This window comes from Rhizobium sp. R635 (assembly GCF_002211285.1).
Taxonomy (GTDB): Bacteria; Pseudomonadota; Alphaproteobacteria; order Rhizobiales; family Rhizobiaceae; genus Rhizobium.
On the sequence record NZ_LOKX01000032.1, the window covers coordinates 56,052 to 112,966 of the forward strand.

At 62.8% G+C, this 56,915-nt stretch carries 51 protein-coding genes and 1 pseudogene (2 of these 52 cut by a window edge); 16 read left to right on the forward strand and 36 right to left on the reverse strand.

Annotated elements, in window-relative coordinates; all coding sequences use genetic code 11:
* A protein-coding gene (locus ATY78_RS19840) for a non-ribosomal peptide synthetase (RefSeq protein ID WP_088684019.1) crosses the window boundary here: on the forward strand, positions 1-630 show its 3' portion. Its footprint begins 3,360 nt before the window's first position; only the last 630 of its 3,990 coding nucleotides appear in the window; its start codon lies off the left edge, out of view; the stop codon is at positions 628-630.
* Positions 627-1,985, forward strand: coding sequence for a SidA/IucD/PvdA family monooxygenase (locus tag ATY78_RS19845; RefSeq protein ID WP_088684020.1), 1,359 nt, complete (start codon positions 627-629; stop codon positions 1,983-1,985). The genes ATY78_RS19840 and ATY78_RS19845 overlap by 4 nt, the downstream gene beginning before the upstream one ends.
* Here ATY78_RS19845 and ATY78_RS19850 read toward each other — a convergent pair.
* The 5 genes from ATY78_RS19850 to ATY78_RS19875 all read right to left on the reverse strand — a co-directional run bounded on the left by ATY78_RS19850 (position 1,958) and on the right by ATY78_RS19875 (position 8,225).
* Positions 1,958-2,677 carry a 4'-phosphopantetheinyl transferase superfamily protein gene (locus ATY78_RS19850; RefSeq protein WP_088684021.1) on the reverse strand — a complete coding sequence of 240 codons (720 nt, stop codon included), beginning with the start codon at positions 2,675-2,677 and terminating at the stop codon, positions 1,958-1,960. The genes ATY78_RS19845 and ATY78_RS19850 overlap by 28 nt on opposite strands.
* Positions 2,678-2,734: 57 nt before the next feature.
* Positions 2,735-4,540: a caspase family protein gene (locus ATY78_RS19855; protein ID WP_088684022.1), complete on the reverse strand. Its 1,806-nt coding sequence runs from the start codon at positions 4,538-4,540 to the stop codon at positions 2,735-2,737.
* A gap of 613 nt (positions 4,541-5,153) precedes the next feature.
* A complete protein-coding gene (locus tag ATY78_RS19865; protein ID WP_088684023.1) occupies positions 5,154-5,951 on the reverse strand; it encodes an ABC transporter ATP-binding protein in 798 nt (265 codons plus the stop codon).
* A gap of 11 nt (positions 5,952-5,962) precedes the next feature.
* Positions 5,963-6,856: a nitrate ABC transporter permease gene (gene ntrB / locus ATY78_RS19870; RefSeq protein WP_088684024.1), complete on the reverse strand. Its 894-nt coding sequence runs from the start codon at positions 6,854-6,856 to the stop codon at positions 5,963-5,965.
* Between the two features lie 55 nt (positions 6,857-6,911).
* Entirely contained in the window at positions 6,912-8,225 is a 1,314-nt protein-coding gene (locus ATY78_RS19875; RefSeq protein WP_088684025.1) for a CmpA/NrtA family ABC transporter substrate-binding protein, read from the reverse strand.
* Positions 8,226-8,689: 464 nt separating this feature from the next.
* Here ATY78_RS19875 and ATY78_RS19880 point away from each other — a divergent pair, with 464 nt between their 5' ends.
* Together ATY78_RS19880 and ATY78_RS19885 are read left to right on the forward strand one after the other, a co-directional pair.
* Positions 8,690-10,417 (forward strand): EAL domain-containing protein, encoded by a 1,728-nt coding sequence (locus ATY78_RS19880; protein WP_245313602.1) that lies wholly within the window; start codon positions 8,690-8,692, stop codon positions 10,415-10,417.
* 40 nt (positions 10,418-10,457) lie between these two features.
* Positions 10,458-10,739, forward strand: a complete 282-nt coding sequence (locus ATY78_RS19885) for a helix-turn-helix domain-containing protein (RefSeq protein WP_088684027.1) — start codon at positions 10,458-10,460, stop codon at positions 10,737-10,739.
* 6 nt (positions 10,740-10,745) lie between these two features.
* On the opposite strand, the gene ATY78_RS19890 is transcribed toward ATY78_RS19885, so the two are convergent.
* Positions 10,746-11,210 (reverse strand): Lrp/AsnC family transcriptional regulator, encoded by a 465-nt coding sequence (locus ATY78_RS19890; protein WP_088684028.1) that lies wholly within the window; start codon positions 11,208-11,210, stop codon positions 10,746-10,748.
* Positions 11,211-11,337: 127 nt separating this feature from the next.
* On the opposite strand from ATY78_RS19890, the gene alr reads away from it, so the two are divergent.
* The 3 genes from alr (at position 11,338) to ATY78_RS19905 (ending at position 14,866) form a co-directional block, all read left to right on the forward strand.
* Positions 11,338-12,471: an alanine racemase gene (gene alr, locus ATY78_RS19895; protein WP_088684029.1), complete on the forward strand. Its 1,134-nt coding sequence runs from the start codon at positions 11,338-11,340 to the stop codon at positions 12,469-12,471.
* Positions 12,472-12,498: 27 nt separating this feature from the next.
* Positions 12,499-13,767: a D-amino acid dehydrogenase gene (locus ATY78_RS19900; protein WP_088684030.1), complete on the forward strand. Its 1,269-nt coding sequence runs from the start codon at positions 12,499-12,501 to the stop codon at positions 13,765-13,767.
* Between the two features lie 79 nt (positions 13,768-13,846).
* Positions 13,847-14,866 carry an AraC family transcriptional regulator gene (locus tag ATY78_RS19905; protein ID WP_088684031.1) on the forward strand — a complete coding sequence of 340 codons (1,020 nt, stop codon included), beginning with the start codon at positions 13,847-13,849 and terminating at the stop codon, positions 14,864-14,866.
* A 13-nt stretch (positions 14,867-14,879) separates the two neighbouring features.
* Here ATY78_RS19905 and ATY78_RS19910 read toward each other — a convergent pair whose 3' ends face one another.
* Genes ATY78_RS19910 through ATY78_RS19920 form a run of 3 tightly spaced genes read right to left on the reverse strand, consistent with a single transcriptional unit; the run spans position 14,880 to position 18,492 of the window.
* Positions 14,880-16,040 carry a M20 aminoacylase family protein gene (locus ATY78_RS19910; protein WP_088684032.1) on the reverse strand — a complete coding sequence of 387 codons (1,161 nt, stop codon included), beginning with the start codon at positions 16,038-16,040 and terminating at the stop codon, positions 14,880-14,882.
* Complete coding sequence (locus ATY78_RS19915) at positions 16,037-17,284, reverse strand: Zn-dependent hydrolase (RefSeq protein WP_088684033.1); 1,248 nt, start codon at positions 17,282-17,284, stop codon at positions 16,037-16,039. Before ATY78_RS19915 ends, ATY78_RS19910 begins: the two co-directional genes overlap by 4 nt.
* On the reverse strand, positions 17,281-18,492 hold the full coding sequence (locus ATY78_RS19920) for a diaminopropionate ammonia-lyase (RefSeq protein ID WP_088684034.1): 1,212 nt from the start codon (positions 18,490-18,492) through the stop codon (positions 17,281-17,283). Before ATY78_RS19920 ends, ATY78_RS19915 begins: the two co-directional genes overlap by 4 nt.
* A 106-nt stretch (positions 18,493-18,598) precedes the next feature.
* On the opposite strand from ATY78_RS19920, the gene ATY78_RS19925 reads away from it, so the two are divergent.
* Positions 18,599-19,081: an Lrp/AsnC family transcriptional regulator gene (locus tag ATY78_RS19925; RefSeq protein ID WP_088684279.1), complete on the forward strand. Its 483-nt coding sequence runs from the start codon at positions 18,599-18,601 to the stop codon at positions 19,079-19,081.
* A 41-nt stretch (positions 19,082-19,122) separates the two neighbouring features.
* Here the strand turns inward: ATY78_RS19925 and ATY78_RS19930 are convergent, their stop codons facing one another.
* Complete coding sequence (locus tag ATY78_RS19930; RefSeq protein WP_088684035.1) at positions 19,123-20,457, reverse strand: aspartate aminotransferase family protein; 1,335 nt, start codon at positions 20,455-20,457, stop codon at positions 19,123-19,125.
* Positions 20,458-20,598: 141 nt separating this feature from the next.
* Between ATY78_RS19930 and ATY78_RS19935 the strand changes: the two genes are divergently transcribed.
* The gene (locus ATY78_RS19935; protein ID WP_064696882.1) at positions 20,599-21,147 is read left to right on the forward strand and encodes a cupin domain-containing protein; all 549 of its coding nucleotides are present in this window, start codon (positions 20,599-20,601) and stop codon (positions 21,145-21,147) included.
* A gap of 6 nt (positions 21,148-21,153) precedes the next feature.
* On the opposite strand, the gene ATY78_RS19940 is transcribed toward ATY78_RS19935, so the two are convergent.
* Entirely contained in the window at positions 21,154-21,933 is a 780-nt protein-coding gene (locus ATY78_RS19940) for a pyrroline-5-carboxylate reductase (protein ID WP_088684036.1), read from the reverse strand.
* Between the two features lie 389 nt (positions 21,934-22,322).
* Between ATY78_RS19940 and ATY78_RS19945 the strand changes: the two genes are divergently transcribed.
* A complete protein-coding gene (locus tag ATY78_RS19945; protein WP_088684037.1) occupies positions 22,323-23,000 on the forward strand; it encodes a GntR family transcriptional regulator in 678 nt (225 codons plus the stop codon).
* Positions 23,001-23,003: 3 nt separating this feature from the next.
* Here ATY78_RS19945 and ATY78_RS19950 read toward each other — a convergent pair whose 3' ends face one another.
* Positions 23,004-24,002 (reverse strand): Ldh family oxidoreductase, encoded by a 999-nt coding sequence (locus ATY78_RS19950; protein WP_088684038.1) that lies wholly within the window; start codon positions 24,000-24,002, stop codon positions 23,004-23,006.
* Between the two features lie 256 nt (positions 24,003-24,258).
* On the opposite strand from ATY78_RS19950, the pseudogene ATY78_RS19955 reads away from it, so the two are divergent.
* Positions 24,259-25,311 (forward strand): annotated as a pseudogene (locus tag ATY78_RS19955) (proline racemase family protein).
* Between the two features lie 107 nt (positions 25,312-25,418).
* The gene (locus ATY78_RS19960; protein WP_088684039.1) at positions 25,419-26,258 is read left to right on the forward strand and encodes a hypothetical protein; all 840 of its coding nucleotides are present in this window, start codon (positions 25,419-25,421) and stop codon (positions 26,256-26,258) included.
* Between the two features lie 17 nt (positions 26,259-26,275).
* Here the strand turns inward: ATY78_RS19960 and ATY78_RS19965 are convergent, their stop codons facing one another.
* The 8 genes from ATY78_RS19965 to ATY78_RS28610 all read right to left on the reverse strand — a co-directional run bounded on the left by ATY78_RS19965 (position 26,276) and on the right by ATY78_RS28610 (position 33,908).
* Complete coding sequence (locus tag ATY78_RS19965) at positions 26,276-26,818, reverse strand: hypothetical protein (protein ID WP_088684040.1); 543 nt, start codon at positions 26,816-26,818, stop codon at positions 26,276-26,278.
* A 215-nt stretch (positions 26,819-27,033) separates the two neighbouring features.
* On the reverse strand, positions 27,034-27,618 hold the full coding sequence (locus ATY78_RS19970; RefSeq protein WP_088684041.1) for a TadE/TadG family type IV pilus assembly protein: 585 nt from the start codon (positions 27,616-27,618) through the stop codon (positions 27,034-27,036).
* A gap of 1 nt (position 27,619) precedes the next feature.
* Positions 27,620-28,150, reverse strand: a complete 531-nt coding sequence (locus ATY78_RS19975) for a TadE/TadG family type IV pilus assembly protein (protein WP_088684042.1) — start codon at positions 28,148-28,150, stop codon at positions 27,620-27,622.
* Entirely contained in the window at positions 28,147-29,499 is a 1,353-nt protein-coding gene (locus ATY78_RS19980) for a TadE/TadG family type IV pilus assembly protein (protein WP_088684043.1), read from the reverse strand. The genes ATY78_RS19975 and ATY78_RS19980 overlap by 4 nt, the downstream gene beginning before the upstream one ends.
* Positions 29,500-29,684: 185 nt before the next feature.
* The gene (locus tag ATY78_RS19985) at positions 29,685-30,935 is read right to left on the reverse strand and encodes an ABC transporter substrate-binding protein (RefSeq protein ID WP_088684044.1); all 1,251 of its coding nucleotides are present in this window, start codon (positions 30,933-30,935) and stop codon (positions 29,685-29,687) included.
* A 50-nt stretch (positions 30,936-30,985) separates the two neighbouring features.
* Positions 30,986-33,094 (reverse strand): EAL domain-containing protein, encoded by a 2,109-nt coding sequence (locus ATY78_RS19990; protein WP_088684045.1) that lies wholly within the window; start codon positions 33,092-33,094, stop codon positions 30,986-30,988.
* Positions 33,088-33,228 (reverse strand): hypothetical protein, encoded by a 141-nt coding sequence (locus ATY78_RS28605; protein WP_190237493.1) that lies wholly within the window; start codon positions 33,226-33,228, stop codon positions 33,088-33,090. The genes ATY78_RS19990 and ATY78_RS28605 overlap by 7 nt, the downstream gene beginning before the upstream one ends.
* 212 nt (positions 33,229-33,440) lie before the next feature.
* Complete coding sequence (locus tag ATY78_RS28610; RefSeq protein WP_190237494.1) at positions 33,441-33,908, reverse strand: hypothetical protein; 468 nt, start codon at positions 33,906-33,908, stop codon at positions 33,441-33,443.
* Between the two features lie 211 nt (positions 33,909-34,119).
* Between ATY78_RS28610 and ATY78_RS20000 the strand changes: the two genes are divergently transcribed.
* From ATY78_RS20000 to ATY78_RS29010, 3 genes are all read left to right on the forward strand, one after another.
* Entirely contained in the window at positions 34,120-36,684 is a 2,565-nt protein-coding gene (locus ATY78_RS20000) for a bifunctional diguanylate cyclase/phosphodiesterase (protein WP_190237495.1), read from the forward strand.
* 357 nt (positions 36,685-37,041) lie between these two features.
* The gene (locus ATY78_RS20005; protein ID WP_088684046.1) at positions 37,042-37,242 is read left to right on the forward strand and encodes a hypothetical protein; all 201 of its coding nucleotides are present in this window, start codon (positions 37,042-37,044) and stop codon (positions 37,240-37,242) included.
* Positions 37,243-37,276: 34 nt separating this feature from the next.
* Positions 37,277-37,411: a hypothetical protein gene (locus tag ATY78_RS29010; protein WP_280950455.1), complete on the forward strand. Its 135-nt coding sequence runs from the start codon at positions 37,277-37,279 to the stop codon at positions 37,409-37,411.
* 21 nt (positions 37,412-37,432) lie between these two features.
* Here ATY78_RS29010 and ATY78_RS20010 read toward each other — a convergent pair whose 3' ends face one another.
* The 4 genes from ATY78_RS20010 to ATY78_RS20025 all read right to left on the reverse strand — a co-directional run bounded on the left by ATY78_RS20010 (position 37,433) and on the right by ATY78_RS20025 (position 39,469).
* On the reverse strand, positions 37,433-38,143 hold the full coding sequence (locus tag ATY78_RS20010; protein WP_088684047.1) for an RNA polymerase sigma factor: 711 nt from the start codon (positions 38,141-38,143) through the stop codon (positions 37,433-37,435).
* Between the two features lie 36 nt (positions 38,144-38,179).
* The gene (locus ATY78_RS20015; RefSeq protein WP_088684048.1) at positions 38,180-38,494 is read right to left on the reverse strand and encodes a cupredoxin domain-containing protein; all 315 of its coding nucleotides are present in this window, start codon (positions 38,492-38,494) and stop codon (positions 38,180-38,182) included.
* Between the two features lie 7 nt (positions 38,495-38,501).
* On the reverse strand, positions 38,502-39,023 hold the full coding sequence (locus ATY78_RS20020; RefSeq protein ID WP_088684049.1) for a DUF4142 domain-containing protein: 522 nt from the start codon (positions 39,021-39,023) through the stop codon (positions 38,502-38,504).
* 98 nt (positions 39,024-39,121) lie between these two features.
* Positions 39,122-39,469: a DUF488 domain-containing protein gene (locus tag ATY78_RS20025; protein ID WP_088684050.1), complete on the reverse strand. Its 348-nt coding sequence runs from the start codon at positions 39,467-39,469 to the stop codon at positions 39,122-39,124.
* A 198-nt stretch (positions 39,470-39,667) separates the two neighbouring features.
* Between ATY78_RS20025 and ATY78_RS20030 the strand changes: the two genes are divergently transcribed.
* Positions 39,668-40,807, forward strand: coding sequence for a polysaccharide biosynthesis/export family protein (locus tag ATY78_RS20030; RefSeq protein ID WP_088684051.1), 1,140 nt, complete (start codon positions 39,668-39,670; stop codon positions 40,805-40,807).
* Here the strand turns inward: ATY78_RS20030 and ATY78_RS20035 are convergent.
* The 12 genes from ATY78_RS20035 to tssC (ATY78_RS20090) all read right to left on the reverse strand — a co-directional run.
* The gene (locus tag ATY78_RS20035) at positions 40,804-41,709 is read right to left on the reverse strand and encodes a serine/threonine-protein kinase (RefSeq protein ID WP_088684052.1); all 906 of its coding nucleotides are present in this window, start codon (positions 41,707-41,709) and stop codon (positions 40,804-40,806) included. The two genes, ATY78_RS20030 and ATY78_RS20035, sit on opposite strands and share 4 nt — an antisense overlap.
* Positions 41,699-43,075 (reverse strand): type VI secretion system-associated protein TagF, encoded by a 1,377-nt coding sequence (gene tagF / locus ATY78_RS20040; protein ID WP_088684053.1) that lies wholly within the window; start codon positions 43,073-43,075, stop codon positions 41,699-41,701. Before tagF ends, ATY78_RS20035 begins: the two co-directional genes overlap by 11 nt.
* A gap of 10 nt (positions 43,076-43,085) precedes the next feature.
* On the reverse strand, positions 43,086-46,565 hold the full coding sequence (gene tssM, locus ATY78_RS20045; RefSeq protein ID WP_088684054.1) for a type VI secretion system membrane subunit TssM: 3,480 nt from the start codon (positions 46,563-46,565) through the stop codon (positions 43,086-43,088).
* Positions 46,562-48,094: a type VI secretion system protein TssL, long form gene (gene tssL, locus ATY78_RS20050; RefSeq protein WP_088684055.1), complete on the reverse strand. Its 1,533-nt coding sequence runs from the start codon at positions 48,092-48,094 to the stop codon at positions 46,562-46,564. Before tssL ends, tssM begins: the two co-directional genes overlap by 4 nt.
* Positions 48,091-49,431, reverse strand: a complete 1,341-nt coding sequence (tssK, locus tag ATY78_RS20055; protein ID WP_088684056.1) for a type VI secretion system baseplate subunit TssK — start codon at positions 49,429-49,431, stop codon at positions 48,091-48,093. Before tssK ends, tssL begins: the two co-directional genes overlap by 4 nt.
* Complete coding sequence (locus ATY78_RS20060) at positions 49,421-50,599, reverse strand: FHA domain-containing protein (RefSeq protein WP_088684057.1); 1,179 nt, start codon at positions 50,597-50,599, stop codon at positions 49,421-49,423. The genes tssK and ATY78_RS20060 overlap by 11 nt, the downstream gene beginning before the upstream one ends.
* 10 nt (positions 50,600-50,609) lie before the next feature.
* Positions 50,610-51,611 carry a type VI secretion system baseplate subunit TssG gene (gene tssG / locus ATY78_RS20065; RefSeq protein ID WP_088684058.1) on the reverse strand — a complete coding sequence of 334 codons (1,002 nt, stop codon included), beginning with the start codon at positions 51,609-51,611 and terminating at the stop codon, positions 50,610-50,612.
* A 20-nt stretch (positions 51,612-51,631) separates the two neighbouring features.
* Positions 51,632-53,413, reverse strand: coding sequence for a type VI secretion system baseplate subunit TssF (gene tssF, locus ATY78_RS20070; protein WP_088684059.1), 1,782 nt, complete (start codon positions 53,411-53,413; stop codon positions 51,632-51,634).
* Positions 53,406-53,915 carry a type VI secretion system baseplate subunit TssE gene (gene tssE / locus ATY78_RS20075; protein ID WP_088684060.1) on the reverse strand — a complete coding sequence of 170 codons (510 nt, stop codon included), beginning with the start codon at positions 53,913-53,915 and terminating at the stop codon, positions 53,406-53,408. Before tssE ends, tssF begins: the two co-directional genes overlap by 8 nt.
* Entirely contained in the window at positions 53,908-54,738 is an 831-nt protein-coding gene (locus tag ATY78_RS20080; RefSeq protein ID WP_088684061.1) for a type VI secretion system accessory protein TagJ, read from the reverse strand. Before ATY78_RS20080 ends, tssE begins: the two co-directional genes overlap by 8 nt.
* The gene (tssC, locus tag ATY78_RS20085) at positions 54,735-56,123 is read right to left on the reverse strand and encodes a type VI secretion system contractile sheath large subunit (protein WP_088684062.1); all 1,389 of its coding nucleotides are present in this window, start codon (positions 56,121-56,123) and stop codon (positions 54,735-54,737) included. The genes ATY78_RS20080 and tssC (ATY78_RS20085) overlap by 4 nt, the downstream gene beginning before the upstream one ends.
* A 72-nt stretch (positions 56,124-56,195) precedes the next feature.
* Positions 56,196-56,915 carry the 3' end of a type VI secretion system contractile sheath large subunit gene (tssC, locus tag ATY78_RS20090; protein ID WP_088684063.1) on the reverse strand. The gene runs 762 nt beyond the window's last position, so 720 of the gene's 1,482 nt are visible here — the last part of the coding sequence; the start codon falls outside the window, past its right edge; the stop codon is at positions 56,196-56,198.

Here is a 56,915-nt window from a genome sequence, read left to right on the forward strand (position 1 = left end):
GTCGACTATATCAGGAAGCACAGCGGCGGCGCACCCTGCACTTTCCTCGGCTGGTCCTGGGGCGGACTCCTGGCCTATGAAGCTGCCCGCACGCTTGCCAACGAGGTCGACGTCCGGATGATGGCGATGGTCGACGTCTGCGACCTCGGATCGGAATTTGCGATCGGCGCCAAGCCGAGGTTCCGGCCAGGTGAACGCGACGCGCTTCACCGGGACGTGCAGGCATGGCTGCAAAAGACGGCGATGCGGCCCGAATGGGACCGGCTGCTGTCGACGATGGATGCCGATACCTATGAGCAGTTCCTGCGCTTCGTCGGCGACGAGAAGGACCCGCTTCCCACCGACGGGCCTGATATCAGCAGCCGCGAGCATACGTTCTGGGTGCTGATCGACAATGCCCTGATCTTCCGCAAGCACCGGCTCGTTCCCCATGACGTGCCGATCTATCCCTGGGCAGCCGATGACAGCCTCAACCGCGGCCTCAACCTGATCGATTGGCGCCGCCTGTCGCCGCGCGCGCATGCGGCCGAGATCATCACCGGCACCAACCACCTGCACATGATCGGGTCGCCCGCCTTCCACTCAAGGCTTGCCCTGCGTCTCAAGGAAACAGAGAAGGATAACGCATGACCGTCGCTTTTACCCGCAGGGATGCCCTGAACGAGCCGCTCGATCTTGCCGGCATCGGCATCGGTCCCTCCAATCTGAGCCTTGCCTGCCTGCTGGAATCCGTGCCGGAGGTCCGCAGCCGCTTCTTCGAGCGGCGCGGCGCCTTCGACTGGCATCCCGGTATGATGATGCCCGGCGTCGAGCTGCAGTCGTCCTTCCTGAAGGACCTCGTCACCCCGGTCCTGCCGACCAGCCGCTGGTCCTTCATCTCCTATCTGGTGGCGCATAAGAGGCTTTACGCCTTCCTGAACGCCAATTACGAGGCCGTTCCCCGACAGGAATTCGCGCGTTACCTCGCCTGGGTCGCCAAGGGCGTGGAGGGCTTGCGTTTTTCGAGCGAGATTCGTGACGTCGAACACCGCGACGACCGCTTCGTCCTGCGCTTCGACAACGGTCAGGAAGAAGCGCGCAATCTGGTGATCGGCACCGGGTCTTCGCCCTTCGTGCCCGACTGGGCGAAACCCTTCCTCGGCGCGGATTGCTTCCATAACAGCGAGGCCAAATCGCGCATCGGCGATCTCGGCGCCGCTCGCATCGTCGTGGTCGGCGGCGGCCAGAGCGGCGGCGAGGTGGTGGAAGCGCTGCTTGGCGATCCGGGTTCGATGAAGGAACTGACCTGGATCAGCCGGCGCCATAATTTCGAGCCGATCAACGACACGCCGTTTTCGAACCAGGTCTTTTCTCCGGAATATGTGCAGGCCTACCTGAAGCTCAGCGGCGAGCAGAAGCAGGCGGCGCTGAAGAACTCGATCCTGACCAGCGACGGCCTGTCGATTTCGACGATCCACTCGATCTACCGTCGCCTCTATGCGCTGCGTTATCTCGATCCGGGCACGCTCAACGCATCGCTATCGCCGAACCGCGACGTGATCCAGATGGAGCGGAATGGCAATGCCTATCGGCTGATCGTCCGCAACCATTTCGACGGCGGCATAGAAGTGCTGCATGCCGACGCCGTGGTTCTCGCAACCGGCTACAGGTTCCGATTGCCGGATGCGCTCGGCTCGCTCAGCGAAAGGATCAGTCTCGACAGAAACGGCTATCCCACGCTGAACGACGATTACACCATGCAGTGGACGGGGCCGAGAACCAACCGGCTGTTCGCGCAGAATGCCGGCCGATATTCACACGGCATCGCCGACTCGCAGCTCAGCCTCATGGCCTGGCGCAGCGCCGCCATCGTCAACACGCTTCTCGGCCGGCAGCATTTCGATGCCGAACCCGACAATGCACAACTGGTCTGGGCGACGGAGGCAGCTTCCGCGATACCGCATCAGCTGCGCGCCGGCTATTCGGACGGCATGCTGTCGTCCTGAAACATGCGTGTATGAATGCCGGGGAGCCCGGATCGGGAGCAGACGGCCAGCGCGACGACGTGCTGGCTGCCGCTCTCGATCAGGCGATGAAACCAACGCCGGTCGCGCTCGCCGTCATGGGCCGCAATGGGCAAGCCGTTCTCCCAGGAAAAGGAAACGCTGAGTGGATCTTCGCGCAAGCCCACGCCGAGCGCCTTGAGATGGCTCTCCTTGAGCGCCCAAAGCTGAACGGCGGCGCGTGGCCGTTCCTGCGCGGACAATTCACCGAGCCAGCGTCGTTCGTCGTTGTTGCAATAACTCTCCAAAGCCGCCTCTTCGATCTCGGCATCGGCGCGCTCGCAGTCTATCCCGATGCGCTCGCAGCTCGTAGCGACAGCGACCGTCACCATCCCGTCTGAATTGGACAAACTGAATTGCAGCGCATCGCGACCTTCAAGGCTCAGCCTGCCGTGCTCGTCCGCGACCAATACGACCTCAGCCGGCAGCATCCCGGTATGGGCGCTCAACAGCCGCCGTAAGAGATAGCGGCCGGCCATGAACGAAGCCCGATCCCGGTCGAACTGGTAGGTCGCCGTGCGCTCCCGTTCATCCGGCGAAAGCGACCGCATCCAGCGGTGCAGATCGCGTGCGTTCTGAGGATATTGCCAGAGTGCGACTTCGATGTGCGCAGGGTGGTTTTTCGATTGCTGCATGGCCTCCGGTATATGTCCTATGAACCGATTAGCAAGGATGTCGGTGCTGAAGAACGATCATTCGAACTCGATCACGAAGCTATGCGAAGAGTTCGATGGACCCATGTCGTCCCAACTGTCGACCCGCAATTCTTTCGGATCGCGTTTTCCCAAAGCGTTGGCGTAGTACATACCGAAATCGTCGCCCTGCTTATGTTCGTTTGGCATACCTTGCAGCCACTTCGCGAACGTCATCCCCTCGCCGGTCACCCAGCGCCACCCTTCTCTAGGTTCCCGGGCATTTTCGTTCTGGATCAAGCCGATCCAAGGTCCAAACTTGTAGGTGCCGTTCGAGGATGCTTCATATTCGGAATCGAAGAAGCGCTCGTCCTTGCTGAAGAGCGAAATAATGAAATCATTCTCCTCTTTCGACGTGATCGTGGCTAAATGTCCGCCGCAGTGCCTGGCCGTTGCATTCGCCGATTTCCACGCCGTCGATTGCGCGCGGATCACGGCATACATATGCCCCTGGAACGAACCGTAGACCTTTTCCTGCCATGAATCGCATTCGATGACTTTCAAAACGCGCGGATCAGTCTCCAGGCCGATGAAATCTTTTGGTTGGTACTGCCGCGCTAAAGGCGATGAATAGAGACCATCGGCTGCCCTGAACACGTTGACCCCGAGCGCCTTCGCTGTCGGTTCATTGAAATAACCGGTGTCGGCAATGCCGGCGGATTTCTGGTAGTCGGTTATGGCCTTGCGGGTCTGTGCACCAAAAACGCCATCTGCGTTGCCCGTGCCGAAGCCCCTTGCGGCAAGGGCGAGCTGGATCTCGCTTCTCTTCGTCTTGTCGAGCGTAAGTTCGGTCTCGCGCTGCTCCGGCGTCGGGAAGAGAAGAGAGGCAACAGAATTGGGCTGCATCACCGACAGCATCTGGCGGGCGACGTCGGCCTTTTCGCCGCTGCGGTGTTTTGCGAGAAAGAATGTCCAGATGCGCGGCGTATTGATCCGCAGGGCCTTCTGAAAATCAGCCTCCATTTCGATTGCCTGCAGGTCGATCGCCGGTGCGGCGACCGGCGCCTGTTCCGGCTGCTGCAGGGCCCGCGCGAAATAGAATTCGAGCGATAGCGACGATAGGATCTGCGGCGATTGCTTGCCTTCGGTCGCTGTTCGAACGTCGCGGATCACCCGCTTGAACGCGGTGCCTATTTCGATCCCGGGGCTCGCCAGGTGGTTCACCAGCGCCGCGGTGAAGGGAGAGTTCTCGCCGCGCCCATCGGCTGCGACCTGTCCGGGCGCGGCTGCGAAAGCAACCATGGTGCCCGCGCTCTCCGTTTCGATCGGCGCCAGTCCCCGCGTCGCAAGGCTTCTTGCTGCTCCTTCGATTTCTTCGTTGAGGCGGTTGGCCAGCGGGTTGTTACGACAGGCATCCAGGAAGATGAGCGTGATCTTGGCCTTCGTTTCTATCGCCCGCACCACGTCATCAAGCGCGAGCGCTTCCGCGGCGACGTCGAATTCGTTCGCAAGCCGGGCGTTAGTGGCGACCAGATAGTTCTCGCCGCGAAGCTGCATGCCATGCCCTGCATAGTAAAAGAGAGCCACGTCGTCGGCAGTGATCTTGCGGGAAAAACGCGTGACGGCTTCCGCAAGCCGGCTGCGGTCCGCATCGACGACGATGTCCACGTCAAAACCCTGATTGGAGAGGAAAGCCCCGAACGCCCGTGCATCGCGCGCGGCATTGGGGAGCGTGCCAGCGGTCTCGTATATCGAGTTTCCAATGACGAGCGCCAGACGCCGGCCGCTTTCCGCGCTCGCCGCATCAAAAGATCCGATCATGCTCAGCAAGAACAGAGACAGCCATCTCAGCCACATCAGCATCATGATCACCTCCCCCAAGGTCGTCACGAAATCAAACGGTTGCCATCACCTTAAAAATTCGCCTCTCCAGTCACCCGGAAAGGTCAACTCGCATGAATACTCCCCGATATATTTTAGCATTACTTTGATGGCGAGCAAGGAGCCCATCCCCGTCGCCGGGTTGCGGCGCGCAGCTGTTTCGGCGGCTTAAGTACAATGCCCCAGGCGACGAGATGTCGATTTGTATTCTGTAAAATATTCAGTGAGACAGTTGCCGACCGCCACCAGCCCGTCGGCATTGGAAAGGCTGAACTGCAGCCTGCCGCGACCCTCGAACTTCAGCTTGCCGTACGCCTCGCCAGCAAAATGACCTTGTCAGCCTGCGTTTCGGGATACGCGCATCAGCAGATGCCGGCCGGCCATGAACGAGGTCCGATCGCGTTCGAACCGGTAGGCCGCGGCGCGCTCCAGCTCATGCGATGAAAGCGACTGCCTCCAGCGCTTCGCGGCACCTTCGTTCCGCGGATATTGCCAAAGCACGACATCGATGGCGGCCGGTTGATTGTCTGATTGCTGCATGAGGCCAGTATGCGTACCGCTGCCCGATTGGCAATCAGGCAGCGGTTTAGGTCGGGCTCTATTCCGCGGCCTCGATGAAGCGATGGCGCTCATAGAGGAACTTCAGCACGGCCTCCCGGCATTTGAGATACGTCCGGTCGGAGGCGAGTTCGATGCGATTGCGGGGGCGGGCTATCGTGACGTCGAGCACTTCGCCGATGCGGGCCGCCGGGCCGTTGGTCATCATCACGATACGGTCTGACAGCAGCACCGCTTCGTCGACATCATGGGTGATCATGACCATCGTGTTGCCGAGGCGGGCGTGGATTTCCATCACCGCGTCCTGAAGATGGGCGCGGGTCAGTGCGTCGAGGGCGCCGAATGGCTCGTCGAGCAGCAGGATCTTCGGCTCCATCGAAAGCGCGCGCGCAATGCCGACGCGCTGTTTCATGCCGCCGGAGATTTCCGAAGGCCGCTTATCCCTCGCATGCGCCATCTGCACGAGATCGAGATTGGCCATGACCCATTCATGCCGCTCGGCTTTTGTCTTCGTCCTGCCGAAGACCTTGGAGACGGCAAGATTGACGTTCTCGTAGACCGTCAGCCAGGGCAGGAGCGAGTGGTTCTGGAAGACGACGGCGCGTTCCGGGCCCGGCTCGTTGACCTCGCGGTTTTCAAGGAGCACGGCGCCTGACGAAACCGGGGTGAGGCCGGCAATGAGATTGAGAAGGGTGGACTTGCCGCAGCCCGAATGGCCGATGATCGAGACGAATTCTCCCTCCGATATCGTCAGGTTGATGTCTTTCAGGATCTCGGCGCGCACGCCGCCGCGATCGAAATGCTTGTCGATGCGATCGAGCTTCAGATAGGCGTTCATGGATATGTTCCTCAGTTGGCCGTGGCGCCGCGGGTGATGAGTTTGCCGAGGGCGGCCACCAGCTTGTCGAGCGCGAAGCCGACGACGCCGATATAGGCGAGCGCGACGATGATGTCGGGAAGGCGCGACGAGTTCCAGGCGTCCCAGATGAAGAAGCCGATGCCGACGCCGCCGGTCAGCATTTCGGCCGCAACGATAGCGAGCCAGGAAAGGCCGACGCCGATCCTGAGGCCGGTGAAGATGTAAGGCGCTGCCGAAGGCAGCATGATCTTCCAGAAAAATTCGAACTGGTTGAGGCGCAGCACCTCGGCGACGTTGCGGTAGTCCTGCGGAATGTTGCGGACGCCGACGGCGGTGTTGATGATGACGGGCCAGATCGAGGTGATGAAGATGACGAAGATCGCCGAAGGGTTGGAATTCTGGAAGGCTGCGAGCGACAACGGCAGCCAGGCGAGCGGCGGGACCGTGCGCAGCACCTGGAAGATCGGATCGAGGCCGCGCATCGCCCAGACCGACTGGCCGATGATCGCGCCGATGCCGACGCCGGCGACCCCGGCGAGCCCGAAGCCATAAGCGACGCGCTGCAGCGAAACGAGCACGCGCCAGCCGAGCCCGATATCCTGGGAGCCGTAATTGAAGAAGGGATAGGCGATCAGGTCATAGCTGTCCTGCCAGACCTGATGCGGCGAGGGCAGGGACGCATCCGTGGAGGAACACAGCACCTGCCAGACGAGCAGGAGGAGTGCCAGCACGACGGTTGGCGGAACCACATTGCGAAGTGCGGCCAGGCCCGCACGGCGAAAGTCGATCCGTGGTCCATGCCCGCCGGAAAACGGCAGGACCTTTGCCGCCCGCTTGACGGAGACGGCCGTGGAGGGATTTTGTTTATTTGCCAGGGCGGACATCGACGCGCTCCTCACGTGAAAAGGGGCCGGCGCGCTGATGGCGCGCCGGGGTGGGTCAGGAGACGGCCTTGATCGACAGGCTTTCGAGATAGGCCGCGGGATTTTCAGGGTCGAAGACCTTGCCGTCGAAGAAGGTTTCCTTGCCGCGGGAAGACGATGCCGGAATGTCGGCGGCAGCGACGCCGAGGTCTTTGGCCGCTTCGCGCCAGACGTCTTCGCGGTTCACCTGGTCGACCAGTGCCTTGACATCCGTCGTCGCCGGCAGATTTCCCCAGCGGATGTTTTCCGTCATGAACCAGGAATCGTGGCTCTTGAACGGATAGGAGGCGCCGTCCTTCCAGAACTTCATGTAGAGGTCGGTGGCCTTGGCCTCGCGGCCGTTGCCATAATTGATGTCGCCCTTGAGGCGGCCGAGCACATCCTTGGTCGGCACGTTGAACCACTGGCGCTTGCCGAGAATGTCGGCCATCTCCGCCTTGTTGTCCATGCTCTCGCACCACTGCTGGGCTTCCATGACGGCCATCAGCAGGGCCTTGGCGGCATTGGGATTCTTTTCGATCCACTCGGCGCGCAGCCCCAGCGCCTTTTCGGGATGGCCCTTCCAGAGTTCGCCGGTGGTGGCTGCGGTAAAGCCGATGCCCTGGTTGACCAGTTGCTCGTTCCACGGTTCGCCCACACAGAAAACGTCCATGTTGCCGACCTTCATGTTGGCCACCATCTGCGGCGGCGGCACGACGATGGTCGAAACGTCCTTGTTCGGGTCGATGCCGCCGGCGGCAAGCCAGTAGCGGATCCAGAGATCGTGGGTGCCGCCCGGGAAGGTCATGGCGGCCTTGATCTCCTTGCCTTCGGCCTTCTTCTTCTCGAAGGCCGCCTTCAGCTTGGAGGCATCGAGCTGCACGCCGGTTTCGGCATATTCCTTGGCAACCGAAATGCCCTGGCTGTCGAGATTGAGCCGGGCCAGGATCGCCATCGGCACCGGCTTGTTGTTCTGCGTCACTTTGCCGGTGTGCATGAGATAGGGAAGCGGCGAGAGGATATGGGCGCCGTCGATGCCGTTGGCCGCACCGCCGAGCACCAGATTGTCGCGCGTCGCACCCCAGGATGCCTGTTTGGCGACGTCCGTTTCCGGCAGGCCATGCTTGTCGAAAAGGCCCTTCTCCTTGGCGATGATCAGCGGTGCGGAATCCGTCAGGGCGATGAAGCCCAGCTTGACGCCTTTCACTTCAGGGCCGGGCCCGGCTGCAAAGGCGCCGGACGGGAAGGCAGTCTTGACGGCGCCGATGAGGGCTGCCGCCGCAGTCGTCTTGAGCATGCTGCGCCGGGTGATGCCGGCTGTCGAAATTCCAGTCGTCGAAAGCTTTTTCATCTGCAGGTTCCCCTCTGCTTGGTGAATTCGGACGCAAAAAAACGCCGCCGGACATTGCTTGCGCGGGATGGGAGAGTCCCGACAGCAAAGGCCTTGCGACGCCATTGTCTGGTGCAGGCGCTTATGCCGCGCCTATCTGCCCCGGTCGCCGTTGACAGGGGCGTCTAGGTATAGGCAACCGGCGTGCCAATTTTAGAGATCGTCGCTAAATGTTGGAAAAAAAACAAAAAATCACCGTTTTTGGCTCGTGCTTATTTATTAAGCATCGTGAAGAAATGATAATAATTTGTGCTTTTTGCGGCCGAGGTTTTTTGCAGGAGCGCGGTATTTGTGCAGTGCACACGGGGGTGGCCAGCCGTGGTCACGGTATCGCGGCGCATGCCGCCCCAGCTCCGTGAGAGGCCGATTAGCACTCTATCAAATATTCGATGAGACATTTGGGCGAACGAAACAGTGAGATAGCCTTGAAGACGAAACGGTCCAGAACAAATGTCGAGCTCGAGAACCTGCTTCGCCAGCTTGGGCTGGCGCTGGAGGCGTCCGGTATCGGCATCTGGCAGCACAACATCGCGAAAAACCAGACGCGGTGGGATGAGCAGCTGAAGGCGATCTATGGCGTTCCCAAGGCTCCGCTCGATGTCATCTGGCTCGAAAGCGTCCATCCCGACGATCTCGCGCCGACCAATGAAATATTTCTGCGGGCGATCGAGACCAAATCGGACTATGCCTCCGAGTTCCGCATCACTCGGCCGGACGGGGCGATCCGCTATTTGCGCTCGCGCGCCCGCTATTTCGTCGATGCGGCCGGCGACCCTTGCTTCGTCGGCGCCGAATGGGACGTCACCGACGACGTGCTTCTCAACAAGGAGCTCGAAAGAAGCCGGGAGGAGGCGCGGCTCGCAGCCGATCACGACCATCTGACGGGACTCCTGAACCGGCGCAGCTTCGATTTTGCGCTCTCCGAATTTGCACGGAAGGAGAGCGTCAACGTCACGCTCTTCCACATCGACGTGGATCACTTCAAGGAAATCAACGATCGTTTCGGCCATGCGGTCGGCGACTTCGTTCTCTGCCATGTCAGCAAGATCCTCTTGAAAGCCATTTCTGCCGGAGGTGTTGCCGCGCGCCTTGGCGGGGATGAATTCGCGATCCTCATCCCGGAGGATGAGAGCGCCCGGATTAGTGCGGTGCTCGATCATATCCAAGAGAGTTTGGGGAGCCCGATCCCGGTCGGCGATCAGACACTGATCGTCAGATGCTCGATCGGTGTTGCCAGTGCCGCAAGCGCTGATTTCGCCAAGCTGCTCTCGCATTCCGATCTGGCGCTGTATCATGCCAAACGGAACGGCCGGAATCGTGCCGAAGTCTTTTGCGACGAGATGGCTTCGGCGCTCGCCAACGAAAGGCAGCTCGTCCAGGATCTTCGTTCGGGGCTGGCGCTCGGCCAGATCCGCCCGTTCTACCAGGTGCAGGTCGATGCGAAGACATTCCGGATAAACGGTGTCGAGGCTCTGGCGCGCTGGCATCATCCGACAAGGGGAATACTGGCGCCAGCGCATTTCCTGTCGCTCGCCTCGTCGAACGGATTGGTCGCCGAGCTCGACGATGTCATCCTGAAAGCCGTTCTGTCGGATATGGAATCCTGGGCGTCCTTGCTGGCGGGGATCCGGGTGTCCGTGAACCTTTCCGCCGACCGTCTCGACGATCCCGAATGGATATCGAAGCTCGCCTCCTTCGACATTCCGCCCGGCCGGCTGAGCTTCGAGCTGATCGAAACGATATTCCTGGACAGCCTGAGCGATCAGGTGCGCGAGAATATCCAGACGATCAAGTCCTTCGGCATCGACATCGAAATCGACGATCTCGGCTCGGGCCACGCCTCCCTGCTGGGCCTGCTCGAGCTGCGGCCGGATCGCGTCAAGATCGATCGTCAGCTCGTGATGCCGATCCTGCAATCGGTGCCGAGCCGCCGGTTGGTGAGCTCGCTGGTCGACATCGCGCGGGCGCTTGATATGGAAGTCATCGCGGAAGGGGTGGAGACGCTCGACCATGCCAGGGTGCTTGCCGATCTCGGCGTCCACACTCTTCAAGGCTATGCGTTCGGGCGGCCGCAGTCCTATGCCGATCTGACGGCGCGATTGGAGCGGGAGGCGCTGGAATTCCAGCAGGCCGGCGCCATCTCGGCGTGCTGATCAGGCGGGCCGCTTCGATGCCTATTGGCGGCAGTTCCGCATGGACAGCATGCGCGATCTCCAGTTTCTCGCCCATCATCTCCATGACAGGGCGATGGTCTTGTCAGGCATGAGAAAGACTGCGGATTTTCCGCAATTGTCGCGCCGCGAACTGCAATGCCTTGGTATGACGGCGAACGGCCTTCTGGCAAAGCAGATCGGCGCCCGCCTGTCGATTTCGATGAGCGCGGTGCAGCTCTATCTCGCTTCGGCGCGCCGGAAGCTGACGGTCGCCACGACGAGCGAAGCGATCGCAAGGGCCACCGCGCTTGAGTTGATATAAGCTTGTTCAGCGCCTACCTTTCGTCCGCGTCGCCAGGACGTTGCGGATTGAGAAGCTGGAGTGGATCCTCAGCACGCCCGGCAAGGCCGACAGGATCTCCTTGTGAATCCGCTCGAATTCGCCGGCATTGGCGACCTCGACGCGCAGCAGGTAATCGGAGCCGCCCGTCATCAGAAAACATTCCCGGATTTCTGGATGCCGGCGGACCGCCGCTTCGAAGCGGTCGAGATAATCTTCCGTCTGCCGTTCGAGGGTGATGTTGATGATCACGGCGATCATCGCATCCGCATTGCTCGTATCGAGAAGGGCCGTATAGCCGCGGATTACGCCCGTCTTTTCCATGATCTTGATGCGCCTGAGGCAGGCCGACGGCGAGAGGCCGACCTCGGCCGCGAGCTTCGCATTGCTCATGCGGGCGTCGAGGCGCAGGAGCCTCAGGATGTTGCGGTCTGTCGCGTCGAGAGCGGCCATGATCGATTATTCCGAATTTTCATCGATTATGCGCATAATCTGCAAACTGCGCAATAATCAATGACAAAATGGCAGGCAATGTCGCTCATTATTTCATACACTCTTGAAAGAATTGAGAGGGGCGGACATGGACGGCGATATTCTGGTTTCCCACGCGCACACTGCCACGATCACACAGGGAGCCACGGGCTATCTCAAGATCGACCTCGCCGCCCTCGGCCGCAACTATCGCAAGCTTCTGTCGATGCTGGCGCCGGTGCGCGCGGGAGCCGTCGTCAAGGCCGATGCCTATGGCCTTGGCGCGGAGCGCGTCGCCAAAACGCTTTACGGTCAAGGCTGCCGGCATTTCTTCGTCGCTCAGTTCGTCGAGGCGGTCCGGCTCCGGCCGGCGCTTGCGCAGGACGCCCAGATTTTCGTGCTGAACGGCTTGCAGCCGGGCAATGAAATCGCCTGCGCCGAGATGGGCGTCGTCCCGGTTCTGAATTCGCTCGCCCAGTGGAAGCAATGGCAGGCGGCGGCGCGCGCGCTGAAGCGCTGCCTGCCTGCCGTCCTGCAATTCGATACCGGCATGTCGCGGCTCGGCTTTCCCCCGGAGGAAAGGGCCGAACTTGGGGCTGCGCTTCGCGACGGCGGCAATGTCGAGATGCTGTTCATCATGAGCCATCTGGCTTCTGCCGATGATGTGGATGGCGAGCAGAACGGCGAGCAGCTGGCGGAGATGGCCGGCATCGCCGAGGAGTTTCCGGGCTTCGATATTTCCTTTGCCAATTCCGGCGGCGTTTTCCTGGGCGACTCCTATCATGGCGTGCTCGCCCGCCCCGGCATCGCCCTTTACGGCGGCGCGCCGAATGCGGGCACTGTGAATCCGATGGAGCCGGTTGTGAGCCTCGACGTCGCCGTCGTTCAGACGCGCACCGTGCCATCGGGCACGAAGATCGGTTATGGCGGCGCGCATGTCACGCAAGGGGAAATGCGCCTTGCTACCATCGCTGCCGGTTATGCCGACGGCCTGCCGCGAAGCCTCGGCGACCGCGGCGCCGTCTTTTACCAGGGCATCCGCCTGCCGATCGTCGGGCGCGTGTCGATGGACAGCACCACCATCGACATATCGGCCCTGCCGGAAGGCACGCTGACGCTCGGCAGCCTTGTCGAAGTGCTCGGCCCGCATCAGACGCTCGAGGACATCGCGCGCGATGCCGGCACCATATCTTACGAAATCCTAACCGGTCTCGGCGATCGTTATCACAGGCAATATCGCTGAGCCCGCGGCTCCATCATTGGGAAGATCATGAAAGTCATCGTTCTGGGCGCCGGCATCCTCGGCGTCACCTCCGCTTATCAACTCGCCAAAGCAGGCCATGAGGTCACGGTCGTCGACCGTCAGCCCGGCCCGGCGCTGGAAACGAGCTTTGCCAATGCCGGCGAAGTCTCCTTCGGCTATTGCTCGCCCTGGGCGGCCCCCGGCATTCCCGCGAAGGCCATGAAGTGGCTGTTCATGAAACATGCGCCGCTCATCCTGCGCCCGAAATTCGATGTGGCCATGCTTTCCTGGATGACGAGGATGCTGTCGAACTGCACCTCCGAGCGCTATGCGATCAACAAGAGCCGCATGCTGCGCCTTGCCGACTACAGCCGCATTGCGCTCGCCGAGCTGCGCGCCGAAACCGGCATCGCCTATGACGAACGCATGCAGGGAACGCTGCAGCTGTTCCGCACGCAGCAGCAGCTCGATGCCTCGGCAAAGGACGTCAAGGCGCTCGCCGCCGACGGCATTCCCTACGAGGTCTTGGATCGGGATGGCTGCATTCGCGTCGAACCGGCGCTGAAGCACGTGCGCGAGAAGATCGTCGGCGGCCTGCTGACGCCGAAGGACGAGACAGGCGACTGCTTCAAGTTCACCAATGCTCTCGCTGCAAAGGCCGAAGCGCTCGGTGTCCGCTTCGCCTACGGCACGACGATCAAGGCGCTTGACGTCGAGGCCGGCCGCGTGCGCGGGGTGGTCACCGCTCGCGATGGCGATCGCGACCGCGAGCGCATCAGCGCGGATGCGGTGGTGGTCGCGCTCGGCAGCTATTCGCCGCTGCTGCTGAAGCCGCTCGGCATCAGCCTGCCGGTCTATCCGGTCAAGGGCTATTCGCTGACCATCCCGATCACCGATGCGTCGCGCGCGCCGGAATCGACCGTCATGGACGAGACCTACAAGATCGCGATCACCCGGCTCGGCGATCGAATCCGTGTCGGCGGCATGGCCGAAATTTCAGGCTATACCAACGATCTCGGCCTGGCGCGCCGCAGCACGCTGGAGCATTCCGTCACCGATCTCTTCCCCGGCGGCGATGTTTCCAAGGCTTCCTTCTGGTCGGGCCTGCGCCCGATGACGCCGGATGGTACGCCGGTCATCGGCCCGACGAAGATCATCGGCCTTTTCCTCAATACGGGCCACGGCACGCTCGGCTGGACCATGAGCACCGGTTCGGCACGGCTGATCGGCGATCTCGTCAGCGGCCGCGCGCCTGAAATCGACGCCAAGGACCTTGCCGTCAGCCGATACGGCTGAGCATCCGCAACATAAAAAGAAATTTGTATTACTATTTAAATCGGCTATCCCTAGCCTAGATCGTCTTGCGAGGGCATGCATGTCCGTTCATTCCGATAGGAGTTCCGTCGGCAGTTCCATCCGGCAGCCGGCTCTGCAGAGCATGGTGCTTCGGGAAACCGCGCGGAGCGGAACGGACCTGGACGAGCTCTCGGAAGCATTGTCGACGCCGAAGGCCGCGATCAAGATGACGGCGGAACGCAATACGTCAATTGTATATAACTGCAATTTCATCTCGGTGGACGATGTCAGCGTCGCCGATTGCTCCTATGAAGGCACGATCGTCGGCAAGCGGGACGGGGTCGTCGACAGGATGGCTATATTCCTGCCGACGACGGGCAACATGTCCTTCGGCGGAAGACGGGAGCCGATATATTCGGTGCCCGGTCGAGGTGTGATCCTGGAGCCGGGCGATGCAAGGGGCACCAGCATTTCCGGTCCCCGCCGTCACCTCTGCATGTTCATCGATCAGGCGAGGATCACCAGGCGCCTCACGCATATGTTCGAGCGGACGATCGGCGGCGACCTCGATATTCATCCCGATATCGATCTTACAGCAGGTGCGGGGCTGGTATTGCAGCAGATCGTCGCGAACCTTCATGGCGGTCTTTCCGGAAACGGGCCGCTGCAGCGGTCGCCGCTGGCTGTCAACTCGCTCTGCGACGCGGCGATCTACCTGCTTTTGGAAGCCTGTCCCAACCGCTATTCGAACGAGCTGGAGCAGACGGCTCCGGCGCCGGCCCCGCGTCATGTGAAATGGGCGATCGACTACATGCAGGAACACATCGCCGAGCCGATTACGCTCGACGAGATCGCGTCGGCAGCCAAGGTGAGCATCCGGACCTTGCAACAGGGCTTCCGGCAGTTCAGGAACACGACGCCGATGTCCTATCTGCATGAAATCCGCATGCTGGCCGCCCACCGCGACCTATTGGAAACAGACGGAAGACAGGCCATCGCCGACATCGCCCTCCGATGGGGCTTCAGCCATCTCGGACGATTTGCAGCCGACTACCGGAAACGCTTCGGCCAATTGCCGTCGCAAGCCAGGAAGCGGTAGAAGCCGCTGAAGTTCAACCCGCCCGGAGCCGCCGGCGGACGATTCCGACGTGGAAGTCTGCGCCGTGCAGCAGGCCGGCATCGTTGAAATCATAGGTCGGATTATGCAGCGGCGGCGAGTGTTCGCCATTGCCGAGGAAGACGAAGCAGCCCGGCACCTTCGACAGGAACTGCGCGAAGTCTTCCGATCCCGTCATCGGCTTGTCCGCGACGGCGACATTCGACGCGCCGTAGAGATCGCGGGCCAGGGCGAGCGTTTCCTCCGTCAAGGCAGGGTCGTTCATGAGAGGGACGAATTCCCGGGTGTAGAGAACCTCGGCCTTGACGTTGTAAGTCATCGCCGTGCCCTCGGCGATCACCCGCATCTGCTTTTCGATCGTCTCGCTGATCTCGGAACGGAAGCTGCGGGCATCGCCGAGAATGCGGGCGGTGCCGGGAAGGGCGTTCCGCGTGCCATCGGTGATGAGTTCGGTGATGGAGACGACGCCGATATCGGCCGGGTCCAGCCGGCGCGACACGATGGTCTGCAGGTTGGTCACCAGCGCGCAAGCCGCGACGAGCACCTCATTGCCCCAGTGCGGCCGCGCGGCGTGGCCGCCGATGCCGGTCAAGGTAATTTCGAAATTGTCCTCGGCCGACATGATCGCTTCCGGACGCGTGCGGAAGCTGCCGACGCCGAGCCCCGGCATGTTGTGGATGCCGTAGATCTCGTCGAAGGGGAACCGTTCGAAGAGCCCATCGGCAATCATCGCGAGCGCGCCCTTGCCCCATTCCTCGGCCGGCTGGAAGATGAAGCGCACGGTGCCGTCGAAACCGGCTTCCTCAGCCAGGATCTTTGCCGCGCCGAGCAGCATCGTCGTGTGGCCGTCATGACCGCAGGCATGCATGATGCCTGGGTTTTGTGAGCGGTGCGGCAGGTCCGACTGCTCGTTGATTCTGAGCGCATCCATATCGGCGCGCAGCGCAATGGCGCGGTTGCCGCTGCCGCGCTTCAGCGTTCCCACGACACCGGTGCCGCCGACGCCTTCGGCGACCTCGTCGAAGCCGAACTCCCGCAGCTTGGCCGCAACGAAGGAGGATGTCCGTCGTTCCTCGAAGCCGAATTCAGGATGGGCGTGCAGATCGCGTCTCCACGCGGTCATTTCGGCATGAAGCGTGTTCCTGTCGATGGTCATTCCGGTGCTCCTTCCCCAGCGAGGCGGCGAACGACGTCGAGCAGGATGTTGGCGCCTGCGACGAGGTCTTCGTCGGCCGTAAATTCCTTCGGGTTATGGCTGATGCCGCCGGCGCTCGGGACGAAGATCATCGCCGAGGGGGCGATCCTTGCGATCATCTGCGCATCGTGGCCGGCGCCCGATGTCATGCGCCGGCAGGCGAGACCGCGGTCCCGCGCGGCCTTTTCGATGAGCGTCACGATCCCCTGGTCGAATTTCACGGGCTCGAACCGGGCAAGCCTTTCCACCGATATGCCGACCTGCTCCTCAGCCGATAGGCTTTTCAGGAAATCGGCGAGCGCGGCCTCTTCTTCCCTCAGCCGATCCTCGTCGGGATCGCGCAGATCGACCGTGAAGATCGCCCGCGACGGGATCACGTTGATCGCGTTCGGTTCGAAGCTCATGCAGCCCACCGTCGCGACGGTCGGCGTGTTGGATGCCTTTGCCCGCTCACGCAGGAAGGTGACGACCCGTGCTGCGGCGTGACCAGCGTCGCGGCGCATGGAAATCGGCGTCGTCCCCGCGTGGTTGGCGTCGCCAGTGATGGTCACGCGCTGCCAGGAAATGCCTTGAAGGTCTTCGACGGCGCCGACCGGAATGCCCTCGCGTTCGAGGACCGGTCCCTGCTCGATATGCAGCTCGATATAGGCATGGGGCTTGAGGAAACCCGGCCGATGCTCGCCGGCATAGCCGATCCGCTCGAGTTCGCGGCCGAGGACCGTTCCGTCGGTGCCGATGGTGGCGAGCGCCGCATCGATATCCAGGCCTCCCGCATAGGCGAGCGATCCCATCATGTCGGGCGCGTAGCGCACGCCTTCCTCATTGGTGAAGGCCGCCACGGCGATCGGCCTGGACGGCGTCAGCCCTTCCGCTTTCAGCGTCTCGATGACTTCGAGCCCCGAAAGCGTGCCATAGCAGCCGTCATAGATGCCGGCGTCGATGACGGTGTCGATGTGCGAGCCGATGAGAATAGGAGCTTCGTCCGCCGCGCCATCCGGTTTCCATATGCCGAAGATGTTGCCGATGCGGTCGACGGCGACTTCGAGCCCCGCCTCCCCGATCCATGCCACGAACTGGTCGCGGCCGAGCTTTTCCGTATCGGAAGCCGCCAGCCGGACGAGCCGGCCGTCGCTATCCCGGCCGATCTCGCCGAGCGTCCTGATGCGCCGGAGGAGACGGGCCGCATCGATGGATGGCCTGGTCATGTCAAGGCTCCTTCCCGGTTCTTCGTGGCGACTGCGGCGGGCGACAGCCCGGTGATCTCTTGATATTTGCCGGGATCGGTCGCGCCTTCGGTGTTGACGACGAAGATGCGGGAGCGGTTGTCGATCGAGAGCGCCGCCTTGATCGCCGGGTCGGCGACGGCCTTGATGGCGGCTGCGAGGCCGACGCCGCCGCTTTCGCCGGCGACGATGGCGGGATCGCCGGCGACGGGACGGGCAAGGCGGTTCATGATCCCGGTCGCATCCGCCTCGTCCACCGTCATGAAGGCGTCGGCGGCGCGGGAAAGGATGCGCCATGCGACCAGCGAGGGCTCGTAGCATTCGAGCATCGCCATGACGGTCGGCTCGCCATGGGCGATCGTCACGGGATGTCCGGCGCGTGCGGTCTCGAAGAGGCATGCCGCGCGGGCGGGATCGACGACGGTGAAGACGGGACGCCGCTCGCCGAGCGCGATCGCCAGATGGCCGGCGACCGCCGCCGCAATGCCGCCGACGCCGGATTGAATGAACACATGCGTCGGCGGTTCCGGCATCTGCCGGAGCGCTTCCCGAACGAGCGCGGTATAGCCCTGCATCACCAGGCCGGGGATGCGTTCATAGCCCGGCCAGGAGGTATCCGAGACGATGGTCCAGCCTTTCGCCTCGGCGACGCGGGCCGCCTCGCGCACGGAGTCGTCATAGGTTCCCGCAACCCGGATCATCTCCGCGCCGAAGCGGGCGATGGCGGCGACGCGCTCGTCGCTGACGCCGGAGTGGACGAAGATCGCGGCGCGCGCCCCGACGAGCTGCGCTCCCTGCGCAACGGAGCGGCCATGATTGCCGTCGGTGGCGCAGGCGACGGTCATCCCGCGCGCAACGGCGCGGACTTCTTCCGAATGCAGCTCGGCCATATCGACTGCGCGCCCGAGCCGCCGCTCAGCCTCTTCGAGAACGAGGCGGATTACCGCATAGGCTCCGCCGAGCGCCTTGAAGCTTCCGAGGCCGAGGCGATGGCCTTCATCCTTGACGTGGATCGCGGCAACGCCGATCTCGCGCGCCAGTCCCGGCAAGGCGACGAGCGGCGTCGGTGCATGGTCCTCACGGAAGGCGAGGTGGCGTTCCACCGCCTCGGCCGCGGCGATGCCGAGCGTTTCCGCATCCCTGGGGTCGAGCGGCAGGCGATAGTCTGGCGTGCTGTTCAAGAGAAACATGGCGAACCTCGATTTCCTGATTTCGCTGAACTCTATTGCAACAGAGGCGAAAAAGGCGCTGATATTCAGGCCTTCATTTGCAATTTTGTTTCATCGGAGCATGGATTTGAGCAAGCGCGTTCAGTCCTCCCATCTCGACGATTTCGACCGGAAGATCCTCGCCATTCTGCAGCGGGACAATATGACCCCGCAGCGAACGATCGGCGAGGCGGTGAACCTTTCGGCACCTGCCGTTCAGCGCCGGATCAAGCGGATGCGGGAGGAGGGCGTGATCCGGGCTGACGTTTCGGTCGTCGCGCCGGAGGCTTTGGGGCAGTCGATCACGATCTTCGTCGAGGTGGAGGTGATCAGCGAAACCGCCGATCAGATCGAGCGGGCGAAGACGGAATTCGCAGCCGCGCCCGAGATCCAGCAATGCTATTACGTCACCGGCGAGGCGGATTTCATTCTGGTGATCGTCGTGCCGTCGATGGCCGATTACGAGGCTCTGACGCGGCGGCTCTTCTTTGGCAACAATAATGTCAAGCGCTTCCGCACCTTCGTCGCGATGGATCGCGTCAAGGTCGGGCTTGATGTGCCGATCGGGTAGAACAATGCGGCGGCTGGTTTGCCGCCGCATCGGAATGCAGTTTAGGCGGCGCGTTTCAGCGCATCGCCGATCGTCGAGACGATCGTGTCGATCTGGTCTTTCTCGATGATGAGCGGCGGCGACAGCGCGATGATGTCGCCGGTCACGCGGATCAGCAGACCCTTGTTGAAGCAATCGACGAAGACGTCATAGGCGCGGGTTCCGGGCGCTGCGGCTCGCGGCGCCAGTTCGATCGCGCCGACCAGGCCGAGATTGCGGATGTCGACGACGTTAGGCAGGCCCTTCAGCGAATGCAGGGCCTCCTGCCAGTGGTCGGCAAGCTCGGCTGCGCGCGTCAGCAGGCCTTCCTCCTCGTAGATTTCGAGGGTGGCGAGGCCGGCGGCGCAGGCGACCGGATGGCCGGAATAGGTATAGCCGTGGAAGAGCTCGATCGCATTGTCCGGCCCGACCATCAGGCCGTCATAGATCTTGCGACTGGCAAAGACCGCGCCCATCGGGATCGCGCCGTTGGTGAGGCCCTTCGCCGTGGTGACGAGGTCGGGCACGACGCCGAAATAATCCACCGCGAACGGCGTACCGAGACGGCCGAAGCCGGTGATGACTTCGTCGAAGATCAGCAGGATGCCGTGCTTGTCGGCGGTGGCGCGCAGCTTCTCCAGATAGCCTTTCGGCGGCAGCACCACGCCTGCCGATCCCGACATCGGCTCGACGATGACGGCGGCGATGGTTTCGGCGCCGTGCAGCTGCACCAGGCGCTCGAGATCGTCGGCGAGTTCCACGCCATGGGCGGGAAGGCCCTTGGAAAAGGCATTGCGCTCGATGTCGAGCGTGTGGCGCATATGGTCGGCCGGAATTTGCGGGAAGACACGGCGGTTGTTGACGAGGCCACCGACGGAAATGCCGCCGAAGCCGACGCCGTGATAGCCCTTCTCGCGGCCGATGATGCGGGTGCGGGTGCCCTGGCCGATGGCGCGCTGATAGGCGATGGCGATCTTCAGCGCCGTATCGACCGATTCCGAACCGGAGCCGGTGAAGAAGACCCTGTCGAGCTTGGCGTCAGCGCCGCCCGGCGCGTTCGCAGCCAGCTTGGCGGCGAAGTCGAAGGCGATCGGATGGCCCATTTGGAAGGTCGGGGCATAGTCGAGGGTCGCAAGCTGGCGCTCGACGGCCTGGGAAATCTTCTTGCGGCCGTGGCCGGCATTGCAGCACCAGAGCCCGGCCGTGCCGTCAAGCACCTGGTTTCCGTCGACATCGGTGTAATACATGCCGTCGGCGGCAGCGAGAAGCCGCGGCGCCGCCTTGAACTGCCGGTTCGCGGTGAACGGCATCCAGAAATTTTCGAGTACGGGCGCGTTCGTCTTGTTGATCTGGTCCATCCTGGCCTCCTTGGGAATGGCCGAGAATGGCGTGATTTTCCCTTTTCAAACAAGTCCTTTTCTTTGCTGGCGTAACCCATTGAAAGAATGAGAATGGGAAGATATGTTTTCGATATTCTGGACAACAGAAACGAGCGCATTATGTCCATCGATATCGGCGGCCGCCTTCGCCATCTCCGCATCGCCCATAAGCTTTCCCAGCGCGAACTCGCCAAGCGCACCGGCGTGCCGAATTCGACGATCTCGCTGATCGAATCGAACGCCTCCAACCCTTCGGTCGGTGCCTTGAAGCGCATTCTCGACGGCATTCCGATCGGGCTTGCGGAATTTTTCGCCTTCGAGCCCGACCGCCCGAGGAAGGCCTTTTATGCGGCGGAGGAACTGGTGGAGATCGGCAAGGGCGCCATCTCGTTCAGGCAGGTCGGCGAAAACCTCTTCGGCCGCAGCCTGCAGATCCTCAAGGAGTGCTACCAGCCAGGTGCCGATACCGGCAAGGTGCCTCTCGTCCATGAGGGCGAGGAGGGCGGGATCGTGCTCTCGGGCAGGCTTGAAGTGACCGTCGACGACGAGCGGCGCATCCTGGGGCCGGGGGACGCCTATTATTTCGAAAGCCGGCGCCCACACCGCTTCCGCTGCGTCGGTCCGGTGCCCTGCGAAGTCATCAGCGCCTGCACGCCGCCGACCTTCTGATGCGTGTTAGCGGCCCTCGATACGGGCGAGCACGCCGTCGAGTGCTTCGCTCAGCGCGGCGATGCCGCCCTTCTTGTCGAAGTCGGACAGAACCTGCTCGTTCAATCCGCCCTTGGTCGCGAATTCGCGGCTCAGCGTGCTGAACGGCTCGGCGCCGGGGCCGCTTGCCTTCTGCGCCAGGCTTGCGAAGAGCGGGGCGATGTAGGCATTTGCTTTCGCTCTTTCGAGGCCGCTCTTTTCCAGCCAGACGCCGACCGTTTCCATGATTCCGAAATAGGTGGACATCATTGCGCTTGCGGCTGCGAGAAGGTCGTATTCCTTCCTCGACTGACATTGGACGGCCGTTCCAAGTGTATCGAACAGCGCTGCGACCGTATCGTCGGTCGGATAGATGGCGGTGACGCCCTGGCGCGTTGCGACGAAGGGCAGGGGGATCGCCTGCACGAGATGCACGTCGGCGCCGATCCAGTCGAGGAGGGCCTGGCGCTCCGTCGCCGCGACGACGCTGACGACCGTCTGCCCGGCCCTGAACGACAGTTCCCGCACGACCTCCTCGGCGACCTGCGGCCGTATCGCCAGGAACACCATGTCGCTGCGATCGACGACGTCCTGATTGTCCTTGGCGATTCTCACGGCGGCGAATTCGCCCTTTAGCGTCTCCGCAATGTGCGCGCTTCGCGGAGAGACGTGAATCTCGGTGGCATAGGCGGGCTCGGCGAGAAGCCCGCGAACCATCGCCTCGGTGATGACGCCGGTTCCGACGAAGCCGATGCTTTTGACATTCACCTGATCTACTCCGCGGCTCTGAGCGGCCCTAGCGCGACATCCGAAGCGCTCGGCAGGCGTCGTCTCATCGAGAAACTGACCGGACGGCAGAGCGAGCGACACGATCTCGTTGCTGAGCGTCTCATTGACGTCCTTTCAGCGCGCATTCGTTTCGCTTCAAATTCATCGGACACTTAGGTCCCTCTCTTTCGATGTGCCTGGCATTGGGCCAGAAATACGGCGTGCCGGCAACGTAATTTTTCGCTCCTCCTCATCGACGTGCCGTGGACTTATGTGTCGGCTCGTGGAAATCACCGGTGCGCAAGCGGTGGCTTGAAGCCGGGCGGCTTGAGGAAAGAGATCGTCTACGATATCCCAAGCATCTTGTCCCGACACAAGGAGCTTGGGAAATGCCATTCAACGCCGCACAGGTGACCGATCTCGGGAAGGCGCCCACGGCCTCGGATGTGATCCTGAAATTCATCCGCGATTCGATCGCGGACGGTTCGCTTGATGAAGGCGAACCGATCCGCCAGGACGATGTCGCGCGCCTTTTCAACGTTAGCAAGATCCCTGTCCGCGAGGCGCTCAAACGGCTCGAGGCCGAAGGCCTGGTGGAGTTTTATCGCAACAAGGGCGCGATCGTCACGAGCCTTTCGGAGCCGGAGATCGCGCAGATTTTCGAGGTGCGCGCGATCCTGGAAACGAATGCCATCAAGCTCTCGATCCCGCACATGACGCAGGAGACCTTCAAGGAGGCGCTCGCCTATTGCGATGCTTTCGCTGGGGAAACCGACGTCGCCCGCTGGTCGGAATTGAACTGGCGTTTCCATAGCCGCCTTTACGAGGATGCGCGCCGGCCCTTCCTCGTCAGCACGATCCGTTCGGTCAACGACCGGCTGGAACGATATCTCCGGGTGCAATTGACGCTGTCGCACGGCCAGCAGACGGCTGACCGCGAACACCGGCAAATCGTCGAAGCCTGCCGGGAGCAGGATGAGGACAGGGCAGCAGAACTGGTCTACGCCCACATCATGAGCGCGTGCCAATCGCTGCTCGAACATCTGCCCGGGAAAAGATCCCTTTAGGCGTCAGACGCCCGCTATCTTCGCTATGGCCTCAAACACGGAGCGGGGCATTTTCAGCCCTTCCGACGTGGAGGGATAGTCGATGCCGCTGACGCCGGGCACGAAGACGCCGTGGCCTTGCAGGCGGTTCGCCTGGCGGCGCGCGCGTTCGACAAGGTCGCGGTCAGCGCGTCCCGGCATCATCGCGACGACGGTCAATCCCACGGCGGGGCTGGTGTTTCCCGATCGGAAGGACGGCGTATCCAATGACCAGGGGCCGCCGGACAGGCCGGCCGACAGCATTTCCACCATCAGCGCCACATTGGCGCCCTTGCGCCCGCCGAAGGGAAGGAGGGCTCCGCCAAGCGCCTTTGCGGCATCCTGGGTTTCCTGTCCCGCTTCATCGACGGCCCATCCCTCCGGGATGCTGCGCCCCTCGGCTGCGGCCGCGACGACGTTGACATAGGCGGTCGCACTCGACGCCTGATCGATGAGGAGCGGCGGCGATCCCTCTCCGAGCGGAAAGCCGAAGGCCATCGGGTTCGTGCTGTAGACGGCAGGACCGCCCGCTTTGGCGACCACCATGGCATTGGCATTGGTCGCGGCGATGCCGACGATCCCTTCGCCGGCGAGACGGCGAACATAATAGCCGAGTTCTCCCGTCGTATAGCTGTTCGTTTGCGTGAAGACCGCGACGCCGAGCGTGCGCACCGCTTCGACCAGATCCTCGAAGGCAAGATCGAAACCGAGCTGCGCGATGCCCCGATCGGCATCCGCGGCGAAGAAGGCGGGATAGGGCCGCTCGCAGGTGGGGGAGGGATCGCGGTTGATGCGGCCCTCGCGGAAGCTGTCGAGGTAATCGACGAAATGCGGAAACCCAAGGGTTGGAGGTCCGTAAAGTGCTGCGGACAAGGTGGCGTCCACGAGGGACCGGGCGGTGGCATGGCTGGCGCCTGCCGCGAGGCAAGCGCGCATCGCCAGGCTCTCGGCTTCCGCCAGATCGAATACGACCTCATCCGACATCTCTAATCTCCTCCTGTTTCTCGCCTAGCCGGCCGGCCGGTCTCAGGCTTCTTTAGCAAAAGTGGGGACACGCTGACAGGTAAAATGTACAGTTATGTCTATTTTTCGCCTTCCCCCGGTTGACGGGTCCGCGTTTTCAGATATCGTATACGATATTACAAACCAATGGCTTATCAGACGCGTTACAAGAAAAGCGGAAGGCCAGGCATTGCTCCCATGAAAACGAACTCGCAACCCACCAGAGGAGGAAGCAGAAATGGGATTCAAGAGAACGATTCACGCGGTCGATACCCATGCCGGCACGCCGATGCGCGTGATCACGGGCGGCGTTCCGCACATTCCCGGAAACTCCGTTTATGAAAAGATGAAATGGCTGGAAAGCAATGACGACCAGTTGCGCAAGCTGATGCTGCGCGAGCCGCGCGGCTATCCCGCCCATTGCTGCAACATCATCGTGCCGCCGTCTCACCCGGAAGCGGATGCGGGTTATGTCATCATGGAGCAGATCGAATATCCGATGATGTCGGGCGGCAACACCATCTCGGTGGTCACGGTCCTGCTCGAGATGGGCATGCTTCCGATGAAGGAGCCTGTCACCGAACTGGTTCTCGAGGCGCCCGCCGGGCTCATTCGCATCAAGGCCGAATGCAGGGACGGCAAGGTCAAGAGCGTGACCTTCAAGAACGTACCGGCATTTGCCGCTCATCTCGATGCCGTCATCGACGTGCCGCATCTTGGAAAGGTCACTGTCGATGTCGGCTGAGGCGGCATGTTCTATGTCATCGCCGATGTCAGGCAGTTCAAGGGCCTTGAACTGATCCCGGCACATGGGCGGGAGATCGCGCGTGTTTCCGCGATGATCCGGCAGGCGGCCATCGAACAGTTGCAGGTTGCCCATCCGCATTATCCCGGCGTCGGCATTACGATCTCACAGCTGTCGGGGCCGACGGACGATCCTAAGGCCGACTGGAAAAATACGGTGACGATGGCCACGGGCGATCTTTCCTGGGATGATCCCGCCACCTGGACCGGAGCGCTCGATCGTTGCCCCTGCGGCACCGGCACCTGCGCGAAGATGGCCGTCCTGCATGCGAAGGGCGAGCTGCCGCTCAACCAGGATTTCCGCCATCAGGGAATCCTCGGCAACGTCTACACCGGCAGGCTGGTCGAAGAGGCAAGGATCGGCGACAAAGCCGCCGTCGTCCCGACGCTCTCCGGCACCAGCTGGATCTCCGGCCTGAATACGCTCGTTCTCGACAATGACGATCCCTTCACCGAAGGTTTCACCCCGGGAGACATCTGGGCTTAAAAAATCGGGCGCGCGACGGCATAGCCTCTGATGACGATCCCGCTTTCGTTTCGGATTTCATGTGGTTACAAGCTGAGCCAAGAACATTCGACCGAACGGAAGGCATCATGAAGCTCATGCGTCGCGCTCTCCTTGCATCCATCTGGGCGCTGATCGGCTGGAAAGCGGCATCGGCCAAAGAATCCGGCGAAGAAGCGGCGGCGCAGGCCGAGGCGTCATCGGTGACGCCCCGGCATGTCCTCTGTTTCCTCGGGAAGGAACGCGACCTGGGCGCCTTATCCGAAGCAGCATCAAAGGCAATCGGCGATTTCGCTGCCGGATTCAGCATCGACGAGGATTATTCCCAGGCCGAGCCCGATGACCGGATGAGCCGGTCGTTCGACGTCTGCTGGGACCGGGTCGAGCCCGATGCGTGGGATGCGGCGGACGAGCAGGCCGTCGCCGATCATCAATCCGTTCTCTATGTCCTCGGGCCGAGCATGGCGCAGGCCGACACGGTGAAGGTTTCGATGGTGGGGCTCCGCTTGGTCGAACGGATGATCGGCGCGGGAGCAGTCGCCGTGAAGGGCGAAAGCGCCGGCATCGCACACGGGCTCGATCGATGGAGAGAGCTGATCCGGCAGGGAGACGAAGCGCAGAAGGCCGGCGACACGCTCGCGGCGCAGCGCATCGGCCGCCTGGCTTTCGCGAAGCGGCCGCTCTCGGCGCGCGGCTATCTGGAAAGCGTCGGCTTCCATCTCGTGGGGCTGCCGGAGGTTTATGTGCCGGAAACGGCCGGCAGCGAAAGACAGGTCGTCGCCATCATCGATGCGGTGGCCGAGGAAATCGCCAAGCACGGCCTCGATCCGACGCTGAAAGCGCGCGGCGCAAGCCTCTCCTTCGATTCCACCTATGAAGTGGACGAGTTCAAGTTCAATCCTTACGGCATCGTCAAGCTCGCCGGGTGAGCCGGCGGGAACAGCACTCAATCGGTCTGCTGTTCCAATGTCTTGGCAAGCTCTTCATAGTGGCGGGCCGATCCCGCATTTTTCTCAGCGGCATATTTGGCGCTGATGAGCCGCGCCGCTTCGGCCGCGATACGGAAGGCGTCGATCCTGTTTTGCGGGTCTGACTCGGTCTGCCCGCCGATGTCGCCGTCGCTGAAGTTGCCGGCTCTGTATCCGTCGGTCAGATCGACGACGCCGATCTCCGGAATGCCGTCCTTCATCCGGCCGAAGAAGGCGGCCCCGGCCTTGTCGCCGTCACGGCGGCGCAGCATTCCTTCTCCCGACGCCTTTCCCTCGACGCAGGCACCGATCCAGAAGGTGGGGCCGCTGGTGAGGGAGGCGGGTGCCACGAATTTGCAGTGGCTGCCTGGATCTTGCGTCCATTGAAGATCGGCCGCCGCCGCCCCGGCAGGCGCGTGCGCGCACACCATCGCGACCAGGGCGACAGCATGCAGCCGCCGCATGCCGCCGAAGACCCTTCCCGCCGTCGCTTCCTGCTCTTGGTATCCACGATCGTTCATTGCGATTCTCCCGGGAAAGCCGATCGGCCGAAGCAATGCACCATTGCCGGCCCGGCGACAACGGACTGAATGTCGTTGGATTGATTGATGCAATCGCGAAGGAGCCTGCGGCTACTGCATGTCGCCCGGAAGTGTGCAGCGGTTCCGGGATAACGACATGCGTCAAAACAAAGAGCTAAAGCGCATCGCATGAATCACGTTTGACGCGATGTGCTTTAGTTATATTTTATCGTGTCGCTCACGCGTGGACGATTGAAGAAGTGGTGATCGAAGCTGTAGCCGTTCTGCCCGGTAAAGTTCGAAAAGAATGCCGAGACCGGTGTCGTCAACGTGTATTCCACCCGGGTCAGCACGACCTGCACGCCCGTCTCCTGGATCTTTTTCGGTATGTCGATCGCGCTCGCCGTGCCGGAAGCGAGTGACGACGTGTTGAACGCGGCGGACCAGTTGACGGTCGCCTTGCCGCTGTTGTCGACATCATTGACTGTCAGCGTGATCTTCAGTCCGGTGGTGTCATAAGGCTGCAGGATGAAGCTCGCGCCGGAAAGAAGCTTGGCGACGTCGGTGCTCGTCCAGGTGCTTTGCTGCGCGATCATGTCGCCTGTGCTGGAGGCGATCTCGTCTATCTTGCGGCTGACTGTGAGGGCATGACCGAGATCGACGGTGCCGAACAGCAGCACGATCAGGATCGGCAGCAGCAGGGCGAATTCCACGCCGGAAGCGGCCGCGCGGTCTCGCGCAAGTCGACGGATGGCGGGTCGGGCGAGGCTGAGGAGGGCGAGGCTCCGTTTCATGATCATGTCAGAAGGGCTCATTGCGGAACAGGGCGGAGGACCCGAGGAGATAGCTGCCGTCCGAAAGCTTGGCGCTCGACAGGCTGAAGAAATTGACGGAGGCTTCCCAGGGCAGGAACGCCTGCACCAGAATGTAGTCGCTGCCCTTGCCGATATCATAAGTCTGGGTGACGGCGAGTTTGCCGTTGTTGTCGATCGGATCGGTGCTGGTGGCGGAGGAGAGGTCGGAAAGCACGCTGACCTTGACGACGAGACCGCTGGAGCAGCTGAAGGATAGCAGCATGTCGTCGCAAATTTTGCTCTTGAATGTAGCCAGTGTGATCTTCGAGGACGCGACCTCGCCGGTGCGGATCATCCGTGAGATCTTGTGAACCGAAGCGTCCAGCGAGGAGTTGACGAAGAACATCAGCGACACTTCGATAATGCCGAAGATCATGATGAAGAGCGGCAGGGCCAGGATCGCAAATTCGATCGCGGCCACCCCCTTGCGATCGCCGAGCAGGCGGCGAAACGATGCAAAGCGTTTTCTTGCGGTCATTGAGTCAGCCGGACTGCGGAGAGATATTGGGTAAAGAGCGTCGACAGGCCTTCCGTGATCTCCGTCGACGACGATGCTGATATGAACAGGCTCTTCGACGACGCGCAGTCGCCAAGCGCGTAGGGGATGTAATCCCGTCTGGTAATGCTGCTCGAAACGTCGCTGTCCATGGTGCCGCCCCAGGTGCTCTTCCAGTTGGCGCTTGCCATGGTCGAGCCGACGGTTGCGTTATAGCCCCAGTCCGTGGTGATCGGCAGATATTCGGTGTAGAGCACCGCCATCGTGTTGGATTGGTTCTTCAGATAGCCGCACCAGTCGGGATTGAGAGGCGCCACCTTGTTCCAGTAGGCCCCATATTTCCTATCCTTCGTTACCTTGTCGGTCACCCATTCGCGCTGCGACTGGACACCGTCCGTCAGCAGCAGAACCAGCTTGAGCGGCGCGCCCGAGGAGGTGCCATCCCCTCCGGCGCCGACTTTCTGCTTGAGCGTCGAAAGCGATACGTCGAAATAGGTGGCCGCCTTCGAGGTTGCGCTCGTAAGGCCGTAATTCGCGTCCGCGAGGCGGTTGCGCGCCTCGTCCGTGCTCAGCGTCGGGGTCAGAACTTCCGTAAGCGTATCGCCCAGACTGTATAATCCGACCTTGATCCGTTCATGATTCTCGTCGGATTCGTCGATCATGTCGAGCACTTCGCGGACGGCGTCCCCGGCGACGTCGGCGCGCAGTTTTATCTTCTTTTCCTTGCTGTAGTCGTAATTGGTGGCGTATGTCGTCTTGCCGATGGTGTGTGAATCGCCCGTGTGGCAGGCGAACTGGCATTTGATGCCGGCATACATGGCCGACTGGCCTGACGTCGTTGCCGCCAGCAGCATCGAAGGTGATGTGTCGATAACGATATAGACATTGAGATAGGACGTGGCCGGTCCCTTGACGGCGCTTGCCACGCTGACGGGGACGGTCTCGATATTGGCGATCTTCATGAACGTCGTCGGAACGGTGCCGCTCGCCGTCGCCGTGATGTTGTGGTTTGACGTATCGATGTCGATTTCGCCAAGCGTGTAGCTGTTGTCCACCTGCGCATGGAACCAGTCGGCAACCTTTTCCTTGAGAGCGTCGGTGTCCTCGGTGTTGTTGATCTGCTTGACCGCGGCGATCAGGGCCGCGTCGAGGTCGCTCTGCATCCTCTGCCGGACATTGTAGCTGCGAATATAGTCGAAGCTCGCGCCGACGGCGATGAGCATCGGCACGAGGCTGAGGGCGACGACGATCGCGACGTTGCCGCCCCTGTCCCTTCCGAGACTGCGAAGGGCGCTCACAATTCGATCGAGTGATGAAAGGGCCGACTTCAAAAAACACCGTGACGCAAGACAAAAAATAGCAAAAGCAAGATGTATCGAGAAGACTTGAGGGTTTGTTAATTTCCCGGTTCCTGACGGAAGATGAGTCGCCGACGCAGTGTTTGCTGCGCTTATTGGACAGGTTTGCGAATTATGGATATTCGCTGCGCCGGCGGCGCGAGTGGACCGAGCCTCGTTCAGCGCTGCATCAGGAGATCATACAAGCGTTTTTGAACCTCTTGCGAAGACATGTTCCTGTTGTTGAAAAAATCTCCCACTACGGCAATCCAACCTTCGGACATCTGGGTCGGCATGGCCTGGGATTGGGCGCTGACTTCACCCTTCCTGGCCTTGATCATCTCCAGTCCGAGCTTGCCGCAATGATCAAGCCCGGACGGGTCGACGTCGGTGCGCACGGGCAGCGATCCCTTTATCCGGCTGAACGCGACCTGATTGTCGCGATCGAGCACCATGCGGGCGAAGGCTTCCTGCCCCTCAGTGGTGCCGTCGCGATTGGTGAGCGGGAAGGCGAAGGCGTCGATCACCATGAAATAGGCGATCGACGTGCCGGGAACGAGGCTGCAATCGAAATCCTTGTCGACGCCGTAGCCGCTCGCCACAAGCTCGCCCTTGGCCCAGTCGCCCATGAACTGCATGCCGGCCTGACCCTTGCCGACTGCCGCAGTGGCATCGGCCCAAGTCTTTTCCTTTCGCTGCTCGAACGGCTCCACGTAATCGGAGAGATGCAGCAGCAGATCGAGCGCTTCGATCATGCGCGGATCCCGCACGAGTTCGGCATCGCCGCTCATGAGACGGGCGTAACCTTCCGGGCCGAACTTGTGATAGACGATGTCGTTGAAGATGAGAGAGACCTCCCATCGCTTGCCGCCGAGCGCGATCGGCACGCGTCCCGTCACCTTGATCTTTTCAGCCGCCTGGAAGATCTCCTCCCAGGACTGCGGCACCTTCACGCCCGCTTCGGCAAATGCCGCCTTGCTTGTCCAGAGCCAGTTTTCGGCGTGGATGTTGGTCGGGGCGAAGTAAACCTTTCCCTTGTAGGAGATACGGTCGAGAACCGTCGCGGGAATGACGTCCCGCCAATGGTCCGCCTCGGCGATATCGTCGATATCCTGCACGATGCCCATTTCCGGCAGTTCGCGCGATCCCTCGTTCGCATTCCACTGCATGACCGCCGGCGCGTATCCGTTGGCGATGCGGTCGCTCACCACGCGCTGGACGGCAACCTTGTTTTCTGCCGGCATATCCACCCATTTGTTGCCGGCTGCCGTCCAGGCCTTGCGGTAAACGTCGAGCGCGGCAGATTCGCTTTTCGAGATCCAGTAATGCACGACATCCACCGTCAGGCCTTGTCCCGCAAAGGCCTGCGTTGCAGGAGCAGCGGCCGCCAGAGCCGCGGCAAGCCATGCCCGTTTGATTCCCAGTTTCATTCCTTGCCCCTTTTCATTGATGATCCTGCCGCATCGCTCCCGTGCGCCGCTCACAGGACGGTTTCAGCTCGCAATTTTCGTGACCGCGCGGATATTTTTCGCGGGGCCGGACGGCGCAGCAATCGTTCGGTCGCCGCAGAAGCCGGTTCCGGCTTGGCATAGAGATAACCTTGACCGGTCTCGCAGCCGGCGTTCAGAAGGAAGGCGCGCTGCACCTCGTCTTCGATGCCTTCCGCAACACAGCGTTTGCCGAGGTTGCGGGCGAGATCGATGATCGCCCTGATGATCTGCTCCGAGCGAACATCCTTGCCGATCTCGGCAACGAAACTGCGGTCGATCTTGAGTTCGTCGAAGGGGAAGTCGCGCAAATGCACGAGCGAGGCAAAGCCGGTGCCGAAATCGTCGAGTGAGACCGAGACCCCGTGTTGGCGGAACCGGGAGATGGTTTCGGCGATCTGATTGGCGCCGCGATTTAGAAAGACATCTTCCGTGACTTCGATGGCGAAATCGCGCCAGTCGAGCCGGTTCGCCTTGACCGCCGCAGCTATGAAATCATAGCCGTCATGGCTGACGAGCAGGGCTTCCGGCAGATTGATGGCGACCGATCCAGCGATGAGCCCCGCCGCCTTCCATGCTTTGAGATCGCGCGCCACCGTATTGACGATGCAGCGCGTCATGCTTTGGATGAGGTGGCCCTCCATCAGCGGCAGGAAGCGGCCGGGCGGCAGAATGCCGAGCTGCGGGTGGCGCCAGCGCACCAGTGCCTCGAAGCCGAGATGCCCGCCCGTCTGCAGGTCGACCTTTTGCTGGTAGTAGACGACGAACTCGTCGCGGTCGGCGGCGAAGGCCAGCGCTGCGGCAAGCCGGTTCTGTTCCAGGCGCTGGGCGAAGGATGTTTCGTCGAAGATGACGGCCGTGTTGCGCTTGGCCTTGGCGGCGTAAAGCGCCACATCGGCAATGCGCATGAGGGTCGTCTCGTCGGAGGCGTGGCCGGGCACGACGGCGCCGCCGATACTCGCCGAAACCGGCAGCAGCCGCCCTTCGAAATGACATTCCGCCGCAATGGCGGCAACGGCGCGTGCGGCAATTCCTTCCAGCGTCGCGGCATCGGAAATGCCGGGAAGGAGAGCGGCGAACTCGTCGCCGCCGAGCCGGGCGACGACGTCGCCGGCGCGGAAGGTCTTCTGCAGCGCGGTTGCGACGTGGCTCAGTACGGCGTCGCCCGCCGGATGACCGAAACTGTCGTTGGTTGCCTTGAAGAAATCGAGATCGACCAGCAGCATCGAAAAGCCTGCGCCCGTTCGCTCGAGGGAAGAAAACAGCCCGTTCAATGCCTCGTTGAACGAGGACCGGTTGCCGAGGCCTGTCAGCGTGTCCGTATGCGCGAGATGGGTGAGCTTGATCTCGAAATCGAGCGTCCGGCGGTGCTCGGTGCGCAGCTTTACGAGGAGCGGTATGAAGAGGATGATCGTTGCCAGGATGAGCGTGGCCGCGGTGAGGCTGAGGAGCACGGCGCTGATGAGGCGGGTATGGTCGATGCTCACATCGCTCCGGTCGTGCGCACTGTCGATCAGGGCGCTGAACTGACGCATCAGCACGCTGTCGGAAGAAACGGCGAAATCGATCGGGCCCCAGAAACTGTAACGCTCCCGCCGCTCCTGCAATTTCGCGGCGACGACGCGTTCGGCCCTATGAAGAAAATCTTCCAGCCGTCCGTCGAGTTCGAGGCGCAATTTCTCGGCGGCCGGGTCCGGCCCGTTGAGCCGTTGGAGAAAGTTCGCTTCGACCTCGTCGTTCAGGTCGTTCAGCTCGACGCTCATGGCGCGGATCTCGTCGATCGCCTTTTGAACGTCCTCGACCATTGGCCGGATGATATATTCCGGCATGTTCGGATCGGTCGAGGCCCGCATGACCGCCCGCGTCTGGTTGGCAAGCTGCTGGAAGCGGATGAACTGGCGCCCGGTGAGATAGCTGATGTCCTGTTGCAGCGTATGGCGATCGAGGGCGACCTTGACCGTCAGGAAGGTCGCGCCGATCAGAACCGTCATGACGACGACGGCGGCGACGTAATGCCGCCCGATGGAGCGAATATATCTCGCCACGGATGAACGGGATTCGCCCGATGGCGCCGCTTTTTCGATGTCCGATCCTATCACCATTCACGCTCCATCAGGAAAACATAAGCGGGCTGAGCTGCCTCGGCCCGAGCGCCGGTGAGCCCGTCTTGAAATCCCTGCTGCTTCCAACGCGCAGGCTTCGCGCCAAACGCGTTCGCGCCGGAGAGTTGCGTCACGATGATTTTCCTGAAAATCGGCCGTCATGGCCCTGGTCCGCGCGCCGGGCACTGGCACGCCGGGAATATGAATCTGCCGTCGATCTCGCTGCAACCCTACGATCGCCGCCGACCGCAGCGCTGCCGCGGGAGCTCTTGGGACCGCGGCAGCGCGCGCTCGCTCAGGGCTTGCCGCGAGCGAATGCCGGCGCAATTCTGCGCCTCGAGAAATTTCAAACGACGGGAATGTTCCGGTTTTTTAGGGCCGGCGCCACCACGCCAACCGAGCTGCGCCGTGAAAAGCTGCCGTCATGCGGAGCCCCGATTATCTGCCATTTTCCTTCCCCCTCTGACCTGCGCCGTCTTCCTTGATGAGCGGCACGGATTGGCTCGTCCTGCAATCCGTCTTCATGGCGGAGAAGTTCAAGCAGCACCTCGTTCGAGCAGTAAGCTGCGGAAGGTCTGGTTTCAGAAGCGTAAATGCTTTTGGAGAAAAGGCAATGAAACCAGCTCCTTGCAGGAAAACTGATATGAATGCGTCGCGTTTTGGCTAAGGGCTTCGGATTTCGGATAAAGCGGCTCCGTTCCGGAATCGTTTTCGCCGGCTTCGCCTCCAATCCGTCCTGCTGAACCCCTGAAATGTTTCCCGCCACGAATATGAAGGAACAGGCCGGCGGGTTTCTGCCGATAAAACTATCCATATTGCGCGCGGACGATCCGTATCGCGCGCCGAAAATTGCAATGTCGCCGGAGAATGAGCGATCTCTTAATTTTCTGACCGCAGTGTTCGAAACCGAGCGACGTGCTCGATTGCAGCGGACCCGCGCCCCTCAAATGACTTGGGCGGCTTTCTTGGAAGAACACCAGCCGGGTGGATGAGATATCCGGTTGTTACTCATGGTGAGTAAACGCATGACGAAGTCGTCGTCCCAACAGCCTCGGCCGCCTGCCCGTTTTACGGAAGGCTACGACGGCGAGGCAAAAGGAGCGCAGCATCAGGACGCCGCGATCGACCGGGAAGCGCTTCTCGACGCATTGCTGGGGCCATTTCCCCTTCCGCTTTTCTACAAGAACCCGCATGGCCGTTATATTGGCTGCAACAAGGCTTTCGAAGACTTTTGCGGCCACGGACGCGAAGAGATCATCGGGAAAACGGATTTCGATCTCAATGCGAAGCATCTGGCCGAATTCTATTCCGTCGAGAACGAGGCGCTCCTCGAAAGAGGTGGAGCCCAGCACTCCGAAAGAAAGATGCTCACCGCGAGCGGTGCGGTGCGTGATGTGGTCTGCAACAAGGCGGTGCTGTCAGGCGAAAACGACGTTCCGGCCGGCCTGATCGGCGCCGTCATCGACATCACCGAGCACAAGCAGGCGGAGCGGGAGCTCAAGAAGGCGCTCGAATTCGCGGAAGGTATCCTCACCGCCATCCCGGACGTTCTGTTCGAGGCAGATGAGGACGGCCGCTATCTCCAGGTCTGGACAAGAAATCCGGACCTGCTGGCCCAGCAGAAGGAGATGCTGCTCGGCAGGACGGTCAACGATATTCTTGCGCCCGAGCAGGCGGCCATCGCGATGGAGGCCCTTCACACGGCCGGCCGGGAGGGCGTTGCCTACGGCCGATGCATCTGCATCGCTCTTCCGAACGGCGAAACGCGGTGGTTCGAGCTGTCCGTGGCCAAGCGACCGAGCGCCGATCCCACCGCCGCCACCACGCTCCTGGCATTCTCGCGTGACATTACCGAGCGAAAACAGGCGGAAGACGCCATCAACTCCGTGCGGACGCAATTGCTCAGCGTGCTCCAGACCATGCCCGACATGATCTGGCTCAAGGACATGGATGGCGTCTATCTCCTGTGCAACCACACCTTCGAGCGGCTGACAGGGCTGGCGGAAGCAGACGTCGTCGGAAAGACGGATTTCGAGCTGTTCGACATCGAAAGGGCTCGGTTTTTTCGGGAATCGGACAAAGCGGCGATCAAGGCCGGCGAGTGCATCCTCAGCGATGAGGAATGGGTCGTTTCGCAGGACAATGGTCAATCCATTCTTCTTGAAACCCGCAAGGTGCCGGTCATGGATGCGGCGGGAGAAGTCGTCGGGGTTCTCGGCGTGGCGCGTGATGTGACCGAGCTGAATGCCTCGCGCCAGAAGATCCACCAGATGGCCTTTTACGATCCCTTGACCTCGCTTCCGAACCGGTCGCTGTTCAACGATCGGCTGCGGCAGATGATCACCTCGGCTGGATCGCGGGGCCAGCGGGCCGGCGTGATGCTGATCGACATCGACCACTTCAAGGTGGTGAACGATACGATGGGGCATCCGGTCGGCGACCAGTTGCTCTGCCAGGCGGCCGCGCGCCTCAATGCGAGCGTGCGCGATTACGACACCGTCGCGCGCCTTGGCGGCGACGAGTTCGCCATCCTGCTGCCGGATCTCAGGCAAGGCGACGATCTCGGCCGGATCGCCAGCGGCATTCTCGAGAAGTTCAAGGACGGCTTCCTGCTGGATGGCAAGGAGGTCTTCATTTCCTGCAGCGTCGGCATCGCGCTCTATCCCGGCGACAGCGCCGACGCCAATGATCTGGTGAAATACGCTGATTCGGCGATGTATCTCGCCAAGCGCTCGGGGCGAAACAATTTTCGCTTTTATTCCAAGGACCTGACGGCGAACGCCGAGGAGCGCATGCGGCTGGAATCGGAATTGCGCCGCGCGATCGAGCGCGAGGAACTGGAACTGCATTACCAGCCGAAAGTGCTTCTGGACAGCGGCGCGATGGTCGGTTCGGAAGCCTTGCTGAGATGGCGTCACGCCGAGATGGGCATGATCCCGCCCGACCGCTTCATTCCGGTCGCGGAAGATACCGGGCTGATCGTCGAGCTCGGGCGATGGGTGCTGCGCGAGGCCTGCCAGACCGCGGTCGAATTGAACGCCGAAAGCCAGGCGCCGCATAAGGTGGCGGTCAACCTTTCGGCCAAGCAATTCCAATCCGCCGGACTGGTAAAGTCGATCGCCGATATTCTCGGCGAGACCGGTTGCCGGGCGGAATGGATCGAAATCGAAATCACCGAAAGCCTTCTGCTCGATCAGAAGGACGAGACGCTGCAGACGCTCTCCGAACTTCGCAGCATGGGATTTTCGATCGCCATCGACGATTTCGGCACCGGCTATTCCGCGCTGAATTACCTCGCGCGCTTTCCGATCGACACGCTGAAGATCGACCGGTCGTTCATCAACAGCGCCGACAGGCGCAACGAGGAACTCGTCAAAGCGATCCTCTCCATCGCGCGCTGTCTTGGGCAGAATGTCGTTGCGGAAGGCGTCGAAACGGCCGAGCAGGCAGCCTTTCTTGCCGCGAACGGATGCGGCTCGGCGCAAGGGTTCCTTTACAGCCGGGCGGTGCCGAAAGCGGATATCATCGCGCTCAGGCAGCGCTCTCCTGCCGGCGGCTCCCATCCGGGCGAGATGTGGGTTCGCGGGTGAATTCCGTCATCAGGAACGCCATCGAGCGGCGTGCCGCTTGAAACGGAGCGCGCCGCCGGTGCCTCGGCCCTTAGTAAATGATGGGAAGCCGAAGTCCTGTCGTCTTCGGTTGCGCTATCCGATTGTCGCAGCTCTGTCCACTTGGCGCAGCAAAGCCGCAAAGTGAGCTGCGAGGCGCTCGAAAGTAGGGTTTTGTTAAGGCTGATCCGGCGTTTACTAGCAGACGAACAATACGCAACTCATTGAAATGAATGGCGAAGTGTTCCGGTTGACCGGCGATGAAGCACGCCGCAGCCCATGAGTGATCGGACCCGGAGACATGAACGTTTCCTGTCCTCCAGAATACGAAATATTGAAATGCGAATTGCTGAAATCATCCCCTTTCCAAATTCAGTTTCCGACACCGCAATTGGCGCTTCCGTGTCGCAGGCCGCAGGCGAGCCGTCCGGCGCTACAGAAATTGAGCAAATGCTTCAGGCGCGCGCCCGAATCCGTAAGGTGCTGGACGAGCTTGACCGGTTGAACGGCGAACTGAGCCAGTTGATCGTCGAAGGTTGATAGCAGCCGGCGGGATCGTCGCCGGTTCCGCCGCTTGCCTCATGCATGGAAGAACCTCTCCGTCGAGGCCGTCAGCGACGCCGTCTGGAATACGGCCGGCGGCATCATCGCGGCAAATCTGATGCTTGACGATCTCGAGAAGATATACGGCCTGCCTGCCTCGCGCTGAGATGTCCCGTATCGCGAGATATCACGGCGTCTGGCGAAGGGCTGCGATGACGCGGTCTCCCATGGAGGCGCAGCGGGCGCCGTCGAAGGGGAAGAGGGCCGAGAATGCGCCGGAGAGCTGTTTTTCGATCGACTGGCGCATCATCTTCCGCGCCCGGTGCAGCCGGGTCTTGGCGGTTTCGGGTTTGATGCCGAGATAGGATGCTGCCTCCTCCGTGCTCATGCCCTCGACCTCGCGCAGCACGAAGACGGCGCGAAATTCGTCCGGAAGGTCGTCGACGGCCTGTTCGAGGAGGTGGCGCGCCTGGCTCCGCGACAACTCTGTTTCCGGGTCGGTCGCGGAGAGCGAGGAGGGGAACTGGAGGACTTCGCCGCCCCGCGATGTCGTCTGCATGTCGATTTCCTCAAGCCCGGTGGTGTTCTTTCGTGCGCGCACGCGGCCCAGCGCCTCGTTGAGCGCAATCCGGGTCAGCCATGTCGAAAGCTCGGCCTCGCCGCGGAATGTTGCCAGATTGGTGAAGGCCTTGACATAGGCGGCCTGGACGACGTCTTCGGCTTCCCAATCGCTGCGGATGACGGCGCGCGCGGTGCGGAACAGGCGCTGATTGTGACGCTGGACGATGGCGCGGATGGCGGGCTCGTCACCCTGTCTTGCAAGGGGTACGAGCTCGGCATCTGATAACGTCGATACGTGCTGCCGGTGTGGCGCGACCGGAACCGCAATGGCTGTCATGCAAATCTCCGCATTGCTTTGCATCGGAGCCCGGCCTTACGGCCGGACGTCCAGTTTGCCGGTCATGGCGCGATGAAAACGGCAATAGAAATCGACCGTTCCCACCCTGCCGACCGTCATCCGCGCTTCCGATTTCGGCGGCAGGTCGACATCGAAGCTGTTGTCGCGCGCCGTCGCCGTGTGCCGGAATATATCATCGTTTCGCCAGACGATCACATCGCCGACATGCAGCTCGGCAGGCGCTGGGCCGAACGTCATGCCCGCGATGGTGAGCTGATAGTCCGCCGCTGAGGCAACTCCGCTGCTTGCCCAAAGCAGCGCAAACAGCAGCGTTTTCAGGAGCCGGCCCATCGCCGGCCTACTTGATCATCGAAGCGAGATGTTCGGCATGCGTCTGGTGTTGCTTGAACAGGGTCAGGCCTGTTTCCAGCAGCGATTTGAGCTCTTCGTTCTGCGCCGAAGGGATCAGCACCTTGGCGAGCGCCTCGTTGACCGACTTGTGATAGGCGACCTCGTTTTCGACGTAGGCCTTGTCGAAGGCGGCGCCGTCGAGGCCGTCAAGCGTCTTCAGTTCCTTGCTCGCCTGGGTCGAGAGCGACTGGCTGATCGCATTGTCCTCCGGCGTCACTTTCAGCTTCTTGACGAGGGCGAGCGCCTGATCGTTGACGGCCTTGTGGTCGCGCTCCATGGTCCTGGCGAATTCGACGACTTCAGGATTTTTGCTCTTCTTCAGCGCCTGTTCCGCGGCGGTGACATCGATCTGCCCCGCCGTATAGGCGATGTGGGCGATCTGAGGGTCGGTCGGCTTGGCATCGGCGGCGATCGAGGCGGTGCCGAGCGACGCTGCGATGAAGGTTGCGCCGAGAATTCGTTTCAACATGATCTGTCTCCTTATGTCGGATGGAAGCGAGCATTGGATGCAGATCGACCGAAAAGGTTCCCGGAAATTTTCGAAGCGCAAATGATTGCCGGGCCGCTTTAGTCCCTGGCGATGAAATGCTGAAGCACGATCGCATGATTGTGGGCCTGGTCTTTTGCCGCATAGAGAAGCGTGGCGTCCGATTGCCCGATCCGGCGTTTGAGTTCCTCGACGGCTGATGAATTCTCTTTGAGCTCGTCCCTGTAGCGGCGCTGAAATTCGCTCCATTTGGCGGGATCATGGCCGAACCATCGGCGCAGCGCCGGGCTCGGCGCGATGTCCTTCAGCCAGACGTCGACTGCCGCCTCCTGCTTTTTCAAGCCGCGCGGCCACAGCCTGTCGACCAGAATACGCGTGCCGTCCCTGTCTTCTTTCGGCTCGTAGATTCGTTTGATGTGCAAGGCCATTTGCTCATCCGCTGTGAAGGTGGTTCTGAACGAATACGCAGATGCGGGATTTGGTTCCACCCACGCCTGTGGTTGCTAAATAGTCACACTCGATTGCCTCTAAGCTGTCACATTTGATTTTTCGCGCACAACTGGTATTGCTCGGTCGTCTGTCGCTGATACTTTCCGATTCTCTCAACATTGCCAAAAGGATACCTGATGCGAAAGCTGGCGCCGTTGGTCCTTGTCGCAGTTCTTAGCGCATGCGCTCGGCCATCCGATGGCCCAACTGCCGGTAGTTTTTACAATGCCACCTCGCCGAATGGCAATGAACGAATCCCTGTCGTCAGGCTCTCGGAAGCGCCGATGGGTCCGGTTACGTCAGCCCCGCTTGCCTATGCCGCCACCGATACCGGCCTCAGCGCCATGCGCTCGAGCGGATTCGCCGATACGCGGCTGAGGCGCGGCGACGTCATCGAGGTGACGATTCTCGATCCCGGCGAGGATGGATTGTTCTCCTCGACCCAGAGCAAGACCCTCGATCTCGGCCGGTTCACGGTGGATTCGACGGGCAATGTGACGCTTCCCTTCATCGGCAAGCAGCGTGTGGTGGATTCCTCCACCGAGGCGCTGCAGACGCGCATCGTCACCGGCTTGAAGGGTTCGGCCGTCAATCCGCAGGCTGTCGTCACCGTGGTCGACCGGCCTTCCAGCGGCTTCACCGTCAATGGCGACGTGCGCGCCGCCGGGCGCTTCCCGCTGACCGCCCGCAAGGAGCGCGTGCTCGATGCGGTGGCGCTTGCCGGCGGCGCATCTTCCGATCCGGGCTCGGCGACCGTCACGCTGATGCGCGGCAAGCAGCGCGCCACCGTGCCGCTCCAGCGCGTCATCGACGACAGCAAGCAGAATGTCTACCTGCTGCCCGACGACCAGATCTATGTCGACAAGGACGCGCCGACCTTCACCGCTTTCGGCGCCTTCAAGAGCGTGGGCGAATTCGAATTCCAGCCGGGCAAGCTGACCCTCGCCCAGGCGCTCGGCCGCGCCGGCGGCCTGCTCGACGACCGAGCCGATGCGAGCAATTTCTATGTGATGCGCAACCAGCCGGTCTATACGCAGGTCGCGGCTGCGAATGCCAAGACTGCCGCGCCTGTCGTGGTGAGCAGCAAGCCGGCAATCTACCGCGTCAACATGAAGGACGTTTCCAATCTGGCGCTGATGCAGCGCTTCCAGATGATGGACGGCGATATCATCTACGCCAGCAATGCCGGCCTGGTGGACTTTGCGAAGTTCTTCAACGTCTACCAGAAGAGCGTGCCGACGGCCGCGGCGCCGATCCCCGGTTCGAGCGGCAACTAAGCATCGACCGTATGTTTTGCGAGGCCGCCGAGCAGATGCAAGGCGGCCTTCGCATTTTCGGGCCTGTCTTCGGGATTGCGCTGCGACAGACGGATCGCCAAAGCCTGAAGCTCTTCGCCTTCCCCGTCGCAATGACGCAGGAGCAGGGACAGTAGAAGCCCGGCGGCATAGAGATCTGACCGCCCATTGAGCGGTCTGCCCGCCATCTGTTCCGGAGAGGCGAAATCCGGCTGGCCGGCGAAGGCGAGATCGAGCTGGCCATGCCGGGAGCCTGTCTCGATCGCGATGCCGAAATCGGCGATCTTCAAGCCGCAGAGATCGCCGTCGGCAAAGAGAAGATTGAGCGGCGACAGGTCGCAATGCACGAAGCCGGCGGCGTGGATGGCCTCCAGGCTGGACAGCACCGAAATCATGATCGAGATGACTTCATCGGGAGATAAGGGTTTTTCCCGCAAGCGGTCCGCAAGCCGGCTCCCGAGCCATTCCATGATCAGGGCCGGGCGTCCGTCGGCGAGGCGCAGAACTGCTTGTGTTCCCGATATATGCGGGTGGCGGAGCGCCATGCCGATCTCCGCCTCGCGCAGCATGAGTTTGCGCAGAACGGGGTCGTCGGCGTGGTCCGGCCGCGGCATCTTGATCGCGTGGAGGGTGCCGAGATCGCGATGGCGGGCGCGATAGATTTGGGTGGCCGCGCCATCATGAACCAGCGCTTCGAGCACGAAACTATTGGCGATAATCCCGGGGGCGGCACCGCTCAGGCGGGCCTCGCCGCGATCGAGCGCGTCCCTGACCCGGTCTATCAGGATCTGCCGGGTCTCGTCCGAACCGCAATTTAACGCTTGCCAGAGATGCGAAAAGCGGTGCGTGATTTCCTCGAAATCGACGGATTGATCAGGCGTCATCGGTGGTCACATCGATCACGATGGCGCTGAGGTTTTCACGGCAATTGGCGATCAGCCCCTCCTGCACGAGAATGTCGGCAGCCGTTTCGATTTTTGCCGAAAGGAGAATTTCGGCGATGCCGCGCTCGGGAACGGCGTTCGGAAGGGCCGCACTGCAGAGCAGGAGCCGGTCGCCGGCCTGTAATCCGCCGGAGCGGACTTCGGGAATGAGATGTCCGCGCATGCCGATGGCGCGCGAGAGCGTGCGCCGCAGGCCGACTTCCACATGGTCGCGGGTCAGGCAGCGCATCATGCCGTCGCGCAGGAGGTAGCAGCGGGCATCGCCGACCCAGAGCAGCGCGCAACTTTCCTGAAGGGCTGCGAATACGACGATGCTGGCGGCCGATGGTTCGCGCCCCTCGGAAAGATGGGCCGACTGAAGCAGGCCGTGGGCGCGGCCGAGCTTGCCTTTGATTTCCTGCGTCAGAGCTTCGATCGTCTGCTGCGGGGCCGTTTCAGCCAGCACATGAACGGCGATCTTGCCGGTTTCGGCAGCGGCATTGCCGTCTCCGACGCCATCGGCGACGGCAAAGAGCGAGGGCGTCTGGGAAATGAGCAGCGCATCGGCGTTGACGCTGAGCCGCGTGCCGGGATGCGTGGCGTGGCTGTGCCGGAGAACCGGGGAATGATGATGTGGTTCGACGATGACAGGGCGCGGTGTCGCGACTGTCTCAGGCTGCGGCGGTGCTGAGACCGCGCCGGAACTCTCGCGAAGCAGCTTCGCGAAATGCGCAGGTTCCGGCGCGCCGCCAACGCCGAAACCCTTGGCCCGCCGTTCCTCCGGGTCGATGTGCCACCAGATCGTGCCTCGGCTGGAGGCTCTGTCCTGCAACGTCTCGTTTTCCGCGAGATCGGCCGGCCGCAGGGTCCGCAGCCGCTTCAGGCTTGCGGTGAACTGGTTGATGTCGAAATCGCGCCTGGCCGAGCTTTCGGCGATCGCCTCCACTGCCGTGAACCATGCGTCGTCGAGATAGAGCTGGCGCGGATGCTCGGAAAAGCCGTGAAGCTGGGCGGCGATGACGAGGGGAAAGCTGCGGCCGACGCGGTCGAGGCTGGGCAGCAGGACGCCGGCAACGGTCGCCGATCCCCAGAGACCGCGTTCGATGATGAAACGCCATGCCGGCATCGTGCGGAAACGGCGTTCCCAATCCTCGCCGAGTTCCTGTTGAGCCGCCTGCATCCCGGCCTGCAGCCAGGCGTCGAGCGCGGATTGCAGGCCGCGGCCGAGCCCCATCGAAACGAAATCGCCATGGCTCGGCAGCTTGCCGTAGAAGCCGATCCGGTCAGCTTCGGTCGGGTTTCGCTCGAGGGTGGCGCGCTCGTTCATGATCTGCCGATCAGAATTGCGCCGGGCACGAGAAGGCGCCGAGCGCCTCCAGCCGGAAGGGATTGAGCACCGAGCCGAATTGCACGTCGAACTCCGCCGCCTGGTTGTCCTGCTGGAATTTCGCCCGGAAAAGGTCGTCGCCCTGCATGGTGACGTTGGCATCGTCGAACAGGCGGAAGGGCGACCAGTCGCCGTTCTCCGTCAGGGCCTGCTGCCAGCCGCCCGGCTGGAAAGCGAGGCGCGAGGCGTTGCTCGCTTCCGTCGACGGCCAGGTGATCGATTTCGATTGGATCGGGCCATGGAAATAGACGACGCGTTCGCCCTCGATCTCCAGCATCACGGCGCTCGCCGCATCGCTCAGCGACACCGGCTTGACGTTGATCGTGATCGACGGGTTCTCGCTGCCGGCCGGGAAGAAGGCGCGGTTGATCTTGTCGGCATTCTCGAATTGGGCGATTGCCGCGCTCGGAATGCTCGCCGCGCCGAAGGTGCCCTTCCAGCCCCAGGGCGAAGCGCTGGTATCGACGAAGGCTTCGAGCTTCTCCTTGAAAAAGGTCTTGAACAGGCCTTCCGGCCCGAACAGCCTGACGAAGTCGCTCATCGCGACGTCGCGGGAGGATTTCCGGTCGAAGGGATAACGGCCGGTCACGACGTTCGAGCAGAAGCCGGAGCCTTCGGCGGCCCAGGCGTCGCTGATACGGGAACGGGCGGATTTGACCGCCAGCGAACCGACATCCGCGGCAAGCCCCGCCATCCAGCTGTCGACAGGGGCGGGCAGTTTGCGCGCCTGCTGCAACAGATCCTGATTGGCGTCGGTGAGCTGGCTGTCGACGTCGAAGACCTTGGCGACTTCGGCGGTCGAGGTCGTGGCGCGCGAAAGCTGTTCCTGCACTCTTTGCAGGATCGGCTCCAACTGTCCGATCTCCGATCGCGGCGCATCCTTGGACTGATCGGTTGACGAAGACTGGCTGGAGGGCGGCGCCTTCAGTGCGTCGCGCAGACGGCCGAACGGATCGGGCGCATTCGCGGCACTGGCGAGCGCCGTGGTCGAGGCGGCCAAGCTGTCGCCGGCGGCCGAGGCGATCTCGGCGCCGGGCGCGCGCAGGTCGGTTGCGGCGGCGATCGACTTCGCGATCGTCTCCACCGGACCGGGCTTGCCGGCCAGGATGCGGGTGGTTTCTGCCGCATCGCTGATCGTCTGCGAGGGCTTGACCCTGAGATCGGCGAGAAGTGTGGCCCAGCGCTGATCGAAATTGTCGAAATAGAGCTGAAGCGTGGCCTGGGCGACGGTGTCGACCGTGACGCCGGCGGGATTGGGATCGCCGCGGACCCATTGCTCGTCGAGCGCTTCACGCGCGGCGTCGGTGATTTCAGGCAGAACGACGGTGCGATAGCCGGTCGTGGAGAAGAGGCCGGGTATGGCTTCGTTGAGCGGCGCTTTGGAGGTGCGCTCGAAAGCCTGTTCGCCGAGCGGCCCGAGTGCGCCGGCCGGACTCCAGCCGGGGAGGGCGCGGGATGCGCGGTATTCCGCCAGGATATCATAGGCGCGGCTGGCGATATTCTGCGAGCGGATGATCTCACGCGCCTTGGCGATCAGCGTCTTGTCGAGCTCGATCGGCGGCAGCGCGCCGCGCGCCATGGCTTCGGCATGGGCGATCAGCGCCTGCCGGGCTGCGGCCCGGCCTTCGTCGGGATAGAGCCTGGTGAACATGTCTTCCGCCTCGAGCGAGGCGAAGTCCGCATTCACAGGGCCGAGCCCGCCGAGCATGCCGTAGAGCTTCAGCGCGTCGAAGGTTCGGGTGACGTCGGTGGTTTCGGTCATGTCCTTCTGAAGCTGCACCAGCATGCGCGGCAGAAGCAGCGTGTTCAGCGCCCGCTGATAGGCCTCGCGCTGGCGGCTCGCGACCTTGCTCTCCTGGTCGAGGCCGAGGCTCACCGGCCAGACGCGGGTCTTGGAGAAATCGGTGGTGACGGCCGCAAGATTGTCGAGCGCCGGCAGGATGCGCAGGAAATCCGCATCCGAGACGTCTCGAACAGGCACGCCGCGCACCAGCTGTTCATAGGCGTCGATGCGCCTTTCCGCGCCGGCGAGCGCTGACGTATTCTGGAAATAGGTGGCCGTCCAGCTCGTCAGCACCACGGCAAGCAAGAGCACCGCGCTCGCATAGGCGGCTCGGCGGAAGAGAAGCTGCCGGCTCGAAAGCCGTTTGTCGCGGGCCACCAGCGATGCTTCGCCGAAGATCACCTCCTTGAAGAGGCGCGAAAGGAAATAGCTGCGCCGCAGGCGGGGAACGGCGACCGTTTCCTCCCGCTGGGTGCCGGAGGCGAAATAGATGCCGCGCAGGAGCGGCGCCTCCACCAGTTTCGAACCTGAGCACAGCTCCGTCATGACGTCATGCAGGCGATCCTTCAGGGAGGCGAGCTCGGCCGGGAAGCGGAAGATGCGGCCGCGCAGTTCCGGATTGGTCTCCTGCTGCAGGCGCTCGATCAGCATGGCGTCGACGCGCTGCTGCAGCAGGGTGAATTCTTCGACGAAACCCTCCGGCAGGTTTGCCGCCTTGTAGCTCTCGTCGAGCCCGAAGGTCGTGCCCCACACCTGTTCGCGGTCGCTCTTGTTGAAGCCGTCGAAGAATTCGACGAAGCCGGTCAAAAGATCGGCCTTGGTCAGCAGCAGATAGACCGGCACGCGCGCATGCAGGAGTTCGTCGAGTTCGGAAAGCCGCTGGCGGATCGCCCGGATCTCCTCGCGCTGTGCTTCGGGATCGCGCGTCAGGAGATCGCCGATCGACAAGGTCACCAGCGCGCCGTTGATCGGCTGCGAGCGGCGGTATTTGCGCAACAGGCCGAGAAAGCCTTCCCAGCCGGCCTTGGCGGTGCCGTTCAGATCGTCCTGTGTGGTGTAGCGGCCGGCGGTATCGATGAGGATGGCCTCGTCGGTGAACCACCAATTGCAGTTACGCGTGCCGCCAATGCCCTGCACCGAATTGCTGCCGAGCGCATCGCCGAGCGGGAATTTGAGGCCGGAATTGCTGAGCGCCGTCGTCTTGCCGGAACCCGGCGCGCCGAAGATCACGTACCAGGGCAGCTCGTAGATATAGCCGAAACGCCTTTTGGTGATGCGGCGCAGCAGCTGCAACGCTTCCTTCAACCGGCTGTGGATCTCGCCGACCTCGGCCTGCTGGCTGGCGGCAGCCTCGGCTTCGGCGTCCCGCTCGATCCCTTCGACGAGCTGCTTGTCGCGTCGCCTGTCGCGGATCGCTGTGAAGACGAGGTAGGCGAGCCAGGCGGCGATGACGATGCCGATCAGCGTCAGCCGTGCCGAGGCGCTCGCCAGCGGCTTGAACTCGCCATAGGCGGCGAGATAGCCGTAGAACCAGATGACGACGCAGATTGCCGCCACCCAGATGATCGAGATGAAGCGGCGGCCGAGGAGGCCGGCATAGGCCTCCACATAGGAACGCAGCGTATAGAAATAGCTTAAGGGGTTCATCGCGAAGCGCCTCCTGCTGCGGGCGCCGTTTCATTGGGATTTTCGGCTTGCAGGGGCGGCGCCTTGAAGCCGACGTCGCTCAGCCGTTCGCTCGGATCGGTCAGCACCAGGATCTCGGTGCGGCGGTTCATCTCCCGGCCTTCCTGCGTGTCGTTGGCGGCGATCGGATCGCTTTCGGCGCGTCCCTCGGTCAGGATCGCGCCCGGCCCGGTGAATGCGCTCAATATGTCCCCGACCGCCTTGGCGCGGGCCTCGGAAAGGTGCCAGTTGGAGGGGAACTGGATGGTGCGGATCGGCACATTGTCGGTATAGCCCACCACGACGGCACGGAATTTCTCGGCGGCGAGCGCGCCGCCGATCCGCTGCAGGAGATCGTGGAATTTCTCGCTGACTTCGGCGCTGCCGGTGGCGAACAGGCCGGAATTGCTGATGCGCACCAAGAGTCGGCCGTTCGAATCCGAGAGCGTGACCAGCTTCTTCTCGACCTCCGGCTGGAGGAAGGCGAGCAGGTTGTCGAGCCGGCTCGGCGGCTTCACCTGCGGCGGTGGAGGCTGCGGCGGGGTTTCGGCGACGACGACGGGCGGCGGTGCGCGCGGAGGTTCGGGAATCTTGACCAGCACGCTCGGCGTGTCACGCGGCGGCAGCTTGGCCAGGCGCTCGAAGGTGCCGTCGGAGGCGCGGTTGAGCGAAAGCGTGAAGAAGAGATAGCCGAGCGCCAGGATCAGCGTCAGGACGGAAAGAAGCGTCCAGAGCGCGGCGGCTGTGCGCAGCGGCTGGTGCCGGGCGGAAACGCCCTTCCAATGCGGGGAAAGCTCCCGTTCGAAGACGCCGTATTGGCCGAGCAGCGTCTTGTAGAGGCTGTCGCGGATACGGCCGAGTTCCAGCCCGCCGCGCGCAGAAACGCGGGTGCGGCCCTCGAAGGCAAGTGACAGGCAGAGATAGATGAGGAGAAGCAGATCCTTGTTGGCGCCGGGGCTTTGATGGAAATGGTCGAGCAGGTCGAACACCCGCTCGCCGCCGGTCACGTCCATATGGAAGGTGGAGACGAGGCCGGAGCGGGCCCAGCCGGCGCGCACACCCCAGGCCTTGCTGAGCACGACATCGTCGACCGTGGCGCAGACGACATAATGGGCGGCGCGGGCGCGCTCGGGACTGATGCGGGCGCTCGCCAGATCCCGCTCGTAGCGGCCGACGGCTGCGATCGCCACTGCGCGCAGCTCTTCGATGTCAGGCTGCTCTTCGGTGTAGCGCAGGCCATGGGCAAGGTTGAGGAGCGGTGCTGCCGAGCGCACCAGGGTCGGCACGTCCTCGGCCCCGAAGCGGAAATCCTTGACGAGTGTTTCGACGGAGGCTCCGCCCTTCGCAAGCGCTGCCGCCGATGCCTTTCCTCCCTCGCTTTCGGGAAAATCGAGAACGTCGTCCAGCATCTCCGCCATCTTGCGGGCGGATTGCTTTTTCTTCACGCCATCCTCGGTGAGTTCGACGATGGTCGGGAGATTCTGCCAGGTGGAAGCGGATTCGTTCTTCATTCTCTAAGGGCCCACAGTTCTATTTCTAGCCCGGGGAAATCGCCGGCGAGATGCACGGCGATGGCGCCCGAAGTGTCGAGTTGTTTCCAGAGCGGATTCTTGGTGTCGAGTTCGAAATAGATGGTGCCGGAGCGATAGGGGAGCTGGCGCGGCAGCACCGGCAGCGGCCGCACGGGAATGCCCGGCAGCGCCACGTTGACGAGGTCGGCGATGCGCTCGACCGGGCCGACCTTGATCTGCGCCGGCAGCTTGCGGCGCACGTCCTCGGCCGGCATTTCGGCCCGGACCGCCAGCACGAAGCCGGCATCGCGAAGCAGCGTGCGGTCGTTGATCGTGCCGATCCTGACGCCATGCCGGCGTTCGGCAAGCTCGATCGCCACGGCCGCCTGTTCCAGCACGGAGGAAAGCGAGGCGCGGAGATCGTCGAAGACGGCGGCGAAGGTCCCCTTGAGGTCATCATGCCGGTAGGGCGGAAAGTCGCTGGCGCGCTTGCGGTCGGTGGTGAAGGTGGCGAGTTCGCCGGCAAGCTGGATGCAGTGCTCGTAAAAGACGATCGGGTGGATGCGTGTCGCGTTGGCCGAAATATGCTTCAGCATCGGATCTGCGCGGTTGAGGATCTGCAGGAGCAGGTAGTCGCCGACCTCGGCCGTCCCGCGGATGGTGGGATCGCCGATCCGTTCGGCAATCGCCTCGGCGCGATGGCGCACGATGCCGAGAAGCTCGGTGATCAATTCGTTCAGCCGGCCCGCGGCCGTGCAGTTGAGGCTCGGCAGGATATAATCGGGATCGAGGATCACGGCTCTGTCGGAACGCACTTCGATGATGCGCGCGAGCCCGATCAGTTCGTAGCCGGCAAGCTCGTCGCCGGTCCTGAGATAACGCAGGCTGAGGCGGCCGACATCGATCGGCGCCATGAAGTCGGTTTCGACATTGGCGTCAGGCGCCTCATAGGGCGAAGCGACGAGCCGGACGCTGCTGCGCTGAGCGCCGCCGTTCAGAGCAACATCCGCCTTGCCGGGCTGGCGGGCGGGCAGCGCGAGATAGATGATCGCATTCTTGGTGTTTTCGTCGAGATCGAGCGGCGGCGGCAAGTCCGCATCGACCGGTGCTTCGAACGGCGTGCCGTCGGGCAATACGCCGCGCAGGTTCGACAGCGCGAACTGGCCGATCGCCAGCGCGCCGCGGTCGATGCCGATTTCGGTTATGCCCCAGGGATAGGGCGACAGGCCGTGCGTGGCGGTGCGCACGAGCCGTTCGGTCCAGCGGTCCGCCTGCTGGAAATGCTGCACGCGAAGGAACATGCCTTCGCTCCAAGCTACCCGGTTCTCATTCCTCATGATGCGCGTCTTTTCCTTCCTGCCTGTCTTGCGGATGAGGCCCTGCCTCTCCGCCGTTCACCGCGCCTGATATCGCGTCGCGGAAGACATCCTGGATCGACCGGCTCTCGCCGTCCTTCTCGAATTCCGCCCGATAGGCCTGCCAATAGTTTCGGTCCCGCCGCCAGGGCAGGCCCCAGGCAACGGCCTCGACCTGCGCTTCGACGATGCGCGGTTCCAGCCGGCCCGCCGCCTGGACAAGGGCCTCGAGCCCGGAATTGAGCTTGAGCTGCTGCCCGAGCAGCGTCTCGATGCGGGCCAGGAGCGCTTCCTCCGTGCCGGCAAACAGATCCTGCTCCCGGCCGGAGGACGGCGCATTCATCTCGAAGACGCCGTAGGCACCCTCGACGGCCTCTTCGAGCCGGGCGAGCAGCGGCTCCAGGCGCTCCGCAAAGGCTTCGGGCCGGCCGATCGACAGCGTTGGAAACGTCTCGGCTTCGGGCTGCGGCTCGTTGTCGTTGACGATCTCGATCACCTCAGGCCGGCGCTGCCCGATCGGCACGGAGACGTGAGTAGCCGAGCCATGTTCGAGGTGGCTGCCGTAATCGGTCTCGTCGGAATTCCAGTCCTCCGGCAGAAGCTGGGTGAGCGAACGGGTCTCCGGCGGGCCGCTCCAGCCGATTTCGACATTGCGGGAGGAGGCAGCACCTTTCTTACCGCCCTGTTCGGGCAGGGCCCAATCATCGGCGGCGCGCTCGCCGAGAATGCCGCTGGCGGTACGCCCGCCCGGCGCGATGTCGGCAAGGATCGCGGAAATCGTCAGCGGTTCGTCGCTGAGCACCAGCCCGGCATCGGGATCTTCGATTTCCTGGTCCCTGCTGCCTGATATGTGGACGGAAAAGGTTAGTCCGCCCATTTCCAGCCGCGACCTGTCGGAAAGCCTGGCGATCTCGCCCTCATGCACGGCGACGCCATCGACGCGGGAGCCGTTTGCGCTCTGGTCGCGCAGCAGGAAGCCGTCGCGGTCGCGCTCGATGATGCAATGGAGTTTCGAAATCGAGCGCCGGTCCTCCGGCAGCCGCCAGTCGCAGTCTGGCGCACGGCCGAGCGTGCGCCGGCCGCGCTCGAAGAACCATTTCGGCCGGTTGGCCGTCGTATCGCTGGTGATCTCTCTCAGTTCGAGCCGCATTCTCGCCTCCTCACCGCATCTCGGCCGGCAGGCGCTCGACGATCACTGCGTCGCCGCTGTCCTTTGTCGCCGGCGCGACCCGCGCCCAGCTGTTCCAGCCCAGGCGCGGCGGATCGCCCGCCTGGCCGAGCCGGCAGAAGGGAACGTCCTCCTTCTTCAGGATGACCTGAATGTCGAAATCGAGTGCGGCGCCGACATAGAGCCGTGCCAGGGCGAAGAGCTCGGTAATGGCGCGCCCGCCGGGTGCCAGCTGGAGATAATCGGCATAGCCGAGCGGGCCGATGACGATACGAAAGCCGCCGCTGAAATCGTGGATCGCCGCACCCGCCGTCGCATTGACGCCGAGCTGCACACCCTGAGGCTGGCCCATGCGGCTGCGCTCCTCCAGCGGGATGGTCAGCCAGCGGCCGCGGAACAATTCGATCTCCACCGGCAGGCCGCTGAATTCGGTCAGCATGGCGCGCAGGTTGACGGCATTGCGGTTGCGCGCGGCAAAGAAGCCGGAGAAACGCAGGATCAGCTCCTCGTCGACGCCGCTCTTTTCGACGAGGCGCTTGGTGCCGAAGCCGGTGAGCGAGAGCAGCGTGGTGACGAAGGCATTGCTCGCCCATGTGCCGCCCCAGCGCAGCCGCCGGGCGATGCGGTATTTCTCGCAGGCATCGGCGAAGAGTTCTGCCATGCGCGCGCCGAAGAGATCGAAGAAGCCGGCGAGCGCCCGCGACCGGTTGCGCTCCTCGCGCATGATGAGTTCGTTATAGGCGGCAGGCATGGAACCGAGCGTGCCGACGAGACCTGCAAGGGCGCTGCGCACCGTCGCGCGGCCGGCCTTGCGCTTGTAGCCGCTGACCGCAAGCGGCGCCGGCGAGACGCCGACATGGGCGGCGACATCGAGCCGTCCTTCGCCGACCGACGCCTGCGCGACGCGGAAAGCCGTCACCGGCTCGAAGCGGCCGGGGTCGCGTTCGAGCAGGTCGGTCAGCGCATCTGGCTTGCTGGCGGCTTGCATGTCCATGGTTGGCTGGCGGTCCTTTCCTAGAGAAGCGGGCGTTCGGCGGCGCGCGCCGGCCACTGGGCGATCGGCCTCGACTGCCCCTTCATGCCGATGGTGAGCCGGGTGAAGCTGTTGACCGAGGTGTAAAGGCTGAAGAAGCGGTCGAGCAGGCTGCCGAACAGGAAGGCCGAGGGCCGGTCGATGGCGGCGGGATCGAATTCCAGCGCGATTTCGGTGCCCGGCACCATGCCGCCGCTGCCGAGACGGGCGGTCGAATTGGCGGCCTTGATCGCAACGAGCGCATCGGCGAACTGCTTGGTTTCCGGGCTGTCGCGGAAGGCATAGAGCGAGAGGATATCCTTCAGCGCCGCGCCGCCATTGTCGAAGAGCGAGAGGTGGTTGAGGACGAGATGCGAGATCAGCCGCCAGTTCCGGCCCTCCTGATCGCTCATCCGGACCGATGGCGTCGGCGGGATCAGGGCTTCGACACCCGCCACCGCCTCATGGCCGGAGGCGAGCTGCAGGAAGGGATGGCCACCGCCGAAGGGAAGCTGTTCCGGCAGGTCGCGGTTGAGGCAGAGCGTATCGACGCTTGCGACCGCATCGACGGGGCCGGGGGGGCGGCGCTGGCGGTCGACGAAGGCGATGTCCATGTCGCTCGTCCTGTCGTCCTCGTCGAAACGGCGATAGGCCTGCCAGTAGGTGGCGCTCGTGCCCGCCCGCTGCGACCGTCCGAAGAAAGGCTGGCAGAATTCCTCCTGGCCGCGCGAGCCGGTCAGCAGCACCCGGTCGATCGAATAGATCTCACGGGTCTTCTGGCGCCGTGCATCGGGCAGGAGCCGGTATTCCGTGCGGGTGCCGTCGATGGCGATCGGCTCGCAGACCTGGCGGAAGAGATTGATGACGGGCGTCGCATTGAGCGCGAAGTCGCGGACCGAAACCGCCCGCTCCAGCTTGGCGTCGCTCTCCTTGAGATAGATGAAGAGCTCCAGCGTTTCGCCCGACCAGGCATCGAGCCCGTCGATATCGAGGAAGAGAAATTTCCGCGGCAGGGCGAAGAACTCGGTCAGCAGCCGGTAGCCGGTAAAGCTCGGCGCCGGATAGGGCAGCATGGCCTCCTCGGGCTCGAAGCCGACAGGCTTTAGGTTTTTCGCCGGCAGGAAGACCGGCGAGCGATCATCCGCATGTTTGGCAAGCGCGATGCCGAGCGTGTGATTGGCAAGCAGCTCGTAGATCGCCACCGCCTGCTGCCAGGCGGACGGAATATGCAGGCGCAGCCGCCTCACGCCGAGGCTGGCCAGGGGTTTGCGGGCATCGAGCGGGCGGATGGAAAGCCTGAGGCAGCCGGCAATGCCGGCATAGGGCGAAAGCGGCGCATTGACCGGCTGGCCGGAAAGAGTGGCGCCTGTGATTTCGATCGGCGCGATCTCGACATCCTGCGTGGTGCGGAAGCGGCAGGCTTCGCCTCTGACCGGCTCAGCGAGGATCTCGGTATGGCGCGGCACGGTCTGCACCGAGGCAAGCGTATCGCTCGGGCGGAACTTGACGATGCTCATCGAGGGCAACGGCGCGAGATAATGCGGATAGAGCGTTTCGAGGAGACTATCGGTCAGTTCCGGAAATTCGTCGTCGAGCTTCTGGCGGACACGCGCGGCCGAATAGGCGAAGCTCTGTATCAGCCGCTCCACATGCGGATCGTCGGCGACGTCGCCGGTCATGCGCAGGCGGCCGGCGATCTTTGGAAAGGCATCGGCAAAGCGCGCGGCCCGGCGGCGCAGCGCGAGCAGTTCCTCGTTATAACGGTGGAGGAAGCCTTCAGCCATGCGCGGCCTCCACCAGGAAGCGCTGGGTGGAAGGGTCGATGGTCGATTCGAAGCTGATCGGCGGCATGCCTTCATGCAGGCGGAAGGACGCCTGGATGCGCATGCGCAGCGCCCGCTCGGTCATGGTCCGGCTTTTCAGGATCGTCACCCTGACATCGGAAAGCCGCGTTTCGAAAAGCGCGATGCGCCGCTCGATCGCGGCCGCCAGCTTCAGCTTCGCTTCGTCGGTCATCAGATTGGCCGAGACGACGCCGTCGACGCCGTAGCTCACCAGCGCATCCTTCAGTTCGGCAAGTGCTGCCGGCGGCGTGGCCGGGCAGCGCCGCGTGTTGAGCAGCGCTTCGAGATCGCGGCGGATCGCTTCCCTGACGTCGCGAACCTGGTCGACGAAGCTCATCGGCGGATCGGCGACGCGATCCGGAGCCTCGTCGATCAGCCTGTCGAGGATCGAGCGGGCAAGGACGCGGTCGCGTTGCCGGTAGCGTTCGAGCGGATCAACCATGCGCGGCCTGCCTGCCGGCGGAGCTTGCCTGCACGATCTCCAGCTCCTGGGTATCGTGGAAGGAGACGAGGTCGTCGCCGGCGAGGAAGCAGCGCTGGCCGCGGCCGGTGGTGATGCCGGTCGCTTCCTCGATCCACTCGGTTTCGCGGCCGAGCCTGAGCGTCGCATCCTTGCCGGTGCCGTGATAGACCGCCGGCAGAAGCACCGATGCGGCCGCACCGTCGATCAGCGACAGTTCGGCGCGGCGGAAGGCGAGATCGCGCGGCCGGGCGATCGGCTCGATCGAGACCGCGGCGATCTTGGCGAAATCGATCCAGAGATAGCCGCCGCCGGTCATGATGACCTCGAGGGCGTGCGGGATGCGGTCATCGAGATCGCGGAAATCCGAGATCGCCTTGCCGTTCCAGATCAGCGGGCGTTCGCCCCTCAGGGTTTCGAGTGCTTCGAGCGTTGTCCTCGCCTCACGCGCATTGCCTTCACGATGGGCGATGCCGAGGCGCAGCGCCAGCTTGTCGAGTTCGCTCGGTCCCTGCGGAAATTCCGGCACGGCGCCGCTTGCAAACCAGGCATCGCGTGCCGCCATCGCCCGAAGCTCGTTGCGCAGCAGGGCAAAGCCCATCGTCGCGTCGGGGGAGAGAGTGGCGGCGAGGCTGCACTGATTGTCGGCGCGCTCGTATTCGCCGGATAGGACGAGCAGATCGATATAGAGGTGCCGCGCCTCCTGATCCGAAGGGCTGATCTTCAGATGCGCCTTGACCTCTTCGAGCGCCTCGTCGAGGGCGTTGTCGCTGAGCGATTGGGCGATGTTGGCGGAAAGCGTCATGCGGACATCCTCTCGGGCATGGCAACGGGGCGGCTCAGGATCTGGCCGGTGGTCGCGGTCTCGGCGATCAGGTGGAAGCTCGTGGCGACGTCATCGAGCTGGAAATGCGGCTGCAGGCGGACCGTGCAGGAGAAGCTGCCGGGCTTGCCGGGGATTTCGGCGACGCTGATGCCGGCCGAGCGCAGCGGGAAGCGGGTGCGGAGCGCGATATCGGCATCGTCGTTGCCGAGCGTATAGGCGGTCAGCCAGTCCGCGAGTTTCCGTTCGATCGAGATCGCATCGGAAAGCTGGCCGATCTCGTCGCGCATGATGACCTTGAGATAATGCGAGAAACGCGAGGCGCAGAGCACATATTGCAGCATGGCGGCGAGCCGCGCGTTCTGGCGCGCATGCTCGTTGGAATAATGCGGCGGCGCATGCAGCGACTGGTTGGAATTGAAAATCGCCGAAGAGGAGAGGTAGGTGGTCGCGGCCGGGATGATGCCGAGCTCGCAGAGCTGCTGCTCCTGGCTGCTGGTCAGGTGGATTTCCACCGGCGCCTGGGCTGACAGGCCGTTGCTTTCGGTACCGAAGTCATAGGGCGGCAATTCGGCTGAACTCAGTAGGCCGCCGTCGATCGCATCCTGCGTGACGCCGCGGATATCGGCAAACCAGCCGGAATTGATGAAATTGCGGATGACGACCGTCGCGAAGGCGAAAGCGGCATTGCCCCAGAGCAGCGAACTGCCGTCGCTCGCAATGCTTTCGCGGAAGGGAAAGCCGTCGTTGCGGTGGCGTGAGTGAGGTGTCAACGGCGAGCGCATCAGGACGCGCGGCGCGGCGAGCCCGAGGAAGCGCGAATCCTCGCGGGCGCGAAGGCCGTTCCAGCGGATGCGGTCCGCTTCGTTTGCCAGCCAGGAGAAGTCGCTGACCCGGTTCAGCTCGTGAAAATCCTCAAGCCCGATCGCAGCCGGCGCGGCACCCGCGACGAAGGGGCAGAAGGCGGCCGCCGCCACCATGCCGATCTGCGACAGCGTGCCGACCGGATCGCCGTCGGCGGGATCGGTTGGCGAAAGATGATAGTCGCCGACCAGCAGGCCGAAAGGCTCACCGCCCGGCATGCCGAACTCGCGGCTGTAGATCAGTTCGAAGAGATGGCTCTGGTCGAAATCGCTGGCGCGCTCCATGCTGCGCGCGAGTTCGCGCCAGCCGACGCCGAGCAGCTTGACCTTCACTTCGCCGCTGCGGCTCGCCTCGCGCACGAGCATGGCAAGGCCACGCCATCTCGCCTCCATCGCCTGAAAATCGGGATGGTGGAGAATGGCATTGACTTGCCTGTTCAGCGCCTCGTCGATCAGCGAAATCAGCTGATCCGCCCGGCGCCGCCATTCAGTGCTGGAACCCATCGTCAACCTGACACAGATGTTTCGAAAAGGTCCGGCGCGGCGGCAAACCCGCCGCGCCGGCCCCTGATTTCATCAGTTCTTCGAGGGAATCCGGGCGACCATGCGCAGCGAGGTGGTCAATTCCTCCATCTGCAGCCAGGGACGCATCCAGGCGACGGCGTTGTAGGCGCCCGGCCTGCCGGGAATTTCCTGCACGGTGACCTTCGCCTCGCGCAGCGGATATTTGGCGCGCGACTCCTCGCCAGCCTCGTCATTGGCGTTGACGTAGTTGGAGATCCAGCGGTTGAGCCAGGCCTCGCAATCCTCCGCTTCCATGAAGGAGCCGATCTTGTCGCGGCCCATGACCTTGAGATAGTGGGCAAAACGCGAGGTCGCCATCATGTAAGGCAGGCGGGCCGAAACGGCGGCGTTGGCCGTCGCCTCGGGGCGGTCATAGAGCTTCGGCTTGTGCGCCGTCTGTGCGCCGAAGAATACGGCATAATCCGTATTCTTGTAGTGGCAGAGCGGCAGGAAGCCGAGCTTGCCGAGTTCGGCGTCGCGACGGTCGGTGATGCCGACTTCCGTCGGGCATTTGAGATCGAGATCGCCGTCGTCGCTCGAGAAGATGTGCATCGGCAGGCCTTCGACCTTGCCGCCGTTTTCGGCGCCGCGAATGGCGGTGCACCAGCCGTTCTTGGCGAAGGCTTCGGTCAGGCGCGTGCCCATCACATAGGCCGCGTTCATCCAGCAGTAGGAGCCGTGCGGCAGTTCGCCGGTCTTGGAACCGCCGGTTTCGTCGAAGTTGAATTCCTC

Coding starts and splice junctions, on each gene's coding strand:
- tssM (WP_088684054.1), bottom strand. CDS start 46,565: ATGAACCCCTTAAGCTATTTCTATACGCTGCGTTCCTATGTGGAGGCC.
- ATY78_RS20025 (WP_088684050.1), bottom strand. CDS start 39,469: ATGGCCTTGCACATCAAACGAATCTACGAGCCGAAAGAAGACAGGGAC.
- ATY78_RS19920 (WP_088684034.1), bottom strand. CDS start 18,492: ATGTTTCTCTTGAACAGCACGCCAGACTATCGCCTGCCGCTCGACCCC.
- ntrB (WP_088684024.1), bottom strand. CDS start 6,856: ATGTCCGCCCTGGCAAATAAACAAAATCCCTCCACGGCCGTCTCCGTC.
- ATY78_RS19845 (WP_088684020.1), top strand. CDS start 627: ATGACCGTCGCTTTTACCCGCAGGGATGCCCTGAACGAGCCGCTCGAT.
- ATY78_RS19855 (WP_088684022.1), bottom strand. CDS start 4,540: ATGATGCTGATGTGGCTGAGATGGCTGTCTCTGTTCTTGCTGAGCATG.
- ATY78_RS19850 (WP_088684021.1), bottom strand. CDS start 2,677: ATGCAGCAATCGAAAAACCACCCTGCGCACATCGAAGTCGCACTCTGG.
- ATY78_RS20020 (WP_088684049.1), bottom strand. CDS start 39,023: ATGTTGAAACGAATTCTCGGCGCAACCTTCATCGCAGCGTCGCTCGGC.
- ATY78_RS20030 (WP_088684051.1), top strand. CDS start 39,668: ATGCGAAAGCTGGCGCCGTTGGTCCTTGTCGCAGTTCTTAGCGCATGC.
- alr (WP_088684029.1), top strand. CDS start 11,338: ATGGACGGCGATATTCTGGTTTCCCACGCGCACACTGCCACGATCACA.
- ATY78_RS19945 (WP_088684037.1), top strand. CDS start 22,323: ATGCCATTCAACGCCGCACAGGTGACCGATCTCGGGAAGGCGCCCACG.
- ATY78_RS19930 (WP_088684035.1), bottom strand. CDS start 20,457: ATGGACCAGATCAACAAGACGAACGCGCCCGTACTCGAAAATTTCTGG.
- ATY78_RS20005 (WP_088684046.1), top strand. CDS start 37,042: ATGCGAATTGCTGAAATCATCCCCTTTCCAAATTCAGTTTCCGACACC.
- ATY78_RS19935 (WP_064696882.1), top strand. CDS start 20,599: ATGTCCATCGATATCGGCGGCCGCCTTCGCCATCTCCGCATCGCCCAT.
- tssF (WP_088684059.1), bottom strand. CDS start 53,413: ATGGCTGAAGGCTTCCTCCACCGTTATAACGAGGAACTGCTCGCGCTG.
- ATY78_RS19885 (WP_088684027.1), top strand. CDS start 10,458: ATGGACAGCATGCGCGATCTCCAGTTTCTCGCCCATCATCTCCATGAC.
- ATY78_RS20060 (WP_088684057.1), bottom strand. CDS start 50,599: ATGCGGCTCGAACTGAGAGAGATCACCAGCGATACGACGGCCAACCGG.
- tssK (WP_088684056.1), bottom strand. CDS start 49,431: ATGAGGAATGAGAACCGGGTAGCTTGGAGCGAAGGCATGTTCCTTCGC.
- ATY78_RS20010 (WP_088684047.1), bottom strand. CDS start 38,143: ATGACAGCCATTGCGGTTCCGGTCGCGCCACACCGGCAGCACGTATCG.
- ATY78_RS19960 (WP_088684039.1), top strand. CDS start 25,419: ATGAAGCTCATGCGTCGCGCTCTCCTTGCATCCATCTGGGCGCTGATC.
- ATY78_RS19905 (WP_088684031.1), top strand. CDS start 13,847: ATGTCCGTTCATTCCGATAGGAGTTCCGTCGGCAGTTCCATCCGGCAG.
- ATY78_RS19890 (WP_088684028.1), bottom strand. CDS start 11,210: ATGGCCGCTCTCGACGCGACAGACCGCAACATCCTGAGGCTCCTGCGC.
- ATY78_RS20035 (WP_088684052.1), bottom strand. CDS start 41,709: ATGACGCCTGATCAATCCGTCGATTTCGAGGAAATCACGCACCGCTTT.
- tagF (WP_088684053.1), bottom strand. CDS start 43,075: ATGAACGAGCGCGCCACCCTCGAGCGAAACCCGACCGAAGCTGACCGG.
- ATY78_RS20015 (WP_088684048.1), bottom strand. CDS start 38,494: ATGGGCCGGCTCCTGAAAACGCTGCTGTTTGCGCTGCTTTGGGCAAGC.
- ATY78_RS19950 (WP_088684038.1), bottom strand. CDS start 24,002: ATGTCGGATGAGGTCGTATTCGATCTGGCGGAAGCCGAGAGCCTGGCG.
- ATY78_RS20080 (WP_088684061.1), bottom strand. CDS start 54,738: ATGACGCTTTCCGCCAACATCGCCCAATCGCTCAGCGACAACGCCCTC.
- ATY78_RS19900 (WP_088684030.1), top strand. CDS start 12,499: ATGAAAGTCATCGTTCTGGGCGCCGGCATCCTCGGCGTCACCTCCGCT.
- tssG (WP_088684058.1), bottom strand. CDS start 51,611: ATGGACATGCAAGCCGCCAGCAAGCCAGATGCGCTGACCGACCTGCTC.
- ATY78_RS19865 (WP_088684023.1), bottom strand. CDS start 5,951: ATGAACGCCTATCTGAAGCTCGATCGCATCGACAAGCATTTCGATCGC.
- ATY78_RS19990 (WP_088684045.1), bottom strand. CDS start 33,094: ATGGTGATAGGATCGGACATCGAAAAAGCGGCGCCATCGGGCGAATCC.
- tssL (WP_088684055.1), bottom strand. CDS start 48,094: ATGAAGAACGAATCCGCTTCCACCTGGCAGAATCTCCCGACCATCGTC.
- ATY78_RS19875 (WP_088684025.1), bottom strand. CDS start 8,225: ATGAAAAAGCTTTCGACGACTGGAATTTCGACAGCCGGCATCACCCGG.
- ATY78_RS19975 (WP_088684042.1), bottom strand. CDS start 28,150: ATGACCGCAAGAAAACGCTTTGCATCGTTTCGCCGCCTGCTCGGCGAT.
- ATY78_RS19910 (WP_088684032.1), bottom strand. CDS start 16,040: ATGACCATCGACAGGAACACGCTTCATGCCGAAATGACCGCGTGGAGA.
- tssE (WP_088684060.1), bottom strand. CDS start 53,915: ATGGTTGATCCGCTCGAACGCTACCGGCAACGCGACCGCGTCCTTGCC.
- ATY78_RS19970 (WP_088684041.1), bottom strand. CDS start 27,618: ATGATCATGAAACGGAGCCTCGCCCTCCTCAGCCTCGCCCGACCCGCC.
- tssC (WP_088684062.1), bottom strand. CDS start 56,123: ATGGGTTCCAGCACTGAATGGCGGCGCCGGGCGGATCAGCTGATTTCG.
- ATY78_RS20000 (WP_190237495.1), top strand. CDS start 34,120: ATGACGAAGTCGTCGTCCCAACAGCCTCGGCCGCCTGCCCGTTTTACG.
- ATY78_RS19965 (WP_088684040.1), bottom strand. CDS start 26,818: ATGAACGATCGTGGATACCAAGAGCAGGAAGCGACGGCGGGAAGGGTC.
- ATY78_RS19915 (WP_088684033.1), bottom strand. CDS start 17,284: ATGACCAGGCCATCCATCGATGCGGCCCGTCTCCTCCGGCGCATCAGG.
- ATY78_RS19985 (WP_088684044.1), bottom strand. CDS start 30,935: ATGAAACTGGGAATCAAACGGGCATGGCTTGCCGCGGCTCTGGCGGCC.
- ATY78_RS28610 (WP_190237494.1), bottom strand. CDS start 33,908: ATGGATAGTTTTATCGGCAGAAACCCGCCGGCCTGTTCCTTCATATTC.